Annotated in this window: 50 protein-coding genes and 3 pseudogenes (1 of these 53 cut by a window edge); 27 read left to right on the forward strand and 26 right to left on the reverse strand. The window is 66.5% G+C overall.

The features are described 5' to 3' along the window. The 5 genes from lysS to CXK94_RS15445 form a co-directional block, all read left to right on the forward strand. Positions 1-915: the 3' portion of a lysine--tRNA ligase gene (gene lysS / locus CXK94_RS15425; protein WP_037040519.1), read on the forward strand. 588 nt of this gene lie to the left of the window's left edge; the window shows 915 of its 1,503 coding nt (coding positions 589-1,503); the start codon falls outside the window, past its left edge; the stop codon is at positions 913-915. A gap of 185 nt (positions 916-1,100) precedes the next feature. Next, positions 1,101-2,396, forward strand: coding sequence for a flavohemoglobin expression-modulating QEGLA motif protein (locus tag CXK94_RS15430; protein WP_102895004.1), 1,296 nt, complete (start codon positions 1,101-1,103; stop codon positions 2,394-2,396). Positions 2,397-2,448: 52 nt separating this feature from the next. After that, positions 2,449-3,108: a Bax inhibitor-1 family protein gene (locus CXK94_RS15435; protein WP_102895005.1), complete on the forward strand. Its 660-nt coding sequence runs from the start codon at positions 2,449-2,451 to the stop codon at positions 3,106-3,108. A gap of 58 nt (positions 3,109-3,166) precedes the next feature. After that, a complete protein-coding gene (locus tag CXK94_RS15440) occupies positions 3,167-3,913 on the forward strand; it encodes a TIGR00266 family protein (protein WP_102895006.1) in 747 nt (248 codons plus the stop codon). Positions 3,914-4,105: 192 nt separating this feature from the next. Next, on the forward strand, positions 4,106-4,432 hold the full coding sequence (locus CXK94_RS15445; protein WP_102895007.1) for a hypothetical protein: 327 nt from the start codon (positions 4,106-4,108) through the stop codon (positions 4,430-4,432). Positions 4,433-4,466: 34 nt separating this feature from the next. Here CXK94_RS15445 and CXK94_RS15450 read toward each other — a convergent pair. The 4 genes and pseudogenes from CXK94_RS15450 to CXK94_RS15465 form a co-directional block, all read right to left on the reverse strand. Then, positions 4,467-6,061 (reverse strand): annotated as a pseudogene (locus CXK94_RS15450) (methyl-accepting chemotaxis protein). Positions 6,062-6,303: 242 nt separating this feature from the next. Then, entirely contained in the window at positions 6,304-7,086 is a 783-nt protein-coding gene (locus tag CXK94_RS15455) for an OmpA family protein (RefSeq protein ID WP_037040540.1), read from the reverse strand. Positions 7,087-7,132: 46 nt separating this feature from the next. After that, entirely contained in the window at positions 7,133-7,525 is a 393-nt protein-coding gene (locus CXK94_RS15460) for a DUF4398 domain-containing protein (RefSeq protein WP_102895008.1), read from the reverse strand. 297 nt (positions 7,526-7,822) lie between these two features. Further along, complete coding sequence (locus tag CXK94_RS15465) at positions 7,823-8,170, reverse strand: hypothetical protein (protein ID WP_037040552.1); 348 nt, start codon at positions 8,168-8,170, stop codon at positions 7,823-7,825. A gap of 256 nt (positions 8,171-8,426) precedes the next feature. On the opposite strand from CXK94_RS15465, the gene ppc reads away from it, so the two are divergent. The 7 genes from ppc (at position 8,427) to CXK94_RS15500 (ending at position 16,200) form a co-directional block, all read left to right on the forward strand. After that, entirely contained in the window at positions 8,427-11,066 is a 2,640-nt protein-coding gene (gene ppc, locus CXK94_RS15470) for a phosphoenolpyruvate carboxylase (RefSeq protein WP_102895009.1), read from the forward strand. 245 nt (positions 11,067-11,311) lie between these two features. Beyond that, a complete protein-coding gene (gene adk / locus CXK94_RS15475; protein WP_037040554.1) occupies positions 11,312-11,959 on the forward strand; it encodes an adenylate kinase in 648 nt (215 codons plus the stop codon). Between the two features lie 553 nt (positions 11,960-12,512). Further along, positions 12,513-13,193, forward strand: coding sequence for a tRNA (adenosine(37)-N6)-threonylcarbamoyltransferase complex dimerization subunit type 1 TsaB (gene tsaB / locus CXK94_RS15480; RefSeq protein WP_102895010.1), 681 nt, complete (start codon positions 12,513-12,515; stop codon positions 13,191-13,193). Positions 13,194-13,257: 64 nt separating this feature from the next. Continuing rightward, a complete protein-coding gene (locus CXK94_RS15485; protein ID WP_037040559.1) occupies positions 13,258-13,602 on the forward strand; it encodes a hypothetical protein in 345 nt (114 codons plus the stop codon). A gap of 65 nt (positions 13,603-13,667) precedes the next feature. Beyond that, a complete protein-coding gene (locus CXK94_RS15490; RefSeq protein ID WP_371257611.1) occupies positions 13,668-14,474 on the forward strand; it encodes a DUF72 domain-containing protein in 807 nt (268 codons plus the stop codon). Positions 14,475-14,663: 189 nt separating this feature from the next. Further along, positions 14,664-15,356, forward strand: coding sequence for an extensin family protein (locus CXK94_RS15495; RefSeq protein WP_102895012.1), 693 nt, complete (start codon positions 14,664-14,666; stop codon positions 15,354-15,356). Between the two features lie 61 nt (positions 15,357-15,417). Beyond that, positions 15,418-16,200 (forward strand): class I SAM-dependent methyltransferase, encoded by a 783-nt coding sequence (locus CXK94_RS15500; RefSeq protein WP_102895013.1) that lies wholly within the window; start codon positions 15,418-15,420, stop codon positions 16,198-16,200. A gap of 179 nt (positions 16,201-16,379) precedes the next feature. On the opposite strand, the gene CXK94_RS15505 is transcribed toward CXK94_RS15500, so the two are convergent. Continuing rightward, on the reverse strand, positions 16,380-17,021 hold the full coding sequence (locus tag CXK94_RS15505; RefSeq protein ID WP_037040575.1) for a TetR/AcrR family transcriptional regulator: 642 nt from the start codon (positions 17,019-17,021) through the stop codon (positions 16,380-16,382). 92 nt (positions 17,022-17,113) lie between these two features. Between CXK94_RS15505 and CXK94_RS15510 the strand changes: the two genes are divergently transcribed. Together CXK94_RS15510 and CXK94_RS15515 are read left to right on the forward strand one after the other, a co-directional pair. Next, positions 17,114-18,214 (forward strand): efflux RND transporter periplasmic adaptor subunit, encoded by a 1,101-nt coding sequence (locus CXK94_RS15510; RefSeq protein WP_102895014.1) that lies wholly within the window; start codon positions 17,114-17,116, stop codon positions 18,212-18,214. A 5-nt stretch (positions 18,215-18,219) separates the two neighbouring features. Beyond that, positions 18,220-21,288 carry an efflux RND transporter permease subunit gene (locus tag CXK94_RS15515; RefSeq protein WP_102895015.1) on the forward strand — a complete coding sequence of 1,023 codons (3,069 nt, stop codon included), beginning with the start codon at positions 18,220-18,222 and terminating at the stop codon, positions 21,286-21,288. A 42-nt stretch (positions 21,289-21,330) separates the two neighbouring features. On the opposite strand, the gene CXK94_RS15520 is transcribed toward CXK94_RS15515, so the two are convergent. Then, positions 21,331-21,888: a TetR/AcrR family transcriptional regulator gene (locus tag CXK94_RS15520; protein WP_037040582.1), complete on the reverse strand. Its 558-nt coding sequence runs from the start codon at positions 21,886-21,888 to the stop codon at positions 21,331-21,333. Positions 21,889-22,029: 141 nt separating this feature from the next. Between CXK94_RS15520 and CXK94_RS15525 the strand changes: the two genes are divergently transcribed. Further along, positions 22,030-22,626 carry a glutathione S-transferase family protein gene (locus tag CXK94_RS15525; protein WP_037040583.1) on the forward strand — a complete coding sequence of 199 codons (597 nt, stop codon included), beginning with the start codon at positions 22,030-22,032 and terminating at the stop codon, positions 22,624-22,626. 100 nt (positions 22,627-22,726) lie between these two features. Beyond that, the gene (locus tag CXK94_RS15530; protein WP_102895016.1) at positions 22,727-23,476 is read left to right on the forward strand and encodes a Zn-dependent hydrolase; all 750 of its coding nucleotides are present in this window, start codon (positions 22,727-22,729) and stop codon (positions 23,474-23,476) included. A gap of 37 nt (positions 23,477-23,513) precedes the next feature. Here the strand turns inward: CXK94_RS15530 and CXK94_RS15535 are convergent, their stop codons facing one another. Both CXK94_RS15535 and CXK94_RS15540 read right to left on the reverse strand, forming a co-directional pair. Continuing rightward, complete coding sequence (locus CXK94_RS15535) at positions 23,514-23,882, reverse strand: STAS/SEC14 domain-containing protein (protein ID WP_037040592.1); 369 nt, start codon at positions 23,880-23,882, stop codon at positions 23,514-23,516. A 109-nt stretch (positions 23,883-23,991) separates the two neighbouring features. After that, the gene (locus CXK94_RS15540) at positions 23,992-24,273 is read right to left on the reverse strand and encodes a peptidylprolyl isomerase (protein ID WP_102895017.1); all 282 of its coding nucleotides are present in this window, start codon (positions 24,271-24,273) and stop codon (positions 23,992-23,994) included. Positions 24,274-24,420: 147 nt separating this feature from the next. Between CXK94_RS15540 and CXK94_RS15545 the strand changes: the two genes are divergently transcribed. Both CXK94_RS15545 and CXK94_RS15550 read left to right on the forward strand, forming a co-directional pair. Then, the gene (locus CXK94_RS15545; protein ID WP_037040595.1) at positions 24,421-24,648 is read left to right on the forward strand and encodes a hypothetical protein; all 228 of its coding nucleotides are present in this window, start codon (positions 24,421-24,423) and stop codon (positions 24,646-24,648) included. After that, a complete protein-coding gene (locus tag CXK94_RS15550) occupies positions 24,645-24,923 on the forward strand; it encodes a cell division protein ZapA (RefSeq protein ID WP_037040597.1) in 279 nt (92 codons plus the stop codon). The genes CXK94_RS15545 and CXK94_RS15550 overlap by 4 nt, the downstream gene beginning before the upstream one ends. Positions 24,924-24,934: 11 nt before the next feature. On the opposite strand, the gene glpK is transcribed toward CXK94_RS15550, so the two are convergent. From glpK to CXK94_RS15570, 4 genes are all read right to left on the reverse strand, one after another. Continuing rightward, positions 24,935-26,443 carry a glycerol kinase GlpK gene (gene glpK, locus CXK94_RS15555; RefSeq protein ID WP_037040600.1) on the reverse strand — a complete coding sequence of 503 codons (1,509 nt, stop codon included), beginning with the start codon at positions 26,441-26,443 and terminating at the stop codon, positions 24,935-24,937. 146 nt (positions 26,444-26,589) lie between these two features. After that, on the reverse strand, positions 26,590-27,354 hold the full coding sequence (locus CXK94_RS15560; RefSeq protein ID WP_102895018.1) for a YoaK family protein: 765 nt from the start codon (positions 27,352-27,354) through the stop codon (positions 26,590-26,592). A gap of 90 nt (positions 27,355-27,444) precedes the next feature. Beyond that, complete coding sequence (locus CXK94_RS15565; protein WP_102895019.1) at positions 27,445-28,230, reverse strand: ion transporter; 786 nt, start codon at positions 28,228-28,230, stop codon at positions 27,445-27,447. Positions 28,231-28,380: 150 nt separating this feature from the next. Continuing rightward, complete coding sequence (locus CXK94_RS15570; protein WP_102895020.1) at positions 28,381-28,974, reverse strand: hypothetical protein; 594 nt, start codon at positions 28,972-28,974, stop codon at positions 28,381-28,383. Positions 28,975-29,286: 312 nt separating this feature from the next. On the opposite strand from CXK94_RS15570, the gene CXK94_RS15575 reads away from it, so the two are divergent. Continuing rightward, a complete protein-coding gene (locus tag CXK94_RS15575; protein WP_423835244.1) occupies positions 29,287-29,961 on the forward strand; it encodes a dienelactone hydrolase family protein in 675 nt (224 codons plus the stop codon). Between the two features lie 117 nt (positions 29,962-30,078). Here CXK94_RS15575 and cysC read toward each other — a convergent pair whose 3' ends face one another. The 6 genes from cysC to CXK94_RS15605 all read right to left on the reverse strand — a co-directional run bounded on the left by cysC (position 30,079) and on the right by CXK94_RS15605 (position 37,389). After that, positions 30,079-30,783 carry an adenylyl-sulfate kinase gene (gene cysC, locus CXK94_RS15580; protein ID WP_219726493.1) on the reverse strand — a complete coding sequence of 235 codons (705 nt, stop codon included), beginning with the start codon at positions 30,781-30,783 and terminating at the stop codon, positions 30,079-30,081. Between the two features lie 2 nt (positions 30,784-30,785). Beyond that, positions 30,786-31,943 carry a sulfotransferase family protein gene (locus tag CXK94_RS15585; protein WP_219726494.1) on the reverse strand — a complete coding sequence of 386 codons (1,158 nt, stop codon included), beginning with the start codon at positions 31,941-31,943 and terminating at the stop codon, positions 30,786-30,788. After that, entirely contained in the window at positions 31,940-32,659 is a 720-nt protein-coding gene (locus tag CXK94_RS15590) for a hypothetical protein (RefSeq protein ID WP_102895022.1), read from the reverse strand. The genes CXK94_RS15585 and CXK94_RS15590 overlap by 4 nt, the downstream gene beginning before the upstream one ends. A 69-nt stretch (positions 32,660-32,728) precedes the next feature. Beyond that, complete coding sequence (locus CXK94_RS15595) at positions 32,729-33,061, reverse strand: hypothetical protein (protein ID WP_102895023.1); 333 nt, start codon at positions 33,059-33,061, stop codon at positions 32,729-32,731. A 5-nt stretch (positions 33,062-33,066) separates the two neighbouring features. Further along, positions 33,067-34,401, reverse strand: a complete 1,335-nt coding sequence (locus tag CXK94_RS15600) for an arylsulfotransferase family protein (protein WP_102895024.1) — start codon at positions 34,399-34,401, stop codon at positions 33,067-33,069. 987 nt (positions 34,402-35,388) lie between these two features. After that, the gene (locus CXK94_RS15605; protein ID WP_102895025.1) at positions 35,389-37,389 is read right to left on the reverse strand and encodes a peptidase U32 family protein; all 2,001 of its coding nucleotides are present in this window, start codon (positions 37,387-37,389) and stop codon (positions 35,389-35,391) included. Between the two features lie 173 nt (positions 37,390-37,562). On the opposite strand from CXK94_RS15605, the gene CXK94_RS22450 reads away from it, so the two are divergent. Continuing rightward, entirely contained in the window at positions 37,563-37,718 is a 156-nt protein-coding gene (locus tag CXK94_RS22450) for a hypothetical protein (RefSeq protein WP_164838477.1), read from the forward strand. A 40-nt stretch (positions 37,719-37,758) separates the two neighbouring features. On the opposite strand, the gene CXK94_RS15610 is transcribed toward CXK94_RS22450, so the two are convergent. Both CXK94_RS15610 and CXK94_RS15615 read right to left on the reverse strand, forming a co-directional pair. Then, positions 37,759-38,160, reverse strand: coding sequence for a hypothetical protein (locus tag CXK94_RS15610; RefSeq protein WP_102895040.1), 402 nt, complete (start codon positions 38,158-38,160; stop codon positions 37,759-37,761). Positions 38,161-38,391: 231 nt separating this feature from the next. Further along, positions 38,392-38,835 (reverse strand): DUF2846 domain-containing protein, encoded by a 444-nt coding sequence (locus CXK94_RS15615; protein ID WP_051497191.1) that lies wholly within the window; start codon positions 38,833-38,835, stop codon positions 38,392-38,394. A gap of 194 nt (positions 38,836-39,029) precedes the next feature. On the opposite strand from CXK94_RS15615, the gene CXK94_RS15620 reads away from it, so the two are divergent. Continuing rightward, entirely contained in the window at positions 39,030-39,881 is an 852-nt protein-coding gene (locus CXK94_RS15620; protein WP_102895026.1) for a CAP domain-containing protein, read from the forward strand. A gap of 41 nt (positions 39,882-39,922) precedes the next feature. Here CXK94_RS15620 and CXK94_RS15625 read toward each other — a convergent pair whose 3' ends face one another. Next, on the reverse strand, positions 39,923-40,390 hold the full coding sequence (locus tag CXK94_RS15625) for a hypothetical protein (protein ID WP_102895027.1): 468 nt from the start codon (positions 40,388-40,390) through the stop codon (positions 39,923-39,925). Between the two features lie 247 nt (positions 40,391-40,637). Here CXK94_RS15625 and CXK94_RS15630 point away from each other — a divergent pair, with 247 nt between their 5' ends. After that, positions 40,638-41,063: a transcriptional regulator gene (locus CXK94_RS15630; protein WP_037044129.1), complete on the forward strand. Its 426-nt coding sequence runs from the start codon at positions 40,638-40,640 to the stop codon at positions 41,061-41,063. A gap of 202 nt (positions 41,064-41,265) precedes the next feature. Beyond that, a complete protein-coding gene (locus CXK94_RS22685) occupies positions 41,266-41,397 on the forward strand; it encodes a hypothetical protein (RefSeq protein WP_256046282.1) in 132 nt (43 codons plus the stop codon). A gap of 8 nt (positions 41,398-41,405) precedes the next feature. Here the strand turns inward: CXK94_RS22685 and CXK94_RS15635 are convergent, their stop codons facing one another. Then, the gene (locus CXK94_RS15635) at positions 41,406-41,984 is read right to left on the reverse strand and encodes a hypothetical protein (RefSeq protein WP_102895028.1); all 579 of its coding nucleotides are present in this window, start codon (positions 41,982-41,984) and stop codon (positions 41,406-41,408) included. Between the two features lie 13 nt (positions 41,985-41,997). Then, positions 41,998-42,603, reverse strand: coding sequence for a hypothetical protein (locus CXK94_RS15640; protein ID WP_037044133.1), 606 nt, complete (start codon positions 42,601-42,603; stop codon positions 41,998-42,000). A 284-nt stretch (positions 42,604-42,887) separates the two neighbouring features. Between CXK94_RS15640 and CXK94_RS15645 the strand changes: the two genes are divergently transcribed. Beyond that, complete coding sequence (locus tag CXK94_RS15645) at positions 42,888-43,136, forward strand: zinc ribbon domain-containing protein (RefSeq protein ID WP_037044135.1); 249 nt, start codon at positions 42,888-42,890, stop codon at positions 43,134-43,136. A gap of 416 nt (positions 43,137-43,552) precedes the next feature. Beyond that, positions 43,553-45,767: pseudogene (gene katG / locus CXK94_RS15650) on the forward strand (catalase/peroxidase HPI). Between the two features lie 122 nt (positions 45,768-45,889). Here the strand turns inward: katG and CXK94_RS15655 are convergent. Beyond that, the gene (locus CXK94_RS15655; protein WP_102895029.1) at positions 45,890-46,948 is read right to left on the reverse strand and encodes an SDR family oxidoreductase; all 1,059 of its coding nucleotides are present in this window, start codon (positions 46,946-46,948) and stop codon (positions 45,890-45,892) included. A gap of 87 nt (positions 46,949-47,035) precedes the next feature. Here CXK94_RS15655 and CXK94_RS15660 point away from each other — a divergent pair, with 87 nt between their 5' ends. Together CXK94_RS15660 and CXK94_RS15665 are read left to right on the forward strand one after the other, a co-directional pair. Beyond that, positions 47,036-47,419 (forward strand): winged helix-turn-helix transcriptional regulator, encoded by a 384-nt coding sequence (locus tag CXK94_RS15660; RefSeq protein WP_037044147.1) that lies wholly within the window; start codon positions 47,036-47,038, stop codon positions 47,417-47,419. A gap of 90 nt (positions 47,420-47,509) precedes the next feature. Continuing rightward, positions 47,510-48,253, forward strand: a complete 744-nt coding sequence (locus CXK94_RS15665) for a class I SAM-dependent DNA methyltransferase (protein ID WP_037044137.1) — start codon at positions 47,510-47,512, stop codon at positions 48,251-48,253. Between the two features lie 24 nt (positions 48,254-48,277). Here the strand turns inward: CXK94_RS15665 and CXK94_RS15670 are convergent, their stop codons facing one another. Continuing rightward, the gene (locus CXK94_RS15670) at positions 48,278-48,973 is read right to left on the reverse strand and encodes a GNAT family N-acetyltransferase (RefSeq protein ID WP_037044139.1); all 696 of its coding nucleotides are present in this window, start codon (positions 48,971-48,973) and stop codon (positions 48,278-48,280) included. A gap of 78 nt (positions 48,974-49,051) precedes the next feature. Beyond that, positions 49,052-49,160, reverse strand: a pseudogene (locus tag CXK94_RS15675) (IS110 family transposase); the annotation flags it as partial.

The raw sequence follows: 49,160 nt of genomic DNA on the forward strand, positions 1-49,160 counted from the left end.
GACTTTCTCGAAGTGGAAACGCCGATGCTGCAGACCATCCCCGGCGGCGCCGCGGCCAAGCCGTTCGAGACGCACCACAACGCGCTGGACATGCCGATGTTCCTGCGTATCGCGCCGGAGCTGTACTTGAAGCGCCTGGTGGTCGGCGGTTTCGAGCGGGTGTTCGAGATCAACCGCAATTTCCGCAACGAAGGCGTCTCGACCCGGCACAACCCCGAGTTCACCATGCTCGAGTTCTACCAGGCCTACGCCGACTACGAAGACAACATGGACCTCACCGAGGCGCTGTTCCGCGAGCTGGCCCAGGCCGTGCTCGGCAGCACCGACGTCCCGTATGGCGACAAGGTGTTCCACTTCGGCGAGCCGTTCGCGCGGCTGTCGGTGTTCGACTCGATCCTCGCATTCAACCCGGAGATCTCGGCCGCCGACCTCAACGACCTGGAAACGGCCCGCGCCATCGCCAGGAAGGCCGGCGCCAAGCTGCTCGGCCACGAAGGCCTGGGCAAGCTGCAGGTGATGATCTTCGAGGAACTGGTCGAGCACAAACTGGAACAGCCGACCTTCATCACCGAGTACCCGTTCGAGGTCTCGCCGCTGGCGCGGCGCAACGATCGCAACCCCAGCGTCACCGACCGTTTCGAGCTGTTCATTGGCGGCCGCGAGATCGCCAACGCCTATTCCGAGCTCAACGATGCCGAGGACCAGGCCGAGCGCTTCCACGCCCAGGTGGCCGACAAGGATGCCGGCGACGACGAGGCCATGCACTTCGACGCCGACTTCGTCCGCGCGCTGGAATACGGCATGCCGCCGACTGCCGGCGAGGGCATCGGCATCGACCGCCTGGTGATGCTGCTGACCAACTCGCCGTCGATCCGCGACGTGATCCTCTTCCCGCACATGCGTCCGGAGCTGTGATCGACGCGTTGGGCTTCGCTTCGCTCGCCCCAGGTTCACCCAACCTACATGTACCGTAGGTTGGGCCGAGCAATGCGAAGCCCAACACAGGATTGGCACGGGCCCCACGGTAAGCTCCGTGCACCCTGGGCCGCCCGCTGGTGTATAACCCCGAGGGGTTACGGATCATTCGTGAAGAGGGACCGATGAACACCCGCAACAACCTGGACGAATACCAGAGCACCGTGCGCGCCTTGTCCGACCGCATCGTCGAGGCGCAGACCCCGGTACGGGTGCTGGATGCGGTCAAATGGGACGAGAGCATTCGCCAGGGCTTCCTCGAAGCGAAGGGACGCAAGCTGCCTCAGGTCGATCGCAGCTACTACGAGGGCCGCCCGCTGGCCTTCGACTCCAGCGCGAAGAAGCAGGAATTCCAGGACATCGAGCGCGACATCACCCGCCAGCTCGGCCAGTTCAACCCGGTCGGGCAGATCATGCGGCGCATGTGCAAGGAATACCGCATGGTCATCCGCATGCTCGAGGCGCGCGGCACGCCGGACTTCGGCATGATCTCTCAGGAGCTCTACGGCGCGGCGTCCGATGCCTTCCACGCTGGCGATCCGACCCTGGCCGACCTCGGCCTGATGCTCTCCGACTACCTGAACAACATTGCCGATCGCGGCGACCTGCGCGACGAGCCGAAGAACCTCACCGCGCCGCAGGCCGTCGAGCTGCTGCAGAAGCGCCTGGACGTGGTGTTCGGCGAAGGCGAGGGGGTGATCCGCGTCTTCGAGTCCGACGGCATCCTCGCCGATGCGGCGGCCGGCGCCGACTACATCAAGATCCGCAGCGACGCGCTGTTCAACGAGCGTGACGTGCGTGCGCTGGAAGTGCACGAAGGGCTGGTGCACGTCGGCACCACGCTCAACGGGCAGAACCAGCCGATCTGCACCTTCCTCGCCAAGGGCCCGCCGTCCTCCACCGTGACCCAGGAAGGCCTGGCGATCCTGATGGAAGTGATCGCCTTCGCCTCCTACCCGACGCGCCTGCGCAAGCTGACCAACCGCACCCGCGCCATCCACATGGCCGAGGAGGGCGCCGACTTCCTCGATGTCTTCGCCTTCTTCCGCGAGCAGGGCTACGCCGCCGACGATTGCTACAGCAACGCCAGCCGCGTGTTCCGCGGCTCGGCGCCCGATGGCCTGCCCTTCACCAAGGACCTGTCCTACCTGAAGGGCTTCATCATGATCTACAACTATATCCAGCTCGCCGTGCGCAAAGGGCAGCTGGAGCAGATTCCGCTGCTGTTCTGCGGCAAGACCACGCTGGAGGACATGCGCACCCTGCGCCAGCTGGTGGACGAGGGCATGGTGGTGCCGCCCAAGTACCTGCCGCAGCAGTTCCAGGACCTCAATGCGTTGTCGGCCTGGATGTGCTTCTCCAACTTCCTCAACCATCTGAGCCTGGATCGCATCGAAGCCGACTACGCCAACATCCTCTGAGCCGACCCGGCGCAGACCACGAATCAACCATCACGCAAGGAAGCGTAACGCCATGGAGAACCCCGTCTTCGCCCGCCGCTCCAACCCGCTGGAGCGCACCCTCTCGGCGGCTGCCTATAATCTTGTCATTGGCCTGACCCTGTGCTGGGGTTTCTGGGTCAACTGGTGGATGGTCGGCAACATCCCGGTCGAGTCCATTCGCAGCATCCATCCCTGGCTGTTCTTCGGCGGCTACTTCGCCAGCTGCCTGGCCGGCGCCTGGCTGTTCCATAGCTCGAACAAGCCCTGGGTGAGTTTCCTCGGCTACAACCTGGTGGTGGTGCCGTTCGGGCTGATCGTCAACCTGGTGGTGAGCCGCTACGACAGTGAGCTGGTGCACGAGGCCATCCGCATCACCGCGCTGGTAACCCTGGGCATGATGCTGCTCGGCACGCTGTTCCCGCGCTTTTTCGCCAGTATCGCCAGTGCGCTGACGGTGGCGCTGCTGCTGGTGATCGTGGTCGAACTGGTCGAGCTGTTCATCCTCGGCATCCACCACGGTGTGATCGACTGGATCGTGGTGCTGATCTTCTGTGGCTATGTCGGCGTCGACTGGGGGCGGGCGAACCAGATTCCCAAGACCCTGGACAATGCCATCGACAGCGCCGCCGCGCTCTATATGGACATCATCAACCTGTTCCTGCGTATCCTGCGCATTCTCGGGCGCAAGTAAGCGAGGGCAGGCCGCAGCCGTCCTCGTCGCGCTGCAATCACAGGATCAGGAGTTGCCGATGCCCAGCCATCAACTCGAGTACGAAATCCTCGGCCAGTCCGCGCAGAGCTTGGAGATCATCCTCGACCCGGGCGAGACGGTGATCGCCGAGGCCGGGGCGATGAACTACATGACCGACGGCGTGCGTTTCGAGGCGCGCATGGGCGATGGCTCGGCGAGCGGGGTGCTCGGCAAGCTGTGGGGCATGGGCAAGCGGATGATCACCGGCGAGTCGCTGTTCCTCACCCACTTCAGCAATCAGGGCCGGGGCCGGGCGCGGGTCGCTTTCGCCGCGCCGTATCCCGGCACGGTGGTGCCGGTGGATCTCGCGGCGCTGGGCGGCCAGCTGATCTGCCAGAAGGACGCCTTTCTCTGCGCGGCCTACGGCACGCGCATCGGCATCAGTTTCAGCAAGCGCATCGGCGCCGGTTTCTTCGGCGGCGAGGGCTTCATCCTGCAGCGCCTGGAGGGCGATGGCCTGGCCTTCGTGCATGCCGGCGGCGCGGTGATCCGCAAGGAGCTGAACGACGAGACCCTGCGCCTGGATACCGGCTGCCTGGTGGCCTTCACCCCAGGCATCGACTACGACATCCAGCTGGCGGGCGGCCTCAAGAGCATGCTGTTCGGCGGCGAAGGACTGCTGCTGACGACGCTCAAGGGCACCGGCAGCGTGTGGATCCAGAGCCTGCCGTTCTCGCGGCTGGCCGAGCGGGTCTACGAGGCGACCTACCAGGCCCGGGGGGAAACCCGCGCCGGCGGCAACTGAATCCCCGCCAGGCGACCTGAAGTTGTTCAGATAAGCACGGAGAGTACTTTGTAGGAGCGCGCCATGCGCGCGAATCGCGGGCGTGGCCCGCTCCTGTGATCCGGCATCCAGCTTGAGTCGTCGAGTGGACAGCATTACGCCAGGCGACCCGAATTTGCCACAATGCGCTTCTTTACCCAGGCGAGATCGTCCATGTCCGAACGCAACCCCATTCCGCTGATCCTCACCGCCATCGGCAGCATCATCGGTACCGTCGCCGTGCTGAGCTATTACGGCTACGTGCACATCGCCAAGCCCGAGGATGCGTTGCTGCTGGCCGACTACACGATGCTCAAGACCATCCCCGGCGAGGATTACCGGGTCTCGCTCAAGCCCGCCGAGCAGGTCGCGCAGTGCATCGATGGCGTGGTGGTGTTGTTCGACACCCAGCAGAAGGGGCTTTCCGGCGTGCTGGTGGATAACAAGAAGCGGGCCGTACGCTGCATGGAAGAGCGCGCGCCGGCCGGCCTCTTGCAATAACGGTACGGTGCGTCGCCCCGAGTAGACGCGCGGCTCATGCCGTTGTGCTTCTCTGCTCCGCCTGGCGGGCCTGCTGGCCACTGAAGCGCTCCACCAGCGCATGCATGGCACGCGCGGTCTGGTCCAGTTCGCTGCCGGCCTGGGCGGATTCCTCGGCCAGCCCGGCGTTGACATCGGAGGCGTCGGCGATGCGGGTGATCTGCCGGGAGATGTCCTCGGCCACATGAGCCTGTTGTTCGGACGCGGCAGCCATCTGCTGGCTCATGCCGTGGATCAGTTCGATGGCATCGCCGACATACTGCAGTGCCTGTTGGGTTGGCGCACGCCGTCCTCGGCTTCCAGCGTACCGCTGCGGGCAATCTCCACCGCATTCGCCGCTCGCGCCTGCAGCGTCTCGATGATGCCCTGGATGGTCGCGGTGGAATCGCGCGTCTTCGAGGCCAGCGCCCGAACCTCGTCCGCCACCACGGCGAAGCCGCGGCCTTGTTCGCCGGCCCGCGCCGCCTCGATGGCGGCGTTCAGGGCCAACAGGTTGGTCTGCTCGGCGATCGCGCGGATCATGTCGGCGGCCTGCTGGATGGTCTGGGTGTCCTGCGCCAGTTCTTCCACCGAGGCGCTGATGCCCGCCACGCTGTGCGCCAGCCGCTCGATCACTTCACGGGTCTTGCCGGCTTCCGTCGAGCCGCTATCGGCCAGTGCCCTGATCCGGCTGGCTTCATCGGCAGTGCGCTGGATATGGCGCGTCACCTCGGCGATCGATGCGGCCATTTCGTGGATCGCGGTCGCGGTCATGTCCGCTTCCTTTCGTTGCTCCTGCAGGGAGGTTTCCGATTGGTTGGTCAGCCGGGCGCTGCGCTGGGCCAGCGCCATGCTCTGGCTGGCGAAGTCGCTCAAGCGGCCCAGTAGCGTGCGCAGCCGGGCGCGTTCGCTGAGCAGGCTCATCTGCAGGCGTGCCGGCCTGCCGCTGGCAGCGGTATAGGCGCGGGCGCTGAGCGGGTCGTCGAAGGCGCCGTCGAGCCGGGCCTGCAACTGCCGCAATTGCTGCGCCTGGCGCCAGGCGTTCCAGCCCTGCAGGATCGGCAGCGCTGCCAGGGCGCAGCCGAATCCGGCCAGGGGTGAGGCGTAGCGGTAGGCTGCCAGGGCCAGCAGCGCGGCCACGGCAGGCCAGGTATAGAGCGCTGCCGTGCGCCATACGGGCTGCACCGAGGCGCCCTTCGCGGGGCCCGCGAGGAGCTGCGCATAGAGCTGGCTGGCGCGATGCACCTGCTCGCTCTGCGGCATCACGCGCACCGACTCGTAACCGCTGATGCGACCATCGACGAAGATCGGTGTCACATAGGCATCGACCCAGTAGAAGTCGCCGTTGCGACAGCGGTTCTTGACGATGCCCATCCAGGGTTTGCCGTCCTTGAGGTAGCGCCACATCTGGGCGAATACCGCTGCCGGCATGTCCGGGTGGCGCACGATGTTGTGCGGGCTGCCTACCAGTTGGGCACGCTCGAAACCACTGACCTCGACGAACTCGTCGTTGCAGTAGGTGATGATGCCGCGGGTATCGGTAACGGTGATGAGGCGTACATCAGCGGGGAAACGACGCTCCTGCTGGGTGACAGGCATGTTGAGTCGCATGGCTTTGATCCTTTCCCTGGATTGTGCACATTAAACTTAGCTAAAAGTTACAAAAGCGTATTCATTGTATTTCGCTATCACAGGCGCCCTTGTCGATGCATTTTATGGCAGATTGCCATTATCACTTCGGGCGGCACCCAGCCCGTGGTGGACGGGGATGACCTATGGGCGAGGTGGCGGGCATGCAGGGCCGCCGCTGCGTGAAGGCCCTGCATGCCCGCCACTTGCCTCGATGCAGCCTGCTAGCGCATCGACGAGCGCGGTGCCACCGGCTTGTTATCGTCCGAGATGGTGACTTCCACCCGGCGGTTCATCGCCCGCCCCGACGAGGTGGCATTGCTGGCTACCGGATATTCCTTGCCATAGCCCTGGGCGACGATACGCGCCGGGTCCACGCCCATCTTGATCAGCGCCATGCGCACGGCATCGGCGCGGCGCTCGGAGAGGCGCTGGTTGTAGTCGGCCGAGCCGGTGCTGTCGGTGTAGCCCTCGACGATCACCTTGCGCTCGGCGTTCTCGTTGAGGAAGTCGGCGAGCGTCTGCATGCTGCGCATACCGCCGGGCTTGAGCTCGGCACGGTCGTAATCGAACAGCACGTCGCCGAAGGTCACCAGCGTGCCGCGCTCGGTCTGCTTGGCCTGCATCTCCTCCTGCAGCTTGCGGATCTGTGCGTCACGGGCTTCCAGGCGTGCCTCGGCGCGCTGGGCGGAGGCCTTGTTCAGATCCTGTTCGGCCGTGCGCAGGGCGATGGTCTGTTCGGCCAGTTCGATGCGGCGCTTGGTCAGGTAGGCCAGCTGGTCCACCGTCTCTTCGTCGGCGTCGTCCAGATAGGCCTTGTTGGCCTTGTCCAGCATGTTGCTGGCATCTTGGGTTTCCAGGGCCGCGAGCTGGCTGGAGCGGGCGTCGCTCTGCAGCGCCGAGAAGCTGCTTCGCGCCTCCTCGAGATTGGGGTTGGGTTGGGATGCGCAGGCCACCAGGCCGATACTCAGGGCCAGCAGGGTGGGGAAGGTTACGAGCTTGTGCATGACGGAATCATCCTTTGGCAATGTTGGAACGACGGTCTGGGCGGGCTCACCGGACGCTGCGCATGCCTTCTTCGCGCAGTTCGCGGACGCCCTCCTGGGCGTCCTGGACGGCCTTCTGGGCCTTGGCTGCCTCGGCCTTGCGCTCGGCAACGCGGGCGTCCCACTCGGCCTGTTCGGCCAGCCTGCGGGCCTCGTCGTAGTTTTCCTTCTGCATGGCCAGCTCGGCCTGCTTCCACTTTTCTTGCGCGGCGCGCATTTCCACTGCGGCATATTCCGTACCGCCGGCACTGACGGCACTGCGCACGGCCGACTCGGTCACGGCGAACTGCTCCTTCGGCGGGTTGCCGGCGCAGGCGCTCAGCAACAGGCCGCCAAGTGCAACGGCCGCCAGCTTGGGCAGCTGAAGTCTGGATGCGGGCATTTCGACAGCTTTGTTCATGGTCACTCTCCAGTACGAATCTGACTGACGGATACCAATGGCGTCCCGGGGCAGGCAGTGCTGCACAAGCGCGCTGTCAAGGGACATATTTTTGTGAGGACGAACGGCGCCAATCGTTCAGTCGAAATTGCCGCGCTAGAGCCTGCGACCGGGAAATGACGGGCAGCCGCGGGTGGCCGCCGGGGCTGGTGGGGAGGTTTCAGCCCGTATTGCAGGAGAGGAAAACGGCCTGTGCCGTTGCCGCGCTACCGGCCGGTCCGGATGCGCGAGCGCTATCCGCCGGCTCGATCGTACCGCTCAGGCCGTGGTGGGGGCCTTCTGCTCGTCGAGCATCCGCTGCAGATGCTGGCGCGACAGTTCGAGAAAGCGTGGCGTCGGGCCAACGTCCTCGTAGATCGGATCGCCTTGCTCGTCGGTGGCGATCACCTGCGTGCCGCGCACATAGGGCAGGCTGGTCTCGACGGCTTCGAGTGCGGCGCCGACCAGCTCGCCGAGCAGCGCCTCGGTGCTGCGCTTGGGGTACATCTCGGCCAGTGCGGCCAGGCGTGCCGCGCTCTCGACATCGAGCGGGATGGTATAGCGGGTCTGGCTCATGCGGCCCTTGGCGTCCCGTTCCCAGTGGCTGACAAGCTCGGAAATTCTCATGATCGCTCCTCTGCTCGCGGTAACGAGCGCAGATGACAGGAAAAGCCCGCCGCGTCCTGGCGTTGTGCGCCGCCGCCAATGACGCCTTGTCATGGCCGAGCGCGGTGGGCACTCTGGTTGGAGGTAATTTCAGCGTAGCCGTTCAGGATTCTTTTCCCAGCGGCGCGCTTGGTCGGGATGTCCGCGGGGCGGCCGGAGCACGCTGCGCCACCGCTCGCGACGCCTGCTCGGCAGCACTGGCGGAAGGAACAGGGTCATGGCGAAAATCATCGATGCGCGCCTGCGCGACAACGTACACCTGCTGGGGGAACTGCTCGGCAACACCATCCGTGCGCAGCACGGCGATCTGTTCTTCGACAAGATCGAACGCATCCGCAAGGGTGCCAAGGCGGCGCGGCGCGGGTCCGAGGAGGGCGCGCAACTGCTGGCCGAGACGCTGGACAGCCTCGACGAGCACGAACTGCTGCCGATGACCCGTGCGTTCAACCAGTTCCTCAACCTGGCCAACATCGCCGAGCAGTACCATCAGGTTCGCCGCCGCGGTGCCGGGGAGGCCGCGCCGTTCGAGGCCGGCGTGCTTCCCGACCTGCTCGAGCGCCTCAAGGCCGCCGGGCACGACGAAGAATTCCTGGCGCGCCAGGTCGGCCGGCTGGAAATCGAGCTGGTCCTGACCGCCCACCCCACCGAGGTTTCCCGGCGCACCCTGATCCAGAAGTACGACGCCATCGCCGAGCAGTTGGCGGCGCGCGACCATACCGACCTGTCGGCGGCCGAGCGTGCCGGCATCGAGCTGCAGCTGCAGCGGCTGATCGCCGAGGTCTGGCACACCGAGGAAATCCGCCGCAACCGCCCGACCCCGGTGGAAGAGGCCAAGTGGGGCTTTGCCGCCATCGAGAACTCGCTGTGGCGAGCCGTGCCCAACGTGTTGCGCCAGGCGGATGCGACGCTCGCGCGCGCGACCGGCCTGCACCTGCCGCTGGAGGCCGCGCCGATCCGCTTCGCCTCCTGGATGGGCGGTGATCGCGACGGCAACCCGAACGTCACCGCCATGGTGTCCCGCGAGGTGCTGCTGACGGCGCGCCAGGTGGCGGCCGAGCTCTATCTCCGGGAGATCGAAGGGCTGATCACCGCCTTGTCGATGAGCGCCGCCAGCGACGAGCTGCTGCAGCAGACCGGCGCGTCGGCCGAACCCTATCGGGTCCTGCTCAAGCCCTTGCGCAACCGCCTGCGCGCCACCCGCGACTGGGCGCGCGCGGCCATCGAGCACGGCCAGCCGGCGCCGGCCGAAGTGCTGCAGGAGTGCGAAGAGCTGCGCCGGCCGCTGGAGCTTTGCTACCGCTCGCTGCATGCCTGCGGCATGGACGTGATCGCCGATGGTGCGCTGCTCGATTGCCTGCGCCGGCTGGCGGTGTTCGGGCTGTTCCTGGTGCGCCTCGACATTCGCCAGGATGCCGCGCGGCACGCCGCTGCGCTGGCGGAAATCACCGACTACCTCGGCCTCGGCGATTACCAGCAGTGGGACGAGCAACGCCGGCTGGACTTCCTCCAGCACGAGCTGAACAGCCGTCGGCCGTTGCTGCCCATGCATTACCAGCCTTCGGCCGACACCGCCGAGGTGCTCGCCACCTGCGCGGTGATCGCCGAGGCGCCTGCCGCTTCGCTGGGCTCCTACGTCATCTCCATGGCCCATGCCGCATCCGATGTGCTCGCCGTGCAATTGCTGCTCAAGGAGGCCGGCCTGCAGCGGCCGATGCGCGTGGTGCCACTGTTCGAGACCCTCGACGATCTGAACAACGCGGCGCCGACCATCGATCGCCTGCTCGCGCTGCCGGGCTATCGCCAGCGCCTGCAAGGTCCGCAGGAAGTGATGATCGGCTACTCCGACTCGGCCAAGGATGCCGGCACCACGGCCGCCGCCTGGGCCCAGTACCGCGCCCAGGAGCGCCTGGTGGAGGTGTGCCGCGCGCATGGCGTCGAGTTGCTGCTGTTCCATGGCCGCGGCGGCACCGTGGGGCGTGGCGGCGGCCCGGCCCACGCGGCCATTCTCTCGCAGCCGCCGGGATCGGTGGCGGGGCGTTTCCGCACCACCGAGCAGGGCGAGATGATCCGCTTCAAGTTCGGCCTGCCGGACATCGCCGAACAGAACCTCAACCTCTACCTGGCCGCCGTGCTCGAGGCGACGCTGCTGCCGCCGCCGATGCCCGAGCCGGACTGGCGCGAGACCATGGACCGGCTCGCCGCCGATGGCGTGGCGGCGTACCGGAGCGTGGTGCGTGAGCACCCGCAGTTCGTCGAGTATTTCCGCCAGGCGACCCCCGAACTCGAGCTGGGCCGGCTACCGCTGGGCAGCCGGCCCGCCAAGCGCCGCGAGGGTGGGGTGGAAAGCCTGCGGGCGATTCCCTGGATCTTCGCCTGGACCCAGACGCGGCTGATGCTGCCGGCCTGGCTGGGCTGGGAACAGGCCCTGCAATGCGCGCTGGCGCGCGGCGAGGGCGAACGGCTGGCGACGATGCGCGCGCACTGGCCGTTCTTCTCCACGCGCATCGACATGCTGGAAATGGTGCTGGCCAAGGCCGATGCCGACATTGCCCGGCGTTACGACGAGCGCCTGGTGCAGTCGCAACTGCTGGCGCTGGGCAGCGATCTGCGTGACCGATTGTCGCAGGTGGTCGGCGCCGTGCTGGCGCTGACCGGGCAGATCGACCTGCTGGACCACAGCCCGCACACCCAGGAAGCCTTCAGCCTGCGCAACACCTATCTCGATCCGCTGCATCTGATGCAGATCGAGCTGCTGGCGCGCTCCAGGCAGCGCCAGGGCCCGCCGGAGAGCCCTCTGGAACAGGCCTTGCTGGTCAGCGTGGCGGGCATCGCAGCGGGCCTGCGCAATACCGGCTGAGCGCGCCACGACAATATCCGCGCCGCGCGCGGCAGCCGCTCCGGCCATCGCGAGCGGCGCCGGGGCATAGGCTTCGTGAGCAGTACCGGACACATCCGGGACGGCTTGTGCCGCCCCGGTGCGCTGTGTATCGTGTTCAACCTTTTGTCGCATGGCGGCAAACCAGATTTTTTGATTCGCCAGCGATGAGCCGCAATCGGCCCGCTGGCGGATTCCCCCTATTCAAGAAACTCGAGGACTCATCCATGCGTGTGATTCTGCTGGGAGCGCCCGGTGCCGGCAAAGGTACCCAGGCTGGCTTCATTACCAAAAAATTCGGTATTCCGCAGATCTCCACTGGCGACATGCTGCGCGCAGCGGTCAAGGCCGGCACCGAGCTGGGCCTGAAAGCCAAGAGCGTGATGGATGCAGGCGGCCTGGTGTCCGATGACCTGATCATCAACCTGGTCAAGGAGCGCATTGCCCAGCCCGATTGCGCCAATGGCTTCCTCTTCGACGGCTTCCCGCGCACCATTCCCCAGGCCGAAGCCCTGAAGGACGCCGACGTGCGCATCGACCACGTGGTCGAGATCGCCGTCGACGACGAGGAAATCGTCGGCCGTATCGCCGGTCGTCGCGTGCATCCGGCTTCCGGTCGCGTCTATCACACCGAGCACAACCCGCCGCGCGTCGCCGGCAAGGACGACGAGACCGGCGAGGAACTGATCCAGCGCGAGGACGACAAGGAAGAGACCGTGCGTCGCCGCCTGGCCGTCTACCATTCGCAGACCAAGCCGCTGGTGGACTTCTACCAGAGCCTCGCGGCTGCCGAAGGCACGCCGAAGTACAGCCGTATCGAGGGCGTCGGTTCGGTGGAAGAGATCACCGCCAAGGTGTTCGCTGCGCTGAGCTGATCGATACCGCGCAGCCCCGCAGAAATGCCCGTATCGCAGGATACGGGCATTTTTTATGGCTATGTCCCCGTTAGGTGTTGCAGGGTCTTGCCGGAAGTGTCTGGCTCGGATTTCTTGCAGCAGCCGATGTTCGAGCGCTCGAGCGCTCGCGGGTAGATTGGCGCTGAGCGCAGCGAAGCCCAACGGGGACCGGCACGAACCTGTTGGGCTTCGTCGCTGCGCTCCTCAGCCCAACCTACGGCGTACGGCGCCCATGCAACGCACAAGTGGGACATAGCCTTTTTTATTCGGGAGGCGCTGGGCAGGGCGGGCCGGCAATCTTCAGACTTCGGCTTTTTGGCAGGCCTGCGGCCCGCATCGCCCCGGGGTCGGGCCTCCCACAAAAGCAGCGAGCGCATACCGGACCCTGTGGGCGCGCCCTCGCGGCGATGCTTTCAAGCTTCAGGCTTCAGGCTTCAGGCTTCAGGTTCGCCTGCCTCGGCTCCATGCAACATCGAACCGCCCCCTCGAATACGCTAGAATCTGCGCCTTTTGACCGACCCGGAACGACCCGATGACCACTCTGCTGGCCCTGGATACCGCCACCGAAGCCTGCTCCGTCGCCCTGCTGCATGACGGCAGAGTGCTGAGCCACTACGAGGTCATCCCGCGCCTGCATGCCCAGCGTCTGCTGCCGATGATCCAGACCCTGATCGGCGAGGCGGGCATCGCGCTGTCGGCGGTGGACGCCATCGCCTTCGGCCGTGGGCCGGGCGCGTTCACCGGCGTGCGGATCGCCGTCGGCGTGGTGCAGGGCCTGGCGTTCGCGCTGCAGCGCCCGGTATTGCCGGTTTCCACCCTGGCGACCATCGCCCAGCGCGCCTGCCGCGAGCATGGCGCCACGCAGGTGGCGGCCGCCATCGATGCGCGCATGGACGAGGTCTACTGGGGCTGCTACCGCGAGCATGAGGGCGAAATGCGGCTGCTCGGCAGCGAGGCGGTACTACCGCCCGAGCAGGCCGGCCTGCCGCGGGATGCCGACGGCGAATGGTTCGGTGCCGGTACCGGCTGGGGCTATGCCGAGCGGATTCCGCTGAGCGTAAAGGGTGTGGACGCCGGTATGCTGCCGCATGCCGAGGACCTGCTGCGGCTGGCAACGTTCGCCTGGCAGCGCGGCGAAGCGCTGGAAGCCGACCAGGCCCAGCCGGTGTACCTGCGCGACAACGTCGCCACGCCGAAAAAAGGGATCGAATGAGGCTAGCCGTTGCCAAAGCTCCGGGCGGCCGTTAGAGTCGCCAGGCTCCTGAACGAGTAACAAGATGCGCGTCGAAGGCTCCTATCCGATTCCCTATACCACCGATCGCTCCGCCCGTACCGGCAGGGCGGCGGACGGCTATGGCGAAAGCCAGCGCGTGGCCCAGGCCCAGCGCGGGATCGACAGTCGCGATGGGCAGGACTACCAGCCGCAGGCCGAACGTCCGCAGCAGCGGGTCAACGAGAGCGCCCTGGTCGAGCGCTACGCCGCGTTCCGCTATGACGATGCCCGGCCCGAGCGCTCGCTGCCCAACCATGTCGCCCAGGCGCTGGCCAGCTACACCACCACCGCGAGCTTCAGCGCCGATCTCGACGCCAACGAGGTGCTCGGCCTCGATCTCTACGCCTGAGGCCGGTCGGCCCGGTGAGCATTCCGTACTTCCTTGGTTGTCCTTCCTGGAACGAAAGCGCCTGGCTGGGTTCGTTGTACCCGCCGGGAACGCCTTCCACGCACTTCCTGGCGCAGTACTGCGCGATGTTCAACAGCGTCGAGGGCAACACCACGCTCTATGCCTGGCCCTCGGCGGAGAAGATCCAGCGCTGGGCGAGCCAGATGCCCGAGGGCTTTCGCTTCTGCGCCAAGCTGCCGCGGGAAATCAGCCAGGCCGATGACCTATATGCCGCGCTGGAGCTGGCGCTGGCCTTTCGCAAACTGCTGGCGCCGCTGGGCCAGCGGGTCACGCCGTTCTGGCTGCAGCTGCCGGCCAGCGTCGGGCCGACGCGCCTCGGCGAGCTGGCCGGGCTGATCGACGGCTTCGGCGCGCCGCTGGCGGTGGAGGTGCGACACCCGGGGTTCTTCGACAAGGGCGAAGGCGAGCGGGCGCTGAACCGCCTGCTGCTCGATCGCGGCGTCGAACGCATCTGCCTGGATTCGCGGGCACTGTTCAGCTGCCGCGCGCGCGATCCGGCACTGCTGCATGCGCAGAGCAAGAAGCCGCGGTTGCCGGTGCGCCCGGCGGCCTTCAGCGACTCGCCGCAGCTGCGTTTCATCGGCCATCCGCAGCTGGAGGCGAACGATCCGTTCATGGCGCCCTGGCTGGACAAGGTCGCCGGCTGGATCGAGGCCGGCAAGGCGCCGCACGTCTACCTGCATACGCCGGACAACCACCGCGCGCCGGAGCTGGCCCAGCGCTTCCATGCGCAACTCGCCGAGCGCCTGCCGGGGCTGCCGCCCTTGCGTCCGCTGCAGAGCGCGTCACAGCTCTCGCTGCTGGGGGATTAGCGCGGAGGCTTCTGCCCGCGATAGTTCGCGGGGCCGGGTTCGCGAGCATGGCTCGCTCCTAGCAGAAGACTCGCTGCAGCGTGGTTCGCGATGAAACGGGAACAGCCCCTAAGCAACGCTTTCTGGCCGGCCGACCAGCCTGGTAACACTTCGCGTCCAACTTCGGCGCTCCGCCGTTGCCCATAGAGCATGACCTTCGGCCGATTCATCCTGCTCGTGCTGGTGCTGCTGGCGGGTTTCGCCCTGGCAGTGCGGCAGCAGCTCGTCGAGATCCCGCCGCGCTGGAATCCCTGGGCGCCGCTGGACATCCGCGAGCCGCCGAACCTGCTCACCTCGCTCAAGCTGCGCCGGTTGCAGAATGATCGTGAGCTCTGCGAGCAGGTGCTGGCGACCGCATCGCTGCGCTACACGGCCGTGCCGGACAGCACGCCCGAACCCGGTTGCCCGGTGGAGAACAGCGTGCGCGTGCAGGGTTCTGACGTGCGCTTCAACGGCGCCTTCCTCGCCACCTGCCCGTTGGCGGCGACCTATGCGCTGTTCGAACGCCACGGCCTGCAGCCGGCGGCGCAGGCGGTGTTCAGCCAGCCGGTGGTGCGCGTCGATCACTTCGGCAGCTTCGCCTGTCGCAATATCGCCCGCAGCAACCGGCGCAGCCAGCATGCCAGCGCCAATGCGCTGGACCTGGCCGGTTTCCATCTGCGCGACGGTACCCGCATCACCGTCGCCCGCGACTGGAAGGGCGACGGCGACAAGGCGCGCTTCCTGCGCCAGGTGCACGAGGCCGCCTGCGCGGCCTTCAACGTCACGCTCGGGCCGGAATACAACGCGGCCCATCACGATCATTTCCACGTCGACATGGGTGGCTTCGGCATGTGCCGCTGACAGGGGCGAATGTCCGCGCGCTCTGGCACAATGCGCCGTTTTCCGCCTCGCCGAGTCGTCCATGTCTGCCAGCAAGCCCAAGGTCCGGGTCGAACCGCTCGCCCCGCAATTCGCCATCGCGGCCGCCGAATGGGCCCGGCGCCTGGGGTTGCCGGAGCAGGGCGAGGATGCCGAATTCGCGTTGCAGCTCGGCGAGGGCGGCCTGCAACTGCAGTTGCTCGAGGCGCAGGCGCCCGGACCGGTACGGGTGGACTTCGTCGAAGGCGCCGCCGCGCACCGGCGACAGTTTGGCGGCGGCAGCGGGCAGATGATCGCCAAGGCCGTGGGCATCCAGCCCTGCGTCCGCCCGCAGGTGCTGGACGCCACCGCGGGGCTCGGCCGCGACGCCTTCGTGCTGGCCACGCTGGGCTGCGAAGTGCAGCTGATCGAACGCCAGCCGCTGATCGCCGCCTTGCTGGACGATGGCCTGACGCGGGCGCGTCGGGATGCCGACGTGGCGGCGATCGCCGCTCGGATGACGCTGCTTCAGGGCAACGCCATCGAACTGATGGAGCGCTGGCAGGGCGAGCCGCCGCAGGTGATCTATCTCGACCCGATGTTCCCCCACCGTGACAAGAGTGCCCTGGTGAAGAAGGAGATGCGCCTGTTCCGCCCGTTCGTCGGCGACGACCTGGATGCCCCGGCGCTGCTGGCCGCCGCGCTGCGCCTGGCCAGCCACCGGGTGGTGGTCAAGCGCCCGCGCAAGGCGCCGGCCATCGAGGGCGGCAAGCCCGGCTACGGCCTGGAAGGCAAGTCCAGCCGCTACGATATCTATCCGAAGAAGAAGCTAGAAGCTAGAAGCTAGAGCGATGTTAGCGAGCCTTGGCGTCTGGCGTCTGGCGTCTGGCGTCTGGCGTCTGGCTTCAAGCTTCGGCAGTCCTTCGGTCTGCATCGCCGCGAGAGCGCGCCACACAGGGTTCGGTGTGCACTCTGCTGCTTTCGTGGGAGGCCCGACCTCGGGGCGATGCTTTTAGGCTTCCAGCTTCAGGCTTTCAAGGCATAGGCACGCAGAAACAGCTGTACGGCGTCCTCTACGTGGCGTTCGGCGGCCTCGTCATCCGGCGCCTCGGTGTAGCCGATCAGCAGCCGGAAATGCTGCACGCCCTTGACCAGCGAACAGAAGTGTTCCGCCGCGTGCAGCGGCTCAGCGATGTCGAGTAGACCGCGCGCGTCGGCCTGGGTGAACAGCTGTTGCAGGTCGAGCAGCAGCTGTTGGGGCCCGGCGTCGAAGAACATCCGCACCAGCGCTGGATTCTGGGTGGCCATGGCCACCATCACCCGATGCAGGCCGATGGATTCCGGGCTGTTGACCAGGGCGAGGAAGGCGCGGCCGATGGCCAGCAGCAGCTCTTCGATCCGGCAGCCGTCCTCCAGCTGGAACAGCCGACGTGGCAGGCGGGTCTCGCAGATCGCCTTCACCGCGGCGCAGAACAGCGCTTCCTTGTCCTTGAAATGGCTGTACAGCGTCAGTTTGGATACGCCAGCTTCGGTGGCGATGGCGTCCATGCTGCTGCCCTCGTAGCCGTTGCTGAGGAACAGCACCTGGGCGGCACTGAGGATCGCCTGGCGCTTGGCGGGGTCTTTCGGGCGGCCGGGACCGGGCGTCGTGGAGTGATTCTCTATCATGGGTACTTAATAGTGGACTGGCTGGTACGCTATTTTTACTATACCCGGCAGTATAAGTATTCCAACCCGCCCCGCGACAGAGAGACTTCATCGTGTCCCGACATGCCCTGCCCATCCTCTGTACTTTCGGTTGTGCGTTGTTGCTGGCCGCCTGCGGCAACGGCGCGCCCGAACAGTTGCCACCACGCCCGGTCATGGTGGTGCATCCGCAACCGGCCAGCGAGGCGCGTGAGAGCTACCCCGGCGAGGTGCATGCGCGTTACGAGCCCGAACTGGCTTTCCGCATCGGCGGCAAGGTCGTCGAGCGCCTGGTCGAAGCCGGCGACCGGGTGCGCAAGGACCAGCCGCTGGCGCGGCTCGATCCGCAGGACGTACGCCTGCAGCTCGACGGCATGCGCGCCCAGGTGGCCGCCGCCGAAGCCAACCTGCGCGTGGCCAGGGCCGAATACGACCGCTACCGGGCGCTGCTGGGCCGGCAGCTGGTCAGCCAGTCGCAATTCGACAGTGCCGACAATGCCTATCGGGCTGCCTCCGCGCGCCTGCAGCAGGCCCGCGCCGAGTTCGACGTGGCCAGCAACCAGGTCGACTACGCGGTGCTGCGCGCGACCCGTGACGGGCTGATCACCCAGCGCCGCATCGAGGTTGGCCAGGTGGTCGCCGCCGGGCAGACCGCCTTCATCCTGGCAGCCGACGGCGAGCGCGAGGTGGCCATCGACCTGCCCGAGCAGTCGCTGGAGCGCTACCACATCGGCCAGCAGGTCGAGGTCGAGCTGTGGTCGCAACCGGGGCGGCAGTATCCCGGCAAGATCCGCGAACTGTCGCCCGCCGCCGATGCGCAGTCGCGCACCTATTCGGCGCGGGTGGCCTTCAGCGATCAGGAGGTGGCGGCCGAGTTGGGGCAGAGCGCACTGGTGAGCATTCGCCGCAACGGCGAGGTGCCGCTGGCGGTGCCGCTGTCGGCGATCAGCGCCGAGCGCGGCCAGGCGCATGTCTGGCGGCTCAAGGCCGATTCCACCGTGGAGCGCGTCGAGGTGCGCACCGGGGCGTTCGGCGAGCGGCTGGTGCCGGTGCTCGACGGGCTCGCGGCCGATGACTGGGTGGTCCTCGCCGGGGTGCAGATGCTCAACGAGAACCAGCCGGTACGCCCGGTGGATCGTGACAATCGCCCCATCGAGCTGGCCGCCCAGGAGTAAACGCGATGCGCTTCAATCTTTCCGCCTGGGCGCTGCACAACCGGCAGATCGTTGTCTACCTGATGCTGCTGCTGGCCGTCGTGGGCGCGCTGTCGTACAGCAAGCTCGGGCAGAGCGAGGACCCGCCCTTCACCTTCAAGGCCATGGTCATCCAGACCCAATGGCCGGGGGCTACCGCCGAGGAAGTGTCGCGCCAGGTCACCGAGCGCATCGAGAAGAAGCTGATGGAGACCGGCGAATACGAGCGCATCGTCTCCTTCTCGCGGCCGGGCGAATCCAATGTCACCTTCATGGCCCGTGACTCCTTGCGCTCGAAGGACATTCCCGAACTCTGGTACCAGATCCGTAAGAAGGTCGGCGACATCCGCCACACCCTGCCGCCGGGCGTCCAGGGGCCGTTCTTCAACGACGAGTTCGGCACCACCTTCGGCAACATCTATGCACTGACCGGCGAGGGCTTCGACTACGCCGTGCTCAAGGACTATGCCGACCGCATCCAGCTGCAGTTGCAGCGGGTGAAGAGCGTCGGCAAGGTCGAGCTGATCGGCCTGCAGGACGAGAAGGTCTGGATCGAGCTGTCCAACGTCAAGCTGGCCACCCTCGGCGTGCCGCTGGAGGCCGTGCGCCAGGCGCTGGAAGCGCAGAACGCGGTGACCGCCGCGGGCTTCGTCGAGACCGTCAGCGACCGCGTGCAGCTGCGCGTCAGCGGCAGTTTCGAGACCGTCGAGCAGATTCGCGACTTCCCCATTCGCGTCGCCGGGCGCACCTTCCGCATCGGCGACGTCGCCGAGGTCCATCGCGGCTTCAACGACCCGCCGGCGCCGCGCATGCGCTTCATGGGCGAGCCGGCGCTGGGCCTGGCGGTATCGATGAAGAGCGGCGGCGACATCCTGCTGCTCGGCGAGGCGCTGCAGCAGGAGTTCGCCCGCCTGCAGCAGGACCTGCCGGCCGGCATGCAGCTGCGCAAGGTGTCCGACCAGCCGGCCGCGGTGAAGAGCAGCGTCGGCGAGTTCGTCCGGGTGCTGGTCGAGGCGCTGGCGATCGTGCTGCTGGTCAGCTTCTTCTCGCTCGGCGTGCGCACCGGGCTGGTGGTGGCGTTGTCGATACCGCTGGTGCTGGCGATGACCTTCGCGGTGATGAACTACCTGGACATCGGCCTGCACAAGATTTCCCTCGGCGCCCTGGTGCTGGCGCTGGGGCTGTTGGTGGACGACGCGATCATCGCCGTGGAGATGATGGCGATCAAGATGGAGCAGGGCTACGACCGGCTCAAGGCCGCCAGCTTCGCCTGGACCAGCACGGCCTTCCCGATGCTCACCGGCACCCTGATCACCGCCGCCGGCTTCCTGCCGATCGCCACCGCCAACTCCAGTACCGGCGAGTACACCCGCTCGATCTTCCAGGTGGTGACCATCTCGCTGATCGCCTCCTGGGTCGCCGCAGTGATGTTCGTGCCGTTGCTCGGCGAGAAACTGCTGCCGGATATGGCCAAGCGCGCCGCGCAGAAATACGGCGGCAGCAGCGAGGGCCACGATCCGTATTCCACCGCCTTCTATCAGCGTGTGCGCCATGTGGTGACGTTCTGCGTGCGCCACCGCAAGACCGTCATCGTGCTGACCCTGGCGGCGTTCGTCGCCGCGGTGATGTTGTTCCGCCTGGTGCCGCAGCAGTTCTTCCCGGCCTCCGGCCGTCTGGAGCTGATGGTGGATCTCAAGCTGGCCGAGGGCGCATCGCTGAAGGCCACCGAAGCCGAGGTGCTGCGCCTGGAGGGAATGCTCAAGGAGCGCGTCGGCATCGACAACTACGTCGCCTATGTCGGCACCGGCTCGCCGCGCTTCTATTTGCCGCTGGACCAGCAACTGCCTGCCACCAGCTTCGCCCAGTTCGTCGTGCTGGCCGAGAGCATCGAGGCGCGCGAAGAGCTGCGCCGCTGGCTGATCGAGCGCCTGCGCGAGGACTTCAGCAGCCTGCGCGGCCGTGTGACCCGCCTCGAGAACGGCCCGCCTGTGGGCTATCCGGTGCAGTTCCGGGTCACCGGCGAGCATATCGACGTGGTGCGCGGCCTGGCCCGCCAGGTGGCGGCCAAGGTGAGCGAAAACCCCTATGTGGCCAACGTGCACCTGGACTGGCAGGAGCCGAGCAAGGTGGTCTGGCTCGACGTCGACCAGGATCGCGCACGGGCGCTGGGAGTGAGCACGGCCGCGCTGTCGGGCTTCCTGCGGCGTACCTTCACCGGCAGCAGCGTCAGTCAGTTCCGCGAGGACAACGAGCTGATCGAGATCCTCCTGCGCGGCACCGAGCGCGAGCGCCTGGAGCTGTCCATGCTGCCGAGCCTGGCGATACCCACCGACAGCGGGCGCAGCGTGCCGCTGTCGCAGGTGGCGACGCTGGAGTACGGCTTCGAGGAGGGCGTGATCTGGCACCGCAACCGCCTGCCGACGGTGACCGTGCGCGCGGATGTCTATGGCGATCAGCAGCCGGCATCGCTGGTCCGGCAGATCGAGCCGACCCTGGGCGACATCCGGGCGCAACTGCCCGGCGGCTACCTGCTGGAGGTCGGTGGCACCGTCGAGGACTCCGAGCGCGGGCAGCGCTCGGTGAACGCCGGGCTGCCGCTGTTCGTCATCGTGGTGATGACGCTGCTGATGGTGCAGCTCAAGAGCTTCTCGCGCTCGGCCATGGTGTTCCTGACCGCGCCGCTGGGCATCATCGGCGTCACCCTGTTCCTGCTGATGCTCGGCCAGCCGTTCGGCTTCGTCGCCATGCTCGGCACCATCGCGCTATCGGGGATGATCATGCGCAACTCGGTGATCCTGGTCGACCAGATCGAGCAGGACATCGGTGCCGGCCATGAGCGCTTCCGCGCCATCGTCGACGCCACCGTGCGGCGCTTCCGGCCCATCGTGCTCACCGCGCTGGCCTCGGTGCTGGCGATGATCCCGCTGTCGCGCAGCATCTTCTTCGGCCCGATGGCGGTGGCGATCATGGGCGGGCTGATCGTCGCCACGGCACTGACTTTGCTGTTCCTGCCGGCGCTGTATGCCGCCTGGTTCAGGGTCCGGGAAGGGGAGTGAGCCGCTGCGGGCGGACGTTATCCGGCTGCCGGCCGGGTCCGCTCAGATGCCGGCGGCTTCGAGCAGCACTTCGGCGGCGGCCTTGGCATCCAGCGCCTGCTCGCCGGGGCCTTCGATGTGCGCCATGCTCATCGCCCCTTCGAGCAGATATTGCAGTTGCCGCGCCAGCTGCTGCGGCTGCGGTGCCTGCAGGCGTTCCAGCAGCTCGCGCAGGTAGGCCTGCAATTGGCCCTTGTAGGCGGCCGAACTGCGGTGGATCGGGTGGTCATGCGCCTGGTATTCGGCCGCGGCGTTGATGAACAGGCAGCCACAGAAGGTCCCGCTGCCGATCATGCTGTGCAAGCCGTCGAACATCCCCAGCAGCGCTTCGCGTGGCGGCAGCCTGGCTGCGCGCTGGCGCAGGCGCTCGAGCATCGCCCGCTGGCGCGTTTCCAGCACGGCGAGGATCAGCTCGTCCTTGGACTTGAAGTGCTTGTACAGCGTCATTTTGGCCACGCCGGACTCGTTCAGGATCCGGTCGATGCCCGTCGCATGGTAACCCTCGCGGTAGAACAGCTGTTCGGCGGTGTCGATCAGCTGGTCGCGTTTGCTCGATGCCATAGATGCCTCCTCGGGGCGGCCATTATGCGGGAGTGATCCCGTTCCCTCCAACCGGCGGTCCCCTGGATGTATTCGTGCTTGAAGTGTACAGACAAGTCTGTCTATTATCCAGGCGTGCCAATCAATCCCGAGGGCGACGCGATGAAACTGTACGACCTGACGCTATCCGGCAACTGCTACAAGATCCGCCTGTTCCTGAGCCTGATCGACCAGCCGGTCGAGCTGGTGCCGGTGAACCTGTTCGAGGGCGAGCACAAGCAGGCCCAGTTCCTGGCGATCAATCCCCGCGGTCAGGTGCCGGCGCTGGAGGATGGTGCGTTTCGCCTGGGCGATTCCCAGGCGATCCTCGTCTACCTGGCGCGGCGTTATGCCGACTCCGCCTGGTCTCCGCTGGACGCGCAAACCCAGGGGCGCATCGCCGGCTGGCTGAGCTTCGCCGCCAACGAGATTCATCACGGCCCGGCCACGGCGCGGCTAGGCAAGCTGTTCGGCCGGCCTGTCGACCAGGCGCTGGCGGAATCCCGCGCACTGAGCGCGCTGAAAGTGCTGGAGCGCCACCTGGCCCGCCACGCCTGGCTGGCCGAGGGTACGGCGCCGACCATTGCCGATATCGCGGTGTACCCCTGCGTGGCGCTTGCCGCCGAGGGCGGTATCGACCTGGCGCCTTACCCGGCGTTGCAGGCCTGGTTCGGCCGCATCCGCGCGCTACCCGGCTACATCGGCATGCCGGGGCTGTGATGAACGCCCGTCCGCTTGATGGCTATCCGCAGGCGCCTGTCCCCCGGACCGGCAGACGTCCATGCCGTGGTTTTCCCGGTCCGGCAGAGGAGGGTGAGCCATGAAGGTGCTCGGAATCTTCACCTGGATGCTGCTCGGCTTCGCCGGCAGCGTACTGGCGGCCGACGAGCTGCGCTTCAGCCTGGTCAGGACGGCGCAGACCCTGACCCAGGGCGAATACACCTGGCGCAATGGCGGCTGGCAGCTGCCACCGCCGGTCGACCACGTCGCCGTACTGGTCGAATACCGGGGTGACCGGTTGCTGTTCGGTACCGGCCTGGGACGGCAGATCGATGCGCAGTGGGATGCCGAGATGCCCTGGCGGATCAAGCGCTATGGGCCGGTACGGGCGGTGCGCGATCAACTGGAGCGCGATGGCCTGGGGATCGATCGCATCCTGCTCGGCTGTGCGCGCTGGGAACATGCCTCGGGGCTGGCCGACTATCCGGAGGTGCCGGTGCTCGCCGGGGCCGAGAGCCTGCGCTACCTGCGCGCCGCCACGCCGCCGGCGGTGCTGTCGAGCCAGTTCCGGCATGCGGTGAAGTGGCAGCCGTTGCGCTTCGCGGCGCAACCTTACCTGGGCTACGCCGAGAGCCTCGACCTGTTCGGCGATGGCCGGATGGTGCTGGTGCCCTTGCCGGGAAATGGCGCGCTTGGCCTGTTCCTGACGTTGGCCGACGGCCGCCGCTTCTTCTTCCGTGGCGATACGCTCGGGCAGCCGGGGACCCCGTACGCGCAACCGGGCATCGTGCAGGTGCGCGCCGCCCGCAGCCCGGGCTCGCTCGCTTTCTACCCGGCCTGGGTGCAGTGAGCGAAGCGTTTGGCCGTGGCAGGGACGCCGCCGTCCGTCAGCTGCGCTCCAGCCAGGCGCTGGCGTCGGCTTCCTGGTGCAGGTCGAAGGCCTTCACCGTCAGGCCGGGGATCACTGCGCCCTCCAGCTCGCTGGCCTTGCGCAGCCAGTCCTTGTCGCTGAGGACCGCGCAACGGTCGAAGCGGCGGATGAAGCGGAACAGCTGGGGCAGGCGTGACAGCTCGACGCCTACCGCGCCCAGGGTGGGCAGGTCGAATTCGCCGATGCGATAGAGCATGCGGCCGTGCTCGATGCCTTCGGACTTGAACAGCAGGTCGTCCAGCGCGGCGCGCATGGCGTCGCTGTCGAGCTTGCCGGAGAAATCGATGTCGATGCGGTTTTCGCCTCTTCGCGCTACCTGGAACATGGCTATCTCCCGTCAGTGCTCTGTTCAGGATAGGCCCGATATGGCGAAGTGCGAGTGCCGAGCGAAGGCGTCCCCGCGTCGTTGCGCGGGGACGCGGGGACGCGGGGGATCAGTCTTCGCGGCTGGTGACTTCCAGCAGGTGGTAGCCGAACTGGGTCTTCACCGGGCCCTGCACGACGTTGAGCGGCGCGCTGAACACCACCGTGTCGAATTCCCTGACCATCTGGCCGGGGCCGAAGGAGCCGAGGTTGCCGCCGTCACGGCTGGACGGGCAGCTGGAATGCTCCTTGGCGACCTGGGCGAAGTCGGCGCCACCTTCGATAGCGGCTTTCAGTTCGTTGCACTTGGCTTCGGTGGAAACCAGGATGTGGCGGGCGGTAGCTCGAGCCATGGGAAACACTCCTCTTCAGATAGGCCGCCGAGGCTACCGCACTCGGCCGGGCTTGGCGAGCCAGCATGCCAGAGGCGCAATGAAGGCCCCGCGCGCCTGTGCTTTTGGGTATCCTCGCGCACTTTTTCACCGGAGCCGGATACTCACATGCTTGAAACGACCCTCGCTCAACTGGAACGCGTCATCGCCGACCTGCTGCAACAGAACCAGTCCATGCGCGATACCTGCGCGCTGCTCGAGCAGCAACTGCAGCAGGCCCGCGAGGATAACGACAACCTGCAACTGGCCGCGCTCGAGCAGGAGGAGAAGCAGGGCGCGATGCTCGCTCGCCTGCAGGCACTGCTCGAACGCGCCGGCGCCAGTCACGCCGCATGAAGGACGCTGATGTCCGTGTCCTGAAGATTCTCGGGCGCGATTACTCATTCAGGGCCACGGACAGCCAGGACGCGCTGCTGCAGGATGCCGCCGCGTTGTTGCAGGAGCATCTGGCGCAGAGCCAGCGGCAGTTTCCCAGCGCCACCAGCGACAAGCTGCTGGTACTGACCGCGCTCAACCTCTGCGTGCCGCTGCTGCAACATGGCGAGCAGCTGCAGGACGTGCAACGGCGCCTCGCCGCCAGCGTCGAGCGGATCAGCCGGCAACTGCGCTAGCGGCGCGGGCACTAGTCCTCGGCCCAGCCCCGGGTACGCTCGACCGCCTTCAGCCAGCCCTTGTAGAGCGCGTCGCGGCGTTCGTCGCTGCAGGCCGGCTCGAATACGCGGTCGATGGCGCACGTGCCGCGCAGCTCATCGAGATCGCTCCAGAAACCGGTCGCCAGTCCTGCCAGATAGGCGGCGCCGAGGGCCGTGGTTTCCCTCATCTGCGGGCGCTCGACCGGCGTGCCGAGCAGGTCGGCCTGGAACTGCATGAGGAAATTGTTGGCCACCGCGCCGCCGTCCACGCGCAGTGCGCGCAGGCACTGGCCCGCATCGCGCTGCATGGCGTCGAGCACGTCGCGGGTCTGGTAGGCGATGGACTCCAGTGCGGCGCGGATCAGGTGCTCCACCTTCACGCCACGGGTCAGGCCGAACAGCGCGCCGCGTGCGCGCGGGTCCCAGTAGGGCGCACCGAGGCCGGTGAACGCCGGCACCAGGTAGACGCCGTTGCTGTCCGCGACCTTGCAGGCGAAGTACTCCGAATCCAGCGACTCGTTGAGGACCTTCAGCTCGTCGCGCAGCCACTGCACCGTGGAGCCGCCATTGAAGATCGCGCCTTCCAGCGCATAGTTGACCTCGCCGCGCGGGCCGCAGGCGAGGGTGGTCAGCAGGCCGTGCTCGGATCGCACGGCCTGGGTGCCGGTGTTCATCAGCAGGAAACAACCGGTGCCGTAGGTGTTCTTGGCCTGGCCCGGCTCGACGCACATCTGTCCGAACAGCGCGGCCTGCTGGTCGCCGGCGATCCCGGCAATGGGAATCCCGGTGCTCTGGCCGGACGCGATATAGGCGTGGCCGTAGATTTCCGACGAGGGCCGCACCTGCGGCAGCATCGCCCGCGGGATGTCCAGCGCCTCGAGCATGAGCGGGTCCCAGTCCAGCGTGTGGATGTCGAACAGCAGGGTGCGCGAGGCGTTGGTGTAGTCGGTGACGTGGGCCTTGCCCTGGGTCATCCTCCAGATCAGCCAGCTGTCCACGGTGCCGAACAGCAACTGGCCGCGGCGGGCGCGTTCGCGGCTGCCCTCGACGTGATCGAGAATCCACTTGATCTTGGTGCCGGAGAAATACGGGTCGATCACCAGGCCGGTGGTGTTGCGGATGTGCGCCTGCAGGCCGTCACGCTCGAGCTGGTCGCAGATCGGCGTGCTCTGCCGGCTCTGCCAGACGATGGCGTTGTAGATCGGCCGGCCGCTGGCCTTGTCCCAGACGATGGTGGTTTCGCGCTGGTTGGTGATACCGATCGCCGCCACCTGGTCGTTGGTGATATCGGCCTGCGCCAGCGCCTCGACGAATACCCCGCTCTGGGTGGCCCATATTTCCATCGGGTCGTGCTCGACCCAACTCGGTTGCGGATAGATCTGCGCGAATTCGCGCTGGGCGACGCTCACCACGTTGGCGTTGCGGTCCAGCACGATGGCGCGGGAACTGGTGGTGCCCTGGTCGAGGGCGACGACGAACTGCTTGTGCGAGAGGGACATGGCGACGATTCCTCGACAGGCGCTGCCGCTACGCAACGGCGGCAGCGATACGCAACGCTATGACCGCCAGTAAAGGCCATCTCGCCCCGCTCGGCGAGCCCGCCCGCCGTCGGGCCGGCGCCTACTCGCCGGCCTCCGAGTGCGTTTCAGTGGCGCTTGCGCCATAGCGCCCAGCCCAGGTGCAGGTCGTCCCACATCGGCACGAGAGCGAGCACCAGCAGCAGTGCGGCCAGCGGCGCCGTGGAAAGGAAACCGAAGTGCTTGAAGCCCAGCGCGCCGCTGATGCCGCCGAGGAAGAAGCTGCAGACCAGCAGGGCATTGACGCGCAGGCGCTCGCGGTCGGCGCGTACCTGCGCATGGCCGCTGCGGGGCTGGCGGTTGAGATAGAGCAGTTTGCCCAGCTCGATGCCGATGTCGGTGACCATCCCGGTGATGTGCGTGGTACGGACTTCGGCGTTGGAGAGCTTGGTGACGATGGCGTTCTGCAAGCCCATGATGAAGCACAGCAGCATCACCGTCAGCGGCACGAACAGGCCCTGCACGTCCATCAGCCGCGCGCCCAGCACACCGAAGCACAGCAGCAGCGCCGCTTCCAGCGCCAGCGGCAGGGCGTACTGGCTGTGCAGCCTGCGCCGGCGCGAGAAGTTGATCATGATCGTCGAGCACATCGCCCCGACGACGAAGGACACCAATGCGCCGAGCCCGCCCAGCGCCAGGTCGGTCGCCCCCAGTGCCAGGTTGTCCGCCATCGAGGAGACGATGCCGGTCATGTGCGAGGTGTATTGCTGCACGGCAAGAAAGCCGCCGGCATTGGCCGCGCCGGCGACGAAGGCCAGGCACAGGCCGAGCTGCCGGTTGCTGTGCTTCGAGCGGCGCCGGTCGGTCAGGCGGCGCGCGTAGTTGATGGGCATGAGGGCCGGGGACTCCAACTGTCCGGGTAAGGCAGGCCGCGGATTATACGACCGCGCCGAGCACAAGGGAGGCCATCTGGGGCTGTTGCCTCAGTGCGGCTCCTGCTCCCGGTCGCGCAGTGCCGGTGTGTCGTGCAACTGGGCGCGCAGGCTCTGTACTTCCCGGGTCAGGCTCTCGACCTGCACCAGCAGCCGGTTCATCACCTCCCGGTCGGCTTGCTGTTCGCGGCTGTCTTCCTCGCTCTTGTCGGCCACGAACAGCGAGCCGATGTAGGCGGCGAAGCTGCCGAACAGGCCGACCCCCGACACCATCAGCATGACGGCGACGATGCGGCCCAGGCTGGTGACGGGATAGAAGTCGCCGTAGCCGACCGTGGTCACCGTGACGAAGGCCCACCAGAGTGCCTCCTCCGGCGTGTTGATCGAGCTTTCCGGGTTGGGGGCCTCGACCAGCAGCATGGTGATCGCGCCGAACGCCACCAGCAGCATGGTCGCCGTGGCGGCGGAGGCGACGATGCCCTCGGCACGGTTGCGGAACAGGATGCGCCAGATCAGCTGCAGCGACTTGATCGCCCGCAGTACGCGCAGGATCTGGAATGCGCGGAACAGCTTGGCGGCCTGCAGGCCGCCAGCCGGCACGCTTGCCAGCAGGTCGATCCAGCCCCAGCGCATGAACTGCAGCTTGTTCTCGGCACGCTGCAAGCGCATCCAGAAATCCAGGAAGAAAAAGAAGCAGACGATATTGTCCAGGTAGCCGAGCAGCGCGGACACGTCCGCGGGGAGGGCGAAGAACAGATCGGCGAGCAGCGCGCCGATCACGTAGATCGACAGCACCAGGATGAATATCTGGAAGGGCGTTACCGGACGTTGCTGCATGGAGGGACCGTGGGCGTGGGGAATGGCCGGAGCAGTGCGCAAGTCTAAAGCACACCGGCGGCGTTGGGGGTGTTCAGCCCACGGCCTGTATGACTGGACGCACGCATGGTCGCGGCGCGCCCGGGTGCTGTCGCGGCGATACGCCGGTGCTCAGCGCGGGATGATGCGCACCCGGCCCGCGGTATTGTCGCGGCGTCCGGCCCTGGCGTTTTCGGCCCGGCCGGGAATCGAGCCGACATCCTGGCCGCGTTCGGGCGTCGCCGAGCCGTCCAGCTCACGCTCGTCGACGCTGATGGAGGTGGCGTCCGGATAGCCGGTGGTCAGCGTCTCGGTGCTGGCGGTGACCGGGACCGCATCGTCGGCCCAACGGGCGCTGCGCTCGTCGATGTCGATGGCTCCGTTGCGCGTCATCGCCTGCTCGATGGCGGCTACCCGGGCCTCGTCGTCCAGGCTGACGGTGACCAGGGTCGAGCCGCGGCGGGCGGCTTCCGGGTAGCGCCCGGCATGCGCCGGCGCGGCATCGCCGAAGACCTTGCGGAAGAAACTGGCCACCTTGTCGGCGGGCGTGGCGTCCTCGCCCGGCTCTTCGCCGATCACCTCCACCCGGCTGCTGTCGATTTCCCCCGGATTCATCGACGCCGACAGCTGGATGTCGTCGCTCGAGAATCCCTGTTGCAGAAGCTCGGCCTTGACCTGCCGGGCTTGTTCGTAACGGTCGAATGCTGCGATCAGGATCTGTTTCATGGCTCACCTTTCGTGTCGTGCTCTGATGGTTGGGCGCGCGGTAACGCGGGATGGTTCCAGCGGATTCGCTCATGCGTTCCCGGTGCGTTGGGCTTCGGTTGGCAACGCCGAACGGCGTATTCGTCGTTTTCCGCCACCGACGCGTGGCACGTGCTCTATAACCAGATAGCCGTGCTGGATGAATCGAGAGGAGCCAAGACGATGAACAAGAAGCTGCTACCGCTGGCCTTGGCCGGCCTGTGCGGCGCCGCCGAGGCGGCCGTGGTCAGCAGACCGGTGGCCTACGAGATCGACGGTGAGGCCTTCGAGGGCATGCTGGTCTACGACGATGCGGCAAGCGGGGCGCGCCCAGGGCTGCTGATGGTGCCCGACTGGCTCGGCGTGACCGAGCGCTCCGCCGAGCAGGCCGCACGTGCTGCGGGTGGCAAGTACGTGGTGCTGATAGCGGACATGTACGGCAAGGCCGTGCGGCCATCCAATGCCGATGAGGCCCGGGCCGCGGCTTCCGCGGTGCGCGCGGACCGGGCGCTGATGCGCAAGCGCGCCCAGGCGGCGGTGGATGTGCTGAAGGCGCAGGGCGGGGCGGTCGCCCTGGACCCGGCCAGGCTTGGCGCCATCGGTTTCTGCTTTGGCGGCGGCACGGTACTCGAACTGGCCCGTTCCGGCGCCGATCTCAAGACCTTCATCTCCTTCCATGGCAATCTGGATACGCCCAACCCGGACGATGCGCGCAACATCAAGGCGCCGGTGCTGGTGCTGCACGGCGCCGACGATCCGTCGGTCAGCAAGGCGCAACTGGACGGCTTCGTCGACGAGATGAAGGCAGCCGGGGTCGACTGGCAACTGGTCAGCTACGGTGGGGCGGTCCATTCCTTCACCGATCCCCATGCCAATGTGCCGGGGCGCAACGAATACCATCCGCGGGTGGCGCAGCGGGCCTTCCAGGCGATGAACGACCAGTTGGACGAAGTCTTCGCCGCCGAATGAGCGCAGGCTTTGGTGGGCAATGGCGAGGCCTTGTCCATGGGGCGGGTGGGCGTGAACGCAGGCCGCGCGTCGTGCTCCGCGATCCCGGCAAGCCGGCTACGCTCGATGGCGCCGCGCTCAGAGCACCGCATGCTGGCGCAGCAGTTCGATCACGCGTTCGGCCAGGGCTTCGGCGCCGAGGCGGTCGGCCGGCAGTCGCAGTTCTGGCGCCTGCGGTGGTTCGTAGCGGCTGCCGATACCGGTGAAATTGGGCAGTTCGCCGGCGCGGGCCTTCTTGTAGAGGCCCTTGGGGTCGCGTGCCTCGCAGACCTCCAGCGGCGCGTCGACGAATATCTCGAAGAACTCGCCCTCGTCGAGCAGTTCGCGCGCCATGCGGCGCTCGCTGCGAAACGGCGAGATGAAGCTGACCAGGGTGATCAGCCCGGCCTCGACCATCAGCTTGCTCACCTCGCCGATACGGCGGATGTTCTCCACCCGGTCCTCGTCGCTGAAGCCCAGGTCGCGGTTCAGGCCGTGGCGCACGTTGTCGCCGTCCAGCAGCATGGTGCGTTTGCCGAGCGCCTGCAGGCGCTGCTCGACCAGGTCCGCCACGGTCGACTTGCCTGCACCGGAAAGACCGGTGAACCACAGCACGCAGGGTTTCTGCCCGTTGGCCGCGGCGCGGCTGGCCTTGTCGACCTTCATCGCGTGGTGGTGGATGTTGGTGGCCTGGTGCAGCCCGTAGGTCGGCGGGCGCTCGCTGGCGCGGTCGAGCAGCAGGAAGTTGCCGTCGCCGGGCGCGTATGGCCGCGGCGCGAGGCGTGGGGAAGTGGAACGAACCATCGTCAGGCCCTCGCAGGCTGGGTGTACATGGCGGGCGAGTAGCCGAAACGCGCCGCCACCGGCCGGGTGATCGTCTCGATCAGGGCCAGCTCGTCGTCGTTGAATTTCGGCCGGTAGTAGGTCGGCGCGTGCAGGCCGGCCGCTGCCCGTTCCAGTGCCGCCGGCTCCAGCTCCAGTTGGCTGTGGGCGAACACCTGTTGCACGGTCTCGCGCGGCTGGGCGCAGAGGTCTTCATAACGCACCAGCAGGCTGGCTTCGCGCAGCAGCGGGTCGGCGTCCAGGGTGTCCGCCAGGTAGCGATAGATATGCGCCCAGTAATGCGCCCAACCCTCCACCTCGTGGCCGGCGCGCCACAGCTCGGCGATCCGGGCGATCATGGCATCGTCGCCGACGTTGATCGGACGGCGGTCCAGGCCGAATTCGTAATGCCCGACCCGGCGCATGTGTTCCAGCGCGCGCGGCTCGGCGCGTTCGCCGGCGACGAAGAGCCGCTGCTGCTTGATCAGCGAGGCGATGTGCCAGACCGGGTCGCGGATCGCCAGGACGAAGCGCGCATCCGGATACAGGCGCTGCAGGTAGCCCAGGCGCACCAGGTTGTAGTTGCCCTTGGCCACGTAGCGCTGGCGTTGGCGCACCGCGAGCAGCTTGCGCAGGTGCTCGTCGTAGAAGCGTTCGAACGCGGGGTGGCTGTCATCGCGGCCGAGCACCGAGCTGCGGCCGGGGTCATGGGTGTCGGGGAAGAACGACATCCACAGCACTTCCTCGAAGGCCTCCGGGCTTTGCGAGGTGATCAGGATGCCGTCCTTGTGCGCGCGCTCCTGGCCGCTTTCCTCGGCCTTGGGCACCAGCGCCAGCCAGCGATTCCACCAGTAGGGTGTCAGCACCGGCGGGAAGTCCACGTAGCGGTGGCTGACCACCTCCGGGTGCGCTGCGAGCTGTTCCAGCAGGATGGTGGTGCCCGAGCGGGCCAGGCCGGCGACGTACACCGGGCGCTCCACGCGCAGGTCGCCGATGGCATCCTCCACCAGCCTGGTTTCCAGGTTGCCGAGCCTGATCCAGGTCGCCGGGCTGCGGTGCATCCAGCTGCCCAAGAGGTGCATCCAGGTCGGTACGCGGAAACCCGGGTCGGCGGCGCCCTGCGCCTTGCTCGCGCCGCTCATTGGATGCGCGCCCAGCGATAGGTGAGCAGCGAGACCAGCATCATGCAGGGCAGCAGTAGGGCCAGCCAGGTGCGCATCCAGGGCGGGCCGAACGGGAGATAGGAGCGCTCCGGCAGGCCGATCTCGACCCGCTGCACCGGTTTGTCGTCGGGCAGGTAGCCCAGCGGATTGGCGATCAGCCAGTGCCACCAGCGGCGCTGTTCGATCACCGGCACCGGCACGGTGACGGCGATGTCCAGCGCATCCTCGTCCTCGGGCGAGCCGATGCGCACGAAGGGGATGCCGCCGTCGACGATCCATTCGGCGAAGGAGGTTTCCGGTACCACACGCACATGGGGCGGCTCGCTGTCGTCGGGGTAGTCGTGGCTGTAGTGCTGGTCGAGCCACGCCAGCAGGGCGATCAGCGGCAGCATCGACACCAGCGTCGGCAGGATGACCAGCCCCAGGTGCCTGAAGGCGGCGGCGAACTGGCCGCGGATCAGCGGCCCGGCATCGCTCATCTCACCGTCGAATGCGTTCAGCCGGCGGCGCGCCTCGCGGGCCTCGCGCTTGGCTCGGCCGATGGCCGTCTGCGGCGACAGCAGGCGATAGAGCAACAGCGTGCCGGCACCGGCGAACATGGCCCAAAACACCAGGCGCAAGGCCGGCGGCAAGAGCAGGGCCATGCCGTTGTCGAGGGCGGCGAACAGCGGCGCGGGCAGGTCCAGTAGTCCCATGGAAGCCTCGAGGATGCGCGGCTCGACCGGGCAGGCCGGCCGAGGGATGGATGGTGTCAGGCCGCTTGCTTATGGCCGGACCGAATCGCTGTCCTTGGCGCGCTCGGCCGGCGCACCCGGTGTGCCGGCGGCATCGGTTGGCACCTGCCGGGCCTGGACCACCGGCGAGTCGGCACGGGCGGCCGCAGCGCTGCGCTCGGCCTTGCGCTGGCGGCGCATGCGGCGGATCGGCCACATCACCACGTAGAACACCGCGACGCCCACCGCTGCGACCAGCCCCCAGAGCGCGGCCAGCAGCCCGAGCCCGGCGCCCGGGCCGACGTAGGCATGGGCGGCGAGTGGCAGGCTGGCGCCAAGGGCGAGGAGGAGGAAACGGGCGTGTCGCTTGGAATCGGGGCGCATGACATTCACCTTTCGTTGTCGATCAGGTTGCGGAATTCCGTGTCGAGTGCTCCGTAGGGGATACGTTGTCCGGACGAGACGATGGGGATGTAGCGATCGTCTTCACCGCCGCGAACGGGATTGATGAATTCCCAGGCAATCTCACCGCTGGGCGTTACTTCGAAGAGCCGGCCTCCATCGGATTCGGTGATGATCCGATTGCCGTTGGGCAATGTTTCGGCTGAGCTGCGGACATAGCTTTCGAAGGGGTGCTCATCGGTTCCTTCGTAGCTCCAGACAACCTCATGGTTGCGAGGGTTCACTTCCAGCACCCGGGAAATGTTGCGCTCCCGATAGTTGGCAGCGTTGTCGAACAGGCTGAGGTTGCCGTTGGGCAGCACCCGCGCGTCGTGCTGGACCAGCCATGGCCCGCGGGTCGCCCAGGTCAGGGCGCCGGATTGCGGGTCGACCAGGGCGAGGGTGCCGATGTTGCGAAACGAGACCAGTACCTGCCCCGGATTGCCCCGCGCCGGGGCGAAGGCGGCGCTGCGCGCCTCGTCCAGGTATTCCACGCTGTTGGCGTGCAGCGGGTCGGCGGTGGCGTAGCTCGGCGTCTGGTAGAGCGGCTCGGCGTAGCGCGAATCGAGGAGTGCGCGGGCCAGCGACACCTTGCTCAGCTCGGTGCCGGTCTCGCCGTCGAGCACCACCAGGAAGTCGTCCAGCCAGGGCCGCTCCAGGGCGTGCAGGCCGGGGATGTCCTCCTCGCTGAAACCGTGGGTGAGGGTGACGATGCGCCCGTCCGGAGTGACGACCAGGTCGTGGTGGGCCGCCCCGTGATAGGCCCAGACCAGCTTCGAGTCGCGGTCGATACGGATCAGCCCGTAGCCCCAGGGGGTGTCGTTGTCGGCGGTGATCACCACCAGCAGGTCGCCGTTGGGCAGCAGCCGGACTTTGTCCCAGTAGATGCGATCCTGCGGGCGTGGCGCGCGGCCTTCCGGATTCTTGTCCCAGATGTCGCGGTAGGGCAGCTCCCAGCGATGCACGATCTTGCCGTCCAGGTCGATCAGGTTGGCGTAGCTGCCGTCGCCGGAGGTGTAGAGGGTCAGTCCCGGATAGGCCAGCTCGGTGTTGTTCACGGTCACGCCGCGATCGTCCCGGCGCGCCTCGCGCCACAGGTGCGTCTCGGTATGCAGGTTGGTGGCCGACAGCTGGCCGAAGGTTGCCTGCGCCGCCTTGTAGGCGTCGTTGAAGTAGCTATAGGGGAACGATTTGGAAAGCACCACGAAGGCGCCGCCGACGAAGGCGAGGAAAACCATTGCTGCGCAGAAAAGGGCAAAACCGGCGCGATCCGCCTTGTCCATCCGACCTCCTGATGCTGTTCGAGCGGGCACGCGGCTGCGTTGGCCTGCCGTCGCCGTTGCGTTGGAAAGCAAGAGGTGGGACCCCTGTTTGGCCCGTGGCGTTCGCTGAGAGTCAGGGTGGCAGGTGCGAATCGGTATCAGGATGCTGCGGATGATCGCTGAGGCTTAGCCTCGCCCCGAGGTCGGGCAATCCACGAAAGCGGCAGAGCCCACACCGGACCGGTGGGAGGCGCGCCCTCGCGGCGACTGCAGGCCGCAAGGCCTGCCCTAAAAGCTCAAGAGCCTCGCCCCGAGGTCGGGCCTCCCACGAAAGCGGCAGAGCCCATGTCGGACCGGTGGGAGGCGCGCCCTCGCGGCGACTGCAGGCCGCAGGCCTGCCCGAAGCCCAAGAGCCTCGCCCCGGGGGCGGGCCTCCCACGAAAGCGGCAGAGCCCATGTCGGACCGGTGGGAGGCGCGCCCTCGCGGCGATGCAGGCCGCAGGCCTGCCCGAAGCCCAAGAGCCTCGCCCCGAGGTCGGGCCTCCCACGAAAGCGGCAGAGCCCACGCCGGACCGGTGGGAGGCGCGACCTCGCGGCGACTGCAGGCCGCAAGGCCTGCCCGAAGCCCAAGAGCCTCGCCCCGAGGTCGGGCCTCCCACGAAAGCGGCAGAGCCCACGCCGGACCGGTGGGAGGCGCGCCCTCGCGGCGACTGCAGGCCGCAAGGCCTGCCCGAAGCCCAAGAGCCTCGCCCCGAGGTCGGGCCTCCCACGAAAGCGGCAGAGCCCATGTCGGACCGGTGGGAGGCGCGCCCTCGCGGCGATGCAGGCCGCAAGGCCTGCCCTAAAAGCCCAGAGCCTCGCCCCGAGGTCGGGCCTCCCACGAAAGCGGCAGAGCCCACGCCGGACCGGTGGGAGGCGCGACCTCGCGGCGACTGCAGGCCGCAGGCCTGCTCAGGGCCTCCCACGAGAGCAGCGAGCACTCGCCCCGCCACGATGCAGGTCGTGAGCCTAACCCTGCGGTCTGTTGCGAATGGTCTTGAGCAGATCGTCCGGCGTGATGTGCCCGACCACGCTGGCGGTGCTGCCGGGTTGCGGCAGGCCGAGGATGTTGCCCTTGATCTTGCCGATCACATGCATCTCGCAGGGCTTGCAGTCGAACTTCAGGGTCAGCACCTCGTCGCCGTGCACCAGTTGCATCGGCGCGACCTTGGTGCGCACGCCGGTGACGCCCTTGGCCTGTTTGGGGCAGAGGTTGAAGGAGAAGCGCAGGCAGTGCTTGGTGATCATCACCGGCACCTCGCCGGTTTCCTCGTGGGCCTCGTAGGCCGCGTCGATCAGTTGCACGCCGTAGCGGTGGTAGAAGGTCCGCGCCTTTTCGTTGTAGACGTTGGCGAGAAACGACAGGTGCGCTTCCGGGTAGACCGGCGGCGGCACGCTGACCGGCTTGCGTGCGCCGCGCGGGCGCATGGCTTCGCGGGCAGTGCTGAGCGCCTCGATGGCTTCGCGGCGCAGCGCCTTGAGCTGCGAGTTGGGAATGAAGAACGCCTGAGGCGCGTCGATCTCCAGCTCTTCGGAGTGGTAGATCGTGGTGCCCAGTTGGCCGAGCAGATCGGTGATCTGCGCCAGCGCCTGCTCGGGCTTCTTCGCCTCGCCGAACGGGCCGGCCAGGGAAACCGTGGCCTGGGCGCCTTCCTCGCTAGTGACGTTCAGGACCAGTTCGTCCTCGCGCAGCCGCGCGGCCCAGCGCAGGCCGACGCGGCGCTCGGCGGAGGGCTTGAGCAGCGCCTGCTGCCAGTTGTGGTCGAGGTTGCGGTTGAGCGGGTGGTTCGGCCGCAGCTGGCGCAGCGCCGCCGGCATCTCGTTGGGTTCGACGCGGTACTGCCACTGCGCCTGGCCGTCCACCTCGAACTGGCCGAGCGGCTCGACCACGCTGGCGCGAAAGCCCACCACCTCGCGCTTGACCAGTACGTTGAGGCCGTCGCCGTTGGACAGCGGCTCGTGGGTCTGGACGACGAAATTCTGCTTGCCGACCTTGAGCACCTCACCCACCGGCAGGCCGGTGAAGGTCGGCGAGTCGAAGGCGCCGATGTCGATCTTGCGCTCGCTGACGAAGTAGTCGGTGCTGCCGCGATGGAAGGTCTTGTCCGGGTCGGGGACGAAGAAGTGCTCGGTGCGGCCGCTGGAGGCGCGGGCCAGGTCGGGACGTTCCGCGAGGATGGCGTCCAGGCGCTGGCGGTAGTAGGCGGTGATGTTCTTCACGTAGCTCACATCCTTGTAGCGCCCCTCGATCTTGAACGAGCGCACGCCGGCCTCGACCAGAGCACGCAGGTTGGCGCTCTGGTTGTTGTCCTTCATCGACAGCAGGTGCTTCTCGAAGGCGACCACGCGGCCCTGGTCGTCCTTCAGGGTGTAGGGCAGGCGGCAGGCCTGCGAGCAGTCGCCGCGGTTGGCGCTGCGCCCGGTCTGCGCGTGGGAGATGTTGCACTGCCCGGAGAACGCCACGCACAGCGCGCCATGGATGAAGAATTCCAGGGTCGAGTCCACCTGTTCGTGGATCGCGCGGATTTCGGCCAGGTTCAGCTCGCGGGCCAGGACCAGCTGGGAGAAGCCCGCGCGGTCGAGGAACTTCGCCCGCTCCAGGGTGCGGATGTCGGTCTGGGTGCTGGCATGGATCTCGATAGGCGGAATGTCCAGTTCCATGATGCCCATGTCCTGCACGATCAGCGCGTCGACGCCGATCTCATGCAACTGGTGGATCAGCCTGCGCGCCGCTTCCAGCTCGTCGTCGTGCAGGATGGTGTTGAGCGTGACGAACACCCGCACCTGGAACAGGTGGGCGAATTCCACCAGTCCGGCGATATCCGCCACGCTGTTCTCGGCGTTGTGCCGCGCGCCGAAGCTGGGCCCGCCGATGTACACGGCGTCGGCGCCATGCAGGATGGCTTCCCGGGCGATGGCGACGTCCCGCGCGGGGCTCAGCAGTTCCAGGTGGTGTTTGGGTAGCGACATGGGGCGGCTCGTGGCGGTGCGGACAAGGCCGACCATTCTAGCGGCTTGGCGCGGTTTTGGAGCGTTCGGCGATGTGCGGGTCATACGTCGCCAGCTACCACCGGAGGCTGAACGACCTCCCAGGGGCAGCCTCCAAATTGAAGCGCACACGCAGGCTTTGTCTGGGGGCATCCATGAAACAGAATCCGCGCAAGCAAGGCGAATCCGCGCTCGATGACGAACCGGACGTCACCATGAACGACGGTGGCGAGCGGGAGGCCGGCGAGGACCCGGACTTCGACGAGGCCGGCGAGGGCGTGCCCGACGCCCCGCGCGACGAAGACCGTTGAGCGGTGCGGCGATACCGCCGTTGCGGCCGGAAAATGATCGTCAGGCGTCGCGCAGCAGGTCGTGCGCATCGAGCAGGCGGTAGGCGATTTCCGGATGCTGCTCCAGCCCACGGCGGATGGCCGCGGGGATGGCCTGGCGCGTCTTGCGGCACAGGCCGGGCTGTTCGGCGAAATCGATGGCGATGCCGCGCATGCTGCGCACCTCGTTGTGGCTCGGGGCGATGCGCATGCGAATGCCCAGTTGCTCGAACATCCGCTGCTGCAGACGCTCCAGCTCCTGCAGGCTCTGCACGCCTTCCAGGCGCTCGAGCAGCCGGCGCTCTTCATGGCGGGTCAGCAGCAGGATGCGCGCATCGGCGCCGGGGATGCGCTGCAGGTCGTCGCGCCTGCAGTCGCAGGTGCCGGGCGGACAGGGCTGGCGGAGTGGCGACGGGCTGGTCATGGGTTCGATCATAGCCGCCTCATTGGTGAACGCACAGGCAGCTTCATCGCCATCGATTGGCGGCATATGAACTGCGTAAGGTGGTGTGCGCATGAACATCAGTTTTGTCGCGAGTGCGGAACCGATGCTTCATCGAGGGCCGTGCTACCGACCTGGAGGGCCGACAGCACGTTGGCGGGCAAGTTGCTCGTGTCGTGTTGGCGGACCGGGCAACTCGATCGCAATCGTTCTTCAGCGAGCCAGTTTGGTGCTCAGCACGCCCTTCTGACCTTCGCTTTCGGAAACCTCTTCCAGCTTCGCACCTCCCACGAAGAGGCCGAGCTTGATGGATTGCCGGACGTAGTGATTCTTGCCCGCTTCGGCATTCAGGCTGATGGCGTTGTCACTGAATTCCGATTCGGTCGCCAACGTATGCGAGCCCGGACTGACCAAACGATAGAAGTAGGTTTTGGTGGCTGTCTCACCGATCACTTCGTCATCGATCTTGAGCGTTTTCTTCAGCGCGGGGCCCATGGATGAGTCGCGGAAGATATACAGGCCGGCCTGATCCTGCGGCGGGGTCGGGAATGCCTTGAATGTCTGATCTTTGTCTGCGGGCTCCATTGGGACGGATGCACAACCGGCCAGCAGGGAAATACCGAGGACCGCTACGCACATCTTCACTTTCTTGAACATGAATGACTCTTCCTGAGTAGTTGGGTTCTAATTGGATGGCGTTGCGCCATCACTCGTGCCACCTTATCGAGCATCCGTAGGAAATCAAGTCACGATTCGAAGTGAACGAACCCCTCACGTTCGGGATGGCCGGTGGCTGGCGGTTTGTGCGGTCCTGCATGATCATGGGGCATTCATGTCGAAGAGACCTATCCATGCGCATTGGATCATCGGTTGTACGTTTCGCCTTGTCGTTTCTGGGGCTGCTGTTCGCGGGTGCCGTCGGTGCGGTGGAGGAGCCGCAACTGCTCGAATCGATCAATGCCTATCGCAGCGAAGTGCAGCGATGTGCCGGCCACGCCAGCGAAGAGTTGACGCCGCTGGCGGCCGATTCGCGGCTGGTTCTGCCGGTGCAGCAGATGGGCGACCTGCAGCAGGCCCTGGCGCGTGCCGGTTATTCGATGTTGACGGTCCAGGCCATCAGCCTGTCCGGCCCGCGGGACGCCGAGGCCGCGATGCAGGCATTGCGCGAGAGCTTCTGCCAGGTGCTGCTCGACCCGCAGTTCATCGATATCGGCGTCAGCCGCGAGGGCCGCGACTGGCGCATCGTGCTGGCGCGGCCGCTGCTCGACGGGCGCCTGGGCGACTGGCAGGCGGAAGGACGGAAACTGCTGGAGTTGATCAACGCGGCCCGCGGCCAGGCGCGTCAGTGCGGCGGACAAGCCTTCGCCGCCGCGCCGCCGCTGGGCTGGAACGCCACGCTGGGCACAGCGGCCGAAAGCCATAGCCGGGCCATGGCCAATGGCAACTTCTTCAGCCATCTCGGCAAGGATGGCCGCACCCCCGGCGATCGCGCCGAGCTGGCCGGTTACGCCGGCGGGCAGATCGGCGAGAACATCGCCGCCGCGTTGCCGGGCCCGCGCAAGGTGGTCGACGGCTGGCTGGCCAGCCCCGGCCATTGCGCCAACCTGATGAACCCACGCTTCGGCGAGCTGGGCGCGGCCTATGCGGTCGATCCGCAGAGCGATGCGGGCATCTACTGGACGGCCCTGTTCGGCGCGCCTTGAGTCGGGGTCGTGTAGCGGCGCGGCGCTCGGCTGGCGGGCCGTCAGCGCACGCTGGCGCGTAGATCGGCAAGAGCGTGTAGCAGGGCCTGGTCCGTCGTGCCGAGCAGTTGCATGGTGCCGTTGAGGGAGAGCCAGCATTCGTCCCGCCAGTGCAGCACGCGCAGTTGCTGCTCGCCAATGGTCGCCCGCCGGATATGCGGCTGCGAGCGCCTGTTGCTGAAATAGGGCAGCAGCCAGTGGCTGATCCAGTGCGCCAGGCGTTCGGCCAGCGGCAACTCGCTGTGGAACACCAGGCGGTGGGCGTTGCGTATGTCGATCCAGATCGTCGGGCGGGGCTGGTTGCCGAAGACGAAACCCTCGATCCGGCAATGAACATGCAGGGCGTCGAGGCTGTCGGCATAGCCGAGCAGCTGCGCCAGCGAGGCGCCATCCAGCAGCAGGAGGCCATCCGGCCGGTGCAGTATGGGTAGGCTGTGGCTTTCGAAAGCCACGTGATGAAGGGTAGGCATTCCTTTTCCTCTGGAGAGCCGACGCCGCCTGGCGTCGGGCCACGACCTCTGTTTCCACGGTTACCGCTGCGTCGTGACGACTCGCATCGCCGTGCGCCGGCATGAAGACGAAATGATCCGCGCGCGATCAAACCGGTTACCGACGGTCCTTCTCCGGCTTTTCGCGAGCGAATGAAAGCATGAATTCAATTATCGATTCAACCGAATGTTCAGCCTGGCGTGGGGCCGGAACTTAACGTCCGCCTCCATGAACGAAAAAATGGAATTCGCCGAACGCCTGCGCAGCGCCATGCTCGCTGCGGGCTATCCTGACCGTCCCGCCGTCCTGGAGCGGGAGTTCAATTCCCGCTACTGGGGACGATCCGTCACCTTCCAGGCGGTCTCGCGCTGGCTGAGTGGCAAGTCCATTCCCTCGCAGGACAAGCTCCAGGTCATCGCCCAGTGGTTGAAGGTCGAGCCCCAGGCCCTGCGCTTCGGCGAGCGTGCGCTGTCGGCGATCCGCGAGCAGCGGGCGCAGTGGGAAGATCCCAGCTTCTACCGCGAGCGCGAAGCCATCGACGCCTTCCTGGCCTTGCCGGCCGAGCAGCGCAAGGTCGTCCGCGATGTGATCAGGGCCTTCGCCAGGGCGGGCGACGGCTCCACCTCGGGCAAGGACGGCAAGAAGGCGCGTTGATGCGCAGCGCCATGACGGCATGCGAAGGCGCCGCCACCCACCCCCGTTTCTGGCGGAGCGGCGCTAGGGGTGATCGAAGGGCTTGCCTGCGGCCGCAGAGCATCGTAGGTTGCCTGCCGCTTCGGCGCGAAGGTTGCCTGTGTTCCACGTCTTCGCCCATACCCCACGGCTCGTACGGGCTCTGTATTTTCGAGGTGGATGCGTGAGAAAAAAGAAACCCGTGGACCCGGTGCGCCAGGCGCAGAAGAACCGCGCGCACCGGATCGGCTGGTTGATCGCCCTGGCGGGGATCATCTGTGGCTTCGTGCTGGTGTCGCTGAAGCCGACGTTGTAGGCCCGCTGCTAAATCAGCTTCTTCTGCGCCGCGGCTTCCAGGTTGCTCTTGGCCAGCTCGGTCAGGATTGCGTCGCCCGAGCCGTTGAAGGGCAGGGCGAATACCAGGAACAGGTGCATCCAGGTCGTCAGCGTTTCCTGTTTCTCTACCCGGCCCAGCTTCCTGCCTTCGCTGTCGCGGAACATCATGTCCATGATCAGCGTGTTGTCGAAGGTGCCGGGGACCAGGAAGAACGTCGCGCCGGTGATCACCGCCAGCCCGAGATTGCCGGTTTCCTGATTGCGCAGCGTCACGGTGACGTAGAGATCCGACGCTTCCTGCTCGGTGCTTACCCGGGCGAAGCGCCCGCTATCGACGAACTCTTTCTTGATCAGTTCTTCCAGCTTGGCGATGTTGGGGTTGCTCGCCGCTGGCGTGCCGTTCACCGAATATTCGGTTTGCACCTTGATGTAGGCCGTCGGTTTCGCCTGTGCCGAGTCAACGAGCGGCCACTGTCCGACTTCCGGCAACGACTTGTGCGAGTAGGTCATGCATCCCGGCAGGGTCAGGGAGGCGAGTACGGTGAAGAGGGCGATCAGCTTTTTCATGTTGGCGTCCTTGTCAGTGTGCGAGTTGCTGAGTGCCGTCTTTCAGCAGTTGTTCCACCAGTTGGGTGAGCTGCCGGGAGCCCGGGGCTGCGTTGAAATAGTCGGCGTCCCATAGGCCGGTGTTCTGGTCCAGCACCAGGGTCTTCTGCGAGAGCGCCAGTTGCTGGCCGGCGGCATCGGTAATCGCCAGCTCGGCGGCGAGATCGTATTTGTCCACGTAGATCGGGCCGTTCACCCAGATCCACATGGTCAGCGTCAGCAGTGCGCCCGGAAAGTAGCCGGGGTGCGGTGTGCGCTTGCCCTTGAGCGAGGTGAAGTTGAAGCGCAGCTCGACATCCTGCTCGTCCAGCTTGGCGGGAAAGCTGATCATGCGTTCGAAGTACTCGCCGCGCTCGATGTGCTTGGCGATCTGCGTCGTCAGCGCATTGCTGATGTTGCGGCGCTGGGTTTCATCGAGTTGCGCGTCGCTGACCTCGACATCCTTGAGCATCGCTCCGGCTGGGACGGAATGTTCGATGACGTCTGTAGGTAGGCCAATCGGGCCTGTGGGCGTGAACGAGACACAGCCGGTCAGTGCCAGGCTCAGTAGGCCGGCGGCCAGGTATTTGTAAGGGCTCATGGGACTTCCTTGATGTTCTACGGATAAGCGTTGGCTGCCGTGGACAGTTCGCAAGGCACTCTCTGGCGGAGCGCTTCTTTCGCCGTCCTTGGGCGTTGCGGATATTAGCGTCAAAACGCCATCATTCGTGCGGGGAATTTCAGTTTCTCGATACTGGTTCTCGTTGGGAGGCGCCGGTTGGGATAAGCCGGCGTATTTTTGCTCGTACAATCGCCTGGCATCGCGGGCAGCAGTGCCTAGCGGCCCCGTGAGCGTTATCCATAGCAACCCCGAGAGGAATGACCATGCCGACCTACGACTATCGCTGCGAAGCCAACGGTCAGGTTTATGAAGTTCGCCATGCCATGGCCCTGCGCCCAAAGACCTGGGGCGAATTGCGGGCCGCCGGCGCGCTGGCCGAGGACGCGACGATCCCGGACGATGCACCCGTGACCAAATTGATGAGCGCGGCCGGCGTGGTGAACAGCCGGGTATTGAGGAATCCCGAGGCGCCGGCCTGTGCGCGAAGTGGTTGTGCGGGGAACTGCCGTTGATTGGGCGGTTGGCGGTGTCCGGGAAGGCTGCCTGATTCACGACGCGACGTGGTTGGGAAGGCGTGTCGGTGGATAAGCCGCTACCCACCCTGCGTCATCACCTTTTCTCGGCCCCGCCGGTGCATCGCCGAGCGTAGGGTGAAAAACGGCGAAGCCTTTTCCACGCGCCACGCTTGCCGCACGGCAGGCGTTGATGATCGTCTATCGAGCCAATAGGGAAATTTCATGCCCGTCCCATTGTCCCTTCCCGGACGGCGGAAAGCCGTCTACACCGCATAATTCATGCGCTTGCCAGGAAACCGAGGGTTCTCGAAACAACCTGGGCCCATGTTCGGCTTTGCTCTTGGCTCCTATCACGGTGCTACGTTTTCTAGGCGGTACCTGACCGCGCGAACGAACCACGAGAGGAGCAGAACATGAACGCCGAGTCTGGAGAAAACGCCGGGAGCTGCCCATTCGGGCACGCCGGCGCGCCCCGCAAACATTCAAGCAATCGAGACTGGTGGCCCGAAGCGCTGAGTCTCACTTCACTCAACCAGCATTCGCCGCGCTCGAATCCCTACGGCGGCGATTTCGACTACGCCGCCGCGTTCGATTCGCTCGATCTCGATGCGGTGATCGCCGACCTGCATGCCGTGATGACGGACTCGCAAGACTGGTGGCCGGCGGATTTCGGCCATTATGGCGGGCTGTTCATCCGCATGGCCTGGCACAGCGCCGGGACCTACCGGATCACCGATGGCCGGGGCGGCGCCGGCGGCGGCCAGCAGCGCTTCGCGCCGCTCAACAGCTGGCCGGACAATGCCTCGCTGGACAAGGCCCGTCGCCTGCTGTGGCCGATCAAACAGAAATACGGGCGCAAGTTGTCCTGGGCCGACCTGTTCGTGCTGACCGGCAACGTGGCGCTGGAGTCCATGGGGTTCAAGACGTTCGGCTTCGGTGGCGGGCGCGCCGATACCTGGGAGCCGGAAGAACTGTTCTGGGGGCCCGAGGGCACCTGGCTGGGCGATGAGCGCTACAGCGGCGAACGGCAATTGCACCCGGGGTTGGGCGCCGTGCAGATGGGCCTGATCTACGTGAACCCGGAAGGCCCGAACGGCAAGCCGGACCCCAAGGCGGCGGCCATCGACATCCGCGAGACCTTCGCTCGCATGGCCATGGACGATTACGAAACCGTGGCGCTGGTCGCCGGCGGCCATACCTTCGGCAAGACCCACGGCGCGGGCGATCCCTCGCTGATGGGGCCGGAGCCGGAAGGCGCGGTCATCGAGGATCAGGGCCTGGGCTGGCGCAGCCGCTACAAGAGCGGCATCGGCGCCGACGCCATCACTTCGGGCCTCGAAGTGGTCTGGAGCCAGACTCCGACGAAATGGTCCAACTACTTCTTCGAAAACCTGTTCAACTTCGAGTGGGAGCTGACCAAGAGCCCCGCCGGCGCCTACCAGTGGGAGGCCAAGGACGCCCCGGAGGTCATTCCCGACCCCTTCGACCCCAGCAAGAAGCGCAAGCCGACCATGCTGACCACGGACCTGTCGCTGCGCTTCGACCCGGTTTACGAAAAGATCTCCCGGCACTTCCTGGAAAATCCGGCCGAATTCGCCGACGCCTTCGCCCGCGCCTGGTTCAAGCTGACCCACCGCGACATGGGCCCCATCGGCCGCTACCTCGGGCCGCTGGTGCCGAAGGAAACGCTGATCTGGCAGGACCCGATCCCCGAATGCGACCACCCGCTGATCGACGATGCCGACATCTCTGCGCTCAAGCAGAAGATGCTGGGCATGGGGTTCTCCGTGTCCGACCTGGTGTCGGTGGCCTGGGCCTCGGCATCCACCTACCGCGGCTCGGACAAGCGCGGCGGCGCCAACGGCGCGCGTATCCGCTTCGCACCGCAGAAGGATTGGGACGTCAACAACCCGGCCCTGCTGGCTCGTGTGCTGGAAAAGCTGGGCCAGATCCAGGCCGAATTCAACGCCTCGGCCACAGGCGGCAAGAAGGTGTCGATGGCCGACCTGATCGTGCTCGCCGGCTGTGCCGCGGTCGAGAAGGCTGCACAGGATGGCGGCGTCAACGTCACCGTGCGGGCGGATGGATGCCCTGGAGGAGTGGACCGACGTGCAGTCGTTCGAAGCCCTGCGCCCGGCCGCGGACGGTTTCCGCAACTACTACCACGAGTCGCATTTCATGGCGCCCGAGGAAGCGCTGGTCGACAAGGCGCACCTGTTGCGCCTCAGCGCGCCGGAAATGACCGTGCTGGTCGGCGGCATGCGGGTGCTGGGCACCAATGCGGACGGCGGCAAGGAGGGCGTCTTCACCCATCGCGTGGGCGTTCTGTCCAACGACTTCTTCGTCAACCTGCTGGACATGAAGAATGAGTGGGTCGCCACCGAGCACAAGAACCGCTTCCAGGGCCTCGATCGCAAGAGCCGCCAGCCGAACTGGACCGCCACCCGTGTGGACCTGATCTTCGGCTCGCAATCGGAGCTGCGTGCCCAGGCCGAGGTGTACGGCATGAGCGACGGCAACGAGAAGTTCGTCCGCGACTTCGTCAAAGCCTGGGACAAGGTGATGAACGCGGACCGACTCGATATCGGCAAGCCAGCTGACAATTTCAGCCAGAAGCTCTCGGCGTAAAGAATGCGGCGGCGCTCGTTGGGCGCCGCCGATGGTTTGCAACGGGCGACGCGTCCGCGCGGTTTGCCACCGTCAAGCAGGTGGTTATGCCGTGTCGGACGCCTCGCTGCCCATTCCGCCAACTATGGGATAAGCCGGCTTTTGCGCAATCTCGCAAAGACCTGGAAGAACGCCTCGTCGCTGGCCTGGTAATCCAGAAAGCCGAGCTTGCGGCTTTTCGACATATCCGTGACCACTTCGATCGGCCGCCCCAGGTCGGCATCGGTATGCCAGGGCGAGATCAGCCTGCTGATGTCCGCCTCGGCCAGACCAAAGCGCTGCGCCATTTCCGTCCAGATTGGTGCATCGTCAGCCATCTGCTGCTCCAGCGGCGCGGGCTCATCGAAGGCAGCCGCTTCGATGCCGAACCATTCGGCGATGCGTCCCCACATCCACTTCCAGCGAAATACGTCGCCGTTGACGATGTTGAAGGCCTGGTTGGCTGCCGCGGGTGTAGTGGTCGCCCAGCGCAAATGCCGGGCGAGCTGATCGGCGTCGGTCACATCGGTCAGGCTGTTCCACTGCACGGCCGAACCCGGGAAGCGGAAAGGCCGCCCGGTGAAGCGGCAGATGGAGGCGTATACCGCCAGGGTGGTGGCCATGTTCATCGCATTGCCAACCGCCACGCCGGTGACGGTATGCGGCCGGTGCACGCTCCAGGTGATGCCATCACGCGCTGCGGCGGCGAACAGCTCGTCTTCCTGGGCGTAGTAGAAGTTTTCGACGTCCAGCCGCCCTTGTTCCTCACGAAACGGCGTCTGCGGCAGCGTGCCTTTTCCGTAGGCTTCGAACGGGCCGAGGTAGTGCTTCAGGCCAGTCACCAGGGCGACGTGTCGTACGGTATCGGAAGCGCGAACGGCATCGAGCACGTTGCGGACCATCTGCGCGTTGACACGTATGTTCTCCGCCTCGCTGGCCTGACGCGCCCAGGTGGTGAGGAACAGGTGCGTGGGCGCAACAGTGCTCAGCGCCGACGTCAGTGCTGCCGGGTCCAGCAGATCCGCGCTGATCGGCGTTACGTCGCTGTCTGCGCCTGGTCGCCGCGCCAGTCCGGCGACCGACCAGCCTTCGCTCGCCAGCAGGCGGGAGAGGGCGCTGCCGACGATACCGCTCGAGCCGACCACCAGTGCTTGATTTGTCATGTTCTCAACCCCAAAAAGCAAAACAGGCCAGCACCTTATCGACTCGAAAATGCCGATCCAAGTCGGCACCAAATGGTGACCATCCCCATGCAACCCGGCTCTGACGAAGAACAATGGCGCGAAGATTGCGCACCGCGGCGTGTGCTCGAACTGTTCTCGACCAAGTGGACCAGCATGATCCTGCATACCCTCCACGCCCGGCATGACGGTATCGCTCGCAGCGGCGTGCTCCATCGCAGCTTGCCAGGCATCTCGAAGAAGATGCTGGTGCAGACCCTGCGTGAACTGGAGCAGAGCGGCCTGATCGAACGTCACACGCTCGCGTCGGTGCCGCCGGCCGTGAGCTACGCGCTGTCGCCGCTGGGCAGGCTGATGATCGAGCCGATCGAGCTGATCTACGACTGGGCACGGCAGCATTCGGACGCTCTGGACGACTTGCAACCGCGGCGCACTTCGCGCAGGCGCGGCTAGCGTCGGGTGCGTGCAGGGCGATTGCCGCGCGATTTTCCTGCGGCCCGGCTATGATGCGCGCCCCCAGCGCCTCGCTCAGCAGAGACCAGCATGCCCGGCACCGCCATCTATACCGACCTGTCGGGTTACTACGACCTCATGTGCGCCGATATCGACTACGGCGCCCAGAGCAGTGCCGTCCAGCGGCTGCAGCAGTTGTTCGGCAATGGTGGAAGACGGCACCTGGATCTCGCCTGCGGAACCGGGCCGCACGTGCGCCATTTCATCGATGCCGGCTACGACAGCAGCGGGCTGGACATCAACCAGCCAATGCTGGACCGGGCCACGCTGCGTTGCCCGAAGGCGCGCTTCTCGCTGCAGGACATGTGCAGCTTCAGCCTGGATCGACCGGTCGACCTGATCACCTGCTTCCTGTACTCGATCCATTACAGCGCCGGGCTCGAGCGGCTCGCCGCCTGTATCGCCCATGTGCACGCCGCGCTGGCCGACCAGGGGCTGTTCTGCTTCAACGCCGTGGACAAGCAGCGGATCGACAACCGCTCGTACGTGTCTCACACCGCCCACCATGCCGATGGCCTGTTCGGCTTCAGTTCCGGCTGGTACTACAGCGGTCAGGGCGAGCGGCAATTGCTGCGGTTGCGCATCGAGAAGACGCTGGCCGGAGCCAGTCAGGTCTGGCAGGACGAGCATCCGATGGTGGCGGTGAGCTTCGCTGAACTGATTGCGCTGCTGGAACCGTATTTCGAGGTGCATGTGCTCGAGCACGACTACCAGAAGATCGCTCCGTGGGACACGGCGTCCGGTAACGCCATCTTCGCCTGCGTGAAGCGCTGATCGGCGTGCACGCAGCTAGCGCGCTCAGTGCAACCGCTTGGCCGAGGTGCGCAGCCGGATCAGCTGATCGGCCTGTCGGGCCAGCTCGTCGAGCAGCAGGTCGCGCTGTTTCTCGGCTGCCTTCATGGCGCTCTGGCCGTGCTGCTTGACCAGGTAGCTGTAGATTTGCCGGACCTCCCTGGACTGGAAGATGGGCTGCAGATCCTGCACCGCCACCGCACCGTCTGAAGCCTGGCTCCGTGTATTCATCAGCACCTGCGGGCCGCGCGCTGCCAGCGGCATGAAGCCCTGCGCCTCGAAGTACCCGGTCTTGCCCGCCACGCACGCCACCTCCGCGTGGGGATAGCGCGACAGCATCCGTTCGACCATCGCCCGGCCGATGCCCTGCCGGCGCTGCTCCGCGCTCACGGCCAGGTAGACCAGGGCGCAGGCCTCGGGGTCGTCCACATACGGCAGGTAAAGCGCGAAGCCGAGCAGCGTCGCCGGATCTTCCGCATCCAGCGCCATGATCAACTCCGGTTTGCCGGGCTGCGCACCGTCCATGCTGTCTAGATAGCGATGCACCTCGAGCCCCACCACGTACTGGTACAGCGGGTACAGCAGGTTGCGCGGCGTGAGCGAGACGGCGCTGATGTCGCCGAGGTAGTCCACCACCATCTGCAGCAGCTGGCCTTTCAGCGCTTCCGGCGGCGGGGTTTCCAGATGGGCGAGGGTGAACATGGGGGGCTCCGGGGCGGTGCGGCAAAGGCGGCATTGTAAGGCCCAGGGGCAGGCAGGGGAGAGCAACCGTGTTCGGCGTCAAGCAATTTGCGTATGGAAGTGCGCTTTATCCCGGATCATGGCATTCAGAATCACCAGCAGCTTGCGCATGCAGGCCACGATGGCAACCTTGCTCTTCTTGCCAGCG

The organism is Stutzerimonas stutzeri (genome assembly GCF_002890915.1).
Lineage (GTDB): Bacteria > Pseudomonadota > Gammaproteobacteria > Pseudomonadales > Pseudomonadaceae > Stutzerimonas > Stutzerimonas stutzeri_AF.

Coding starts and splice junctions, on each gene's coding strand:
- tsaB (WP_102895010.1), top strand. CDS start 12,513: ATGACCACTCTGCTGGCCCTGGATACCGCCACCGAAGCCTGCTCCGTC.
- CXK94_RS15665 (WP_037044137.1), top strand. CDS start 47,510: ATGCCCGGCACCGCCATCTATACCGACCTGTCGGGTTACTACGACCTC.
- CXK94_RS15545 (WP_037040595.1), top strand. CDS start 24,421: ATGCTTGAAACGACCCTCGCTCAACTGGAACGCGTCATCGCCGACCTG.
- cysC (WP_219726493.1), bottom strand. CDS start 30,783: ATGGTTCGTTCCACTTCCCCACGCCTCGCGCCGCGGCCATACGCGCCC.
- CXK94_RS15540 (WP_102895017.1), bottom strand. CDS start 24,273: ATGGCTCGAGCTACCGCCCGCCACATCCTGGTTTCCACCGAAGCCAAG.
- CXK94_RS15560 (WP_102895018.1), bottom strand. CDS start 27,354: ATGCCCATCAACTACGCGCGCCGCCTGACCGACCGGCGCCGCTCGAAG.
- CXK94_RS15430 (WP_102895004.1), top strand. CDS start 1,101: ATGAACACCCGCAACAACCTGGACGAATACCAGAGCACCGTGCGCGCC.
- glpK (WP_037040600.1), bottom strand. CDS start 26,443: ATGTCCCTCTCGCACAAGCAGTTCGTCGTCGCCCTCGACCAGGGCACC.
- CXK94_RS15550 (WP_037040597.1), top strand. CDS start 24,645: ATGAAGGACGCTGATGTCCGTGTCCTGAAGATTCTCGGGCGCGATTAC.
- CXK94_RS15585 (WP_219726494.1), bottom strand. CDS start 31,943: ATGAGCGGCGCGAGCAAGGCGCAGGGCGCCGCCGACCCGGGTTTCCGC.
- CXK94_RS15660 (WP_037044147.1), top strand. CDS start 47,036: ATGCAACCCGGCTCTGACGAAGAACAATGGCGCGAAGATTGCGCACCG.
- CXK94_RS15535 (WP_037040592.1), bottom strand. CDS start 23,882: ATGTTCCAGGTAGCGCGAAGAGGCGAAAACCGCATCGACATCGATTTC.
- CXK94_RS15640 (WP_037044133.1), bottom strand. CDS start 42,603: ATGAGCCCTTACAAATACCTGGCCGCCGGCCTACTGAGCCTGGCACTG.
- CXK94_RS15625 (WP_102895027.1), bottom strand. CDS start 40,390: ATGCCTACCCTTCATCACGTGGCTTTCGAAAGCCACAGCCTACCCATA.
- CXK94_RS15445 (WP_102895007.1), top strand. CDS start 4,106: ATGTCCGAACGCAACCCCATTCCGCTGATCCTCACCGCCATCGGCAGC.
- CXK94_RS15525 (WP_037040583.1), top strand. CDS start 22,030: ATGAAACTGTACGACCTGACGCTATCCGGCAACTGCTACAAGATCCGC.
- CXK94_RS15565 (WP_102895019.1), bottom strand. CDS start 28,230: ATGCAGCAACGTCCGGTAACGCCCTTCCAGATATTCATCCTGGTGCTG.
- CXK94_RS15595 (WP_102895023.1), bottom strand. CDS start 33,061: ATGCGCCCCGATTCCAAGCGACACGCCCGTTTCCTCCTCCTCGCCCTT.
- CXK94_RS15435 (WP_102895005.1), top strand. CDS start 2,449: ATGGAGAACCCCGTCTTCGCCCGCCGCTCCAACCCGCTGGAGCGCACC.
- CXK94_RS15530 (WP_102895016.1), top strand. CDS start 22,727: ATGAAGGTGCTCGGAATCTTCACCTGGATGCTGCTCGGCTTCGCCGGC.
- CXK94_RS15570 (WP_102895020.1), bottom strand. CDS start 28,974: ATGAAACAGATCCTGATCGCAGCATTCGACCGTTACGAACAAGCCCGG.
- CXK94_RS15515 (WP_102895015.1), top strand. CDS start 18,220: ATGCGCTTCAATCTTTCCGCCTGGGCGCTGCACAACCGGCAGATCGTT.
- CXK94_RS15590 (WP_102895022.1), bottom strand. CDS start 32,659: ATGGGACTACTGGACCTGCCCGCGCCGCTGTTCGCCGCCCTCGACAAC.
- CXK94_RS15605 (WP_102895025.1), bottom strand. CDS start 37,389: ATGTCGCTACCCAAACACCACCTGGAACTGCTGAGCCCCGCGCGGGAC.
- CXK94_RS15610 (WP_102895040.1), bottom strand. CDS start 38,160: ATGACCAGCCCGTCGCCACTCCGCCAGCCCTGTCCGCCCGGCACCTGC.
- CXK94_RS15520 (WP_037040582.1), bottom strand. CDS start 21,888: ATGGCATCGAGCAAACGCGACCAGCTGATCGACACCGCCGAACAGCTG.
- CXK94_RS15455 (WP_037040540.1), bottom strand. CDS start 7,086: ATGCACAAGCTCGTAACCTTCCCCACCCTGCTGGCCCTGAGTATCGGC.
- CXK94_RS15630 (WP_037044129.1), top strand. CDS start 40,638: ATGAACGAAAAAATGGAATTCGCCGAACGCCTGCGCAGCGCCATGCTC.
- CXK94_RS15465 (WP_037040552.1), bottom strand. CDS start 8,170: ATGAGAATTTCCGAGCTTGTCAGCCACTGGGAACGGGACGCCAAGGGC.
- CXK94_RS22450 (WP_164838477.1), top strand. CDS start 37,563: ATGAAACAGAATCCGCGCAAGCAAGGCGAATCCGCGCTCGATGACGAA.
- CXK94_RS15485 (WP_037040559.1), top strand. CDS start 13,258: ATGCGCGTCGAAGGCTCCTATCCGATTCCCTATACCACCGATCGCTCC.
- CXK94_RS15655 (WP_102895029.1), bottom strand. CDS start 46,948: ATGACAAATCAAGCACTGGTGGTCGGCTCGAGCGGTATCGTCGGCAGC.
- CXK94_RS15635 (WP_102895028.1), bottom strand. CDS start 41,984: ATGAAAAAGCTGATCGCCCTCTTCACCGTACTCGCCTCCCTGACCCTG.
- CXK94_RS15495 (WP_102895012.1), top strand. CDS start 14,664: ATGACCTTCGGCCGATTCATCCTGCTCGTGCTGGTGCTGCTGGCGGGT.
- adk (WP_037040554.1), top strand. CDS start 11,312: ATGCGTGTGATTCTGCTGGGAGCGCCCGGTGCCGGCAAAGGTACCCAG.
- CXK94_RS15500 (WP_102895013.1), top strand. CDS start 15,418: ATGTCTGCCAGCAAGCCCAAGGTCCGGGTCGAACCGCTCGCCCCGCAA.
- CXK94_RS15440 (WP_102895006.1), top strand. CDS start 3,167: ATGCCCAGCCATCAACTCGAGTACGAAATCCTCGGCCAGTCCGCGCAG.
- CXK94_RS15460 (WP_102895008.1), bottom strand. CDS start 7,525: ATGAACAAAGCTGTCGAAATGCCCGCATCCAGACTTCAGCTGCCCAAG.
- CXK94_RS15575 (WP_423835244.1), top strand. CDS start 29,287: ATGCTGGTCTACGACGATGCGGCAAGCGGGGCGCGCCCAGGGCTGCTG.
- CXK94_RS15600 (WP_102895024.1), bottom strand. CDS start 34,401: ATGGACAAGGCGGATCGCGCCGGTTTTGCCCTTTTCTGCGCAGCAATG.
- CXK94_RS15505 (WP_037040575.1), bottom strand. CDS start 17,021: ATGATAGAGAATCACTCCACGACGCCCGGTCCCGGCCGCCCGAAAGAC.
- CXK94_RS15615 (WP_051497191.1), bottom strand. CDS start 38,835: ATGTTCAAGAAAGTGAAGATGTGCGTAGCGGTCCTCGGTATTTCCCTG.
- CXK94_RS15620 (WP_102895026.1), top strand. CDS start 39,030: ATGCGCATTGGATCATCGGTTGTACGTTTCGCCTTGTCGTTTCTGGGG.
- CXK94_RS15645 (WP_037044135.1), top strand. CDS start 42,888: ATGCCGACCTACGACTATCGCTGCGAAGCCAACGGTCAGGTTTATGAA.
- CXK94_RS15670 (WP_037044139.1), bottom strand. CDS start 48,973: ATGTTCACCCTCGCCCATCTGGAAACCCCGCCGCCGGAAGCGCTGAAA.
- ppc (WP_102895009.1), top strand. CDS start 8,427: ATGGCGAAAATCATCGATGCGCGCCTGCGCGACAACGTACACCTGCTG.